This window comes from Streptomyces sp. NPDC007905, from assembly GCF_042959345.1.
Classification (GTDB): Bacteria; Actinomycetota; Actinomycetes; order Streptomycetales; family Streptomycetaceae; genus Streptomyces.
The window spans coordinates 1-56711 of sequence record NZ_JBIBKS010000016.1; the positions used below are offsets into that span (position 1 = coordinate 1).

At 71.1% G+C, this 56711-nt stretch carries 48 protein-coding genes and 4 pseudogenes (1 of these 52 running past the window's edge); 31 read left to right on the plus strand and 21 right to left on the minus strand.

The genetic code is table 11. From position 1 onward, the window contains the following. The first annotated feature begins 619 nt into the window (after positions 1 to 619). The 4 genes and pseudogenes from ACFZDC_RS26605 to ACFZDC_RS26620 all read left to right on the plus strand — a co-directional run bounded on the left by ACFZDC_RS26605 (position 620) and on the right by ACFZDC_RS26620 (position 4499). A pseudogene (locus ACFZDC_RS26605) lies at positions 620 to 2421 on the plus strand (FUSC family protein). Between the two features lie 68 nt (positions 2422 to 2489). Next, positions 2490 to 2837: pseudogene (locus ACFZDC_RS26610) on the plus strand (amidohydrolase); the annotation flags it as partial. 20 nt (positions 2838 to 2857) lie between these two features. After that, positions 2858 to 4081, plus strand: coding sequence for a cytochrome P450 (locus ACFZDC_RS26615; protein WP_391327751.1), 1224 nt, complete (start codon positions 2858 to 2860; stop codon positions 4079 to 4081). 244 nt (positions 4082 to 4325) lie between these two features. Then, positions 4326 to 4499 carry a hypothetical protein gene (locus tag ACFZDC_RS26620; RefSeq protein ID WP_391328126.1) on the plus strand — a complete coding sequence of 58 codons (174 nt, stop codon included), beginning with the start codon at positions 4326 to 4328 and terminating at the stop codon, positions 4497 to 4499. Between the two features lie 378 nt (positions 4500 to 4877). Here the strand turns inward: ACFZDC_RS26620 and ACFZDC_RS26625 are convergent, their stop codons facing one another. After that, entirely contained in the window at positions 4878 to 5306 is a 429-nt protein-coding gene (locus ACFZDC_RS26625) for a hypothetical protein (protein WP_391327753.1), read from the minus strand. After that, positions 5303 to 5980: an ATP-binding protein gene (locus tag ACFZDC_RS26630; RefSeq protein ID WP_391327755.1), complete on the minus strand. Its 678-nt coding sequence runs from the start codon at positions 5978 to 5980 to the stop codon at positions 5303 to 5305. Before ACFZDC_RS26630 ends, ACFZDC_RS26625 begins: the two co-directional genes overlap by 4 nt. Positions 5981 to 6201: 221 nt before the next feature. Between ACFZDC_RS26630 and ACFZDC_RS26635 the strand changes: the two genes are divergently transcribed. After that, entirely contained in the window at positions 6202 to 7062 is an 861-nt protein-coding gene (locus ACFZDC_RS26635) for a Scr1 family TA system antitoxin-like transcriptional regulator (protein ID WP_391327758.1), read from the plus strand. Continuing rightward, complete coding sequence (locus ACFZDC_RS26640) at positions 7063 to 7317, plus strand: DUF397 domain-containing protein (protein WP_391327760.1); 255 nt, start codon at positions 7063 to 7065, stop codon at positions 7315 to 7317. It begins immediately after the preceding gene. A gap of 294 nt (positions 7318 to 7611) precedes the next feature. On the opposite strand, the gene ACFZDC_RS26645 is transcribed toward ACFZDC_RS26640, so the two are convergent. Next, complete coding sequence (locus ACFZDC_RS26645) at positions 7612 to 9057, minus strand: aminotransferase class I/II-fold pyridoxal phosphate-dependent enzyme (RefSeq protein WP_391327762.1); 1446 nt, start codon at positions 9055 to 9057, stop codon at positions 7612 to 7614. 47 nt (positions 9058 to 9104) lie between these two features. Between ACFZDC_RS26645 and ACFZDC_RS26650 the strand changes: the two genes are divergently transcribed. Beyond that, positions 9105 to 9626: a carboxymuconolactone decarboxylase family protein gene (locus ACFZDC_RS26650; RefSeq protein WP_391327764.1), complete on the plus strand. Its 522-nt coding sequence runs from the start codon at positions 9105 to 9107 to the stop codon at positions 9624 to 9626. A 40-nt stretch (positions 9627 to 9666) separates the two neighbouring features. Here the strand turns inward: ACFZDC_RS26650 and ACFZDC_RS26655 are convergent, their stop codons facing one another. From ACFZDC_RS26655 to ACFZDC_RS26665, 3 genes and pseudogenes are all read right to left on the minus strand, one after another. After that, complete coding sequence (locus ACFZDC_RS26655; protein WP_391327766.1) at positions 9667 to 11154, minus strand: glutamate synthase small subunit; 1488 nt, start codon at positions 11152 to 11154, stop codon at positions 9667 to 9669. Positions 11155 to 11342: 188 nt separating this feature from the next. Continuing rightward, a pseudogene (locus ACFZDC_RS26660) lies at positions 11343 to 11759 on the minus strand (DUF1772 domain-containing protein); the annotation flags it as partial. A 282-nt stretch (positions 11760 to 12041) separates the two neighbouring features. After that, on the minus strand, positions 12042 to 12734 hold the full coding sequence (locus tag ACFZDC_RS26665) for a DUF2293 domain-containing protein (protein ID WP_391327768.1): 693 nt from the start codon (positions 12732 to 12734) through the stop codon (positions 12042 to 12044). 441 nt (positions 12735 to 13175) lie between these two features. Here ACFZDC_RS26665 and ACFZDC_RS26670 point away from each other — a divergent pair, with 441 nt between their 5' ends. After that, positions 13176 to 13808, plus strand: a complete 633-nt coding sequence (locus ACFZDC_RS26670; protein WP_391327770.1) for a uridine kinase — start codon at positions 13176 to 13178, stop codon at positions 13806 to 13808. Between the two features lie 54 nt (positions 13809 to 13862). Beyond that, positions 13863 to 14276: a TIGR03618 family F420-dependent PPOX class oxidoreductase gene (locus tag ACFZDC_RS26675; RefSeq protein ID WP_391327772.1), complete on the plus strand. Its 414-nt coding sequence runs from the start codon at positions 13863 to 13865 to the stop codon at positions 14274 to 14276. Between the two features lie 4 nt (positions 14277 to 14280). Here the strand turns inward: ACFZDC_RS26675 and ACFZDC_RS26680 are convergent, their stop codons facing one another. Further along, positions 14281 to 15408: a CorA family divalent cation transporter gene (locus ACFZDC_RS26680; protein ID WP_391327774.1), complete on the minus strand. Its 1128-nt coding sequence runs from the start codon at positions 15406 to 15408 to the stop codon at positions 14281 to 14283. A gap of 192 nt (positions 15409 to 15600) precedes the next feature. Here ACFZDC_RS26680 and ACFZDC_RS26685 point away from each other — a divergent pair, with 192 nt between their 5' ends. Continuing rightward, positions 15601 to 16395, plus strand: coding sequence for a methyltransferase domain-containing protein (locus ACFZDC_RS26685; protein WP_391327776.1), 795 nt, complete (start codon positions 15601 to 15603; stop codon positions 16393 to 16395). Here ACFZDC_RS26685 and ACFZDC_RS26690 read toward each other — a convergent pair. Together ACFZDC_RS26690 and ACFZDC_RS26695 are read right to left on the minus strand one after the other, a co-directional pair. Further along, positions 16392 to 17393 (minus strand): PfkB family carbohydrate kinase, encoded by a 1002-nt coding sequence (locus tag ACFZDC_RS26690; RefSeq protein WP_391327778.1) that lies wholly within the window; start codon positions 17391 to 17393, stop codon positions 16392 to 16394. The two genes, ACFZDC_RS26685 and ACFZDC_RS26690, sit on opposite strands and share 4 nt — an antisense overlap. Next, a complete protein-coding gene (locus tag ACFZDC_RS26695; RefSeq protein WP_391327780.1) occupies positions 17390 to 18298 on the minus strand; it encodes a pseudouridine-5'-phosphate glycosidase in 909 nt (302 codons plus the stop codon). Before ACFZDC_RS26695 ends, ACFZDC_RS26690 begins: the two co-directional genes overlap by 4 nt. Before the next feature lie 99 nt (positions 18299 to 18397). Here ACFZDC_RS26695 and ACFZDC_RS26700 point away from each other — a divergent pair, with 99 nt between their 5' ends. Beyond that, entirely contained in the window at positions 18398 to 18826 is a 429-nt protein-coding gene (locus ACFZDC_RS26700; RefSeq protein ID WP_391327782.1) for a VOC family protein, read from the plus strand. 16 nt (positions 18827 to 18842) lie between these two features. On the opposite strand, the gene ACFZDC_RS26705 is transcribed toward ACFZDC_RS26700, so the two are convergent. Together ACFZDC_RS26705 and ACFZDC_RS26710 are read right to left on the minus strand one after the other, a co-directional pair. After that, complete coding sequence (locus tag ACFZDC_RS26705) at positions 18843 to 19397, minus strand: methylated-DNA--[protein]-cysteine S-methyltransferase (RefSeq protein WP_391327784.1); 555 nt, start codon at positions 19395 to 19397, stop codon at positions 18843 to 18845. Between the two features lie 53 nt (positions 19398 to 19450). Continuing rightward, complete coding sequence (locus tag ACFZDC_RS26710; RefSeq protein ID WP_391327785.1) at positions 19451 to 20320, minus strand: glycerophosphodiester phosphodiesterase family protein; 870 nt, start codon at positions 20318 to 20320, stop codon at positions 19451 to 19453. A gap of 276 nt (positions 20321 to 20596) precedes the next feature. Between ACFZDC_RS26710 and ACFZDC_RS26715 the strand changes: the two genes are divergently transcribed. From ACFZDC_RS26715 to ACFZDC_RS26740, 6 genes and pseudogenes are all read left to right on the plus strand, one after another. Then, entirely contained in the window at positions 20597 to 21475 is an 879-nt protein-coding gene (locus tag ACFZDC_RS26715) for an MHYT domain-containing protein (RefSeq protein WP_391327786.1), read from the plus strand. Between the two features lie 40 nt (positions 21476 to 21515). Beyond that, complete coding sequence (gene uvrB / locus ACFZDC_RS26720) at positions 21516 to 23672, plus strand: excinuclease ABC subunit UvrB (protein ID WP_391327787.1); 2157 nt, start codon at positions 21516 to 21518, stop codon at positions 23670 to 23672. A 155-nt stretch (positions 23673 to 23827) separates the two neighbouring features. Then, positions 23828 to 24406, plus strand: a complete 579-nt coding sequence (locus ACFZDC_RS26725) for a TerD family protein (protein WP_391327790.1) — start codon at positions 23828 to 23830, stop codon at positions 24404 to 24406. A 57-nt stretch (positions 24407 to 24463) separates the two neighbouring features. Next, positions 24464 to 26350 carry a TerD family protein gene (locus tag ACFZDC_RS26730; protein ID WP_391327792.1) on the plus strand — a complete coding sequence of 629 codons (1887 nt, stop codon included), beginning with the start codon at positions 24464 to 24466 and terminating at the stop codon, positions 26348 to 26350. Positions 26351 to 26585: 235 nt separating this feature from the next. Continuing rightward, complete coding sequence (locus ACFZDC_RS26735) at positions 26586 to 27584, plus strand: TerC/Alx family metal homeostasis membrane protein (RefSeq protein ID WP_391327794.1); 999 nt, start codon at positions 26586 to 26588, stop codon at positions 27582 to 27584. Between the two features lie 8 nt (positions 27585 to 27592). Next, positions 27593 to 27911 (plus strand): annotated as a pseudogene (locus tag ACFZDC_RS26740) (ionic transporter y4hA); the annotation flags it as partial. Positions 27912 to 27925: 14 nt separating this feature from the next. Here ACFZDC_RS26740 and ACFZDC_RS26745 read toward each other — a convergent pair. Beyond that, positions 27926 to 29197 (minus strand): MFS transporter, encoded by a 1272-nt coding sequence (locus tag ACFZDC_RS26745; RefSeq protein WP_391327796.1) that lies wholly within the window; start codon positions 29195 to 29197, stop codon positions 27926 to 27928. A gap of 211 nt (positions 29198 to 29408) precedes the next feature. On the opposite strand from ACFZDC_RS26745, the gene aroQ reads away from it, so the two are divergent. Continuing rightward, the gene (gene aroQ, locus ACFZDC_RS26750) at positions 29409 to 29882 is read left to right on the plus strand and encodes a type II 3-dehydroquinate dehydratase (RefSeq protein WP_391327797.1); all 474 of its coding nucleotides are present in this window, start codon (positions 29409 to 29411) and stop codon (positions 29880 to 29882) included. A 10-nt stretch (positions 29883 to 29892) separates the two neighbouring features. Here the strand turns inward: aroQ and ACFZDC_RS26755 are convergent, their stop codons facing one another. The 5 genes from ACFZDC_RS26755 to ACFZDC_RS26775 all read right to left on the minus strand — a co-directional run bounded on the left by ACFZDC_RS26755 (position 29893) and on the right by ACFZDC_RS26775 (position 34185). Then, complete coding sequence (locus tag ACFZDC_RS26755; RefSeq protein WP_391327799.1) at positions 29893 to 30660, minus strand: ATP-binding cassette domain-containing protein; 768 nt, start codon at positions 30658 to 30660, stop codon at positions 29893 to 29895. Continuing rightward, complete coding sequence (locus ACFZDC_RS26760) at positions 30657 to 31598, minus strand: ABC transporter permease subunit (protein ID WP_391327801.1); 942 nt, start codon at positions 31596 to 31598, stop codon at positions 30657 to 30659. Before ACFZDC_RS26760 ends, ACFZDC_RS26755 begins: the two co-directional genes overlap by 4 nt. Then, entirely contained in the window at positions 31595 to 32479 is an 885-nt protein-coding gene (locus ACFZDC_RS26765) for a transporter substrate-binding domain-containing protein (RefSeq protein WP_391327802.1), read from the minus strand. The genes ACFZDC_RS26760 and ACFZDC_RS26765 overlap by 4 nt, the downstream gene beginning before the upstream one ends. 317 nt (positions 32480 to 32796) lie before the next feature. Next, entirely contained in the window at positions 32797 to 33453 is a 657-nt protein-coding gene (locus tag ACFZDC_RS26770; protein WP_391327804.1) for an MBL fold metallo-hydrolase, read from the minus strand. Between the two features lie 45 nt (positions 33454 to 33498). Beyond that, a complete protein-coding gene (locus tag ACFZDC_RS26775; protein WP_391327806.1) occupies positions 33499 to 34185 on the minus strand; it encodes a maleylpyruvate isomerase family mycothiol-dependent enzyme in 687 nt (228 codons plus the stop codon). Between the two features lie 224 nt (positions 34186 to 34409). On the opposite strand from ACFZDC_RS26775, the gene uvrA reads away from it, so the two are divergent. After that, complete coding sequence (uvrA, locus tag ACFZDC_RS26780; RefSeq protein ID WP_391327808.1) at positions 34410 to 37454, plus strand: excinuclease ABC subunit UvrA; 3045 nt, start codon at positions 34410 to 34412, stop codon at positions 37452 to 37454. A gap of 237 nt (positions 37455 to 37691) precedes the next feature. Here the strand turns inward: uvrA and ACFZDC_RS26785 are convergent, their stop codons facing one another. Beyond that, the gene (locus ACFZDC_RS26785) at positions 37692 to 38603 is read right to left on the minus strand and encodes a PfkB family carbohydrate kinase (protein ID WP_391327810.1); all 912 of its coding nucleotides are present in this window, start codon (positions 38601 to 38603) and stop codon (positions 37692 to 37694) included. Beyond that, complete coding sequence (locus ACFZDC_RS26790) at positions 38600 to 39871, minus strand: substrate-binding domain-containing protein (protein ID WP_391327812.1); 1272 nt, start codon at positions 39869 to 39871, stop codon at positions 38600 to 38602. Before ACFZDC_RS26790 ends, ACFZDC_RS26785 begins: the two co-directional genes overlap by 4 nt. 190 nt (positions 39872 to 40061) lie before the next feature. Between ACFZDC_RS26790 and ACFZDC_RS26795 the strand changes: the two genes are divergently transcribed. Beyond that, positions 40062 to 40487: a Rieske 2Fe-2S domain-containing protein gene (locus ACFZDC_RS26795; RefSeq protein ID WP_391327815.1), complete on the plus strand. Its 426-nt coding sequence runs from the start codon at positions 40062 to 40064 to the stop codon at positions 40485 to 40487. Between the two features lie 29 nt (positions 40488 to 40516). On the opposite strand, the gene ACFZDC_RS26800 is transcribed toward ACFZDC_RS26795, so the two are convergent. Then, entirely contained in the window at positions 40517 to 41464 is a 948-nt protein-coding gene (locus ACFZDC_RS26800) for a hypothetical protein (RefSeq protein ID WP_391327816.1), read from the minus strand. 417 nt (positions 41465 to 41881) lie between these two features. On the opposite strand from ACFZDC_RS26800, the gene uvrC reads away from it, so the two are divergent. The 11 genes from uvrC (at position 41882) to pgi (ending at position 56418) form a co-directional block, all read left to right on the plus strand. Continuing rightward, positions 41882 to 43957 (plus strand): excinuclease ABC subunit UvrC, encoded by a 2076-nt coding sequence (gene uvrC, locus ACFZDC_RS26805; protein WP_391327818.1) that lies wholly within the window; start codon positions 41882 to 41884, stop codon positions 43955 to 43957. Further along, positions 43954 to 44943, plus strand: a complete 990-nt coding sequence (gene rapZ, locus ACFZDC_RS26810; RefSeq protein WP_391327820.1) for an RNase adapter RapZ — start codon at positions 43954 to 43956, stop codon at positions 44941 to 44943. Before uvrC ends, rapZ begins: the two co-directional genes overlap by 4 nt. Continuing rightward, complete coding sequence (gene yvcK / locus ACFZDC_RS26815; protein ID WP_391327821.1) at positions 44940 to 46037, plus strand: uridine diphosphate-N-acetylglucosamine-binding protein YvcK; 1098 nt, start codon at positions 44940 to 44942, stop codon at positions 46035 to 46037. Before rapZ ends, yvcK begins: the two co-directional genes overlap by 4 nt. Next, positions 46028 to 47017 (plus strand): DNA-binding protein WhiA, encoded by a 990-nt coding sequence (whiA, locus tag ACFZDC_RS26820; RefSeq protein ID WP_391327823.1) that lies wholly within the window; start codon positions 46028 to 46030, stop codon positions 47015 to 47017. Before yvcK ends, whiA begins: the two co-directional genes overlap by 10 nt. 151 nt (positions 47018 to 47168) lie before the next feature. After that, on the plus strand, positions 47169 to 50132 hold the full coding sequence (locus ACFZDC_RS26825; protein WP_391327825.1) for a M14 family zinc carboxypeptidase: 2964 nt from the start codon (positions 47169 to 47171) through the stop codon (positions 50130 to 50132). A 319-nt stretch (positions 50133 to 50451) separates the two neighbouring features. Beyond that, entirely contained in the window at positions 50452 to 51459 is a 1008-nt protein-coding gene (gap, locus tag ACFZDC_RS26830; protein ID WP_391327827.1) for a type I glyceraldehyde-3-phosphate dehydrogenase, read from the plus strand. A 151-nt stretch (positions 51460 to 51610) separates the two neighbouring features. Next, complete coding sequence (locus ACFZDC_RS26835; RefSeq protein WP_391327829.1) at positions 51611 to 52822, plus strand: phosphoglycerate kinase; 1212 nt, start codon at positions 51611 to 51613, stop codon at positions 52820 to 52822. 6 nt (positions 52823 to 52828) lie between these two features. Continuing rightward, positions 52829 to 53605: a triose-phosphate isomerase gene (tpiA, locus tag ACFZDC_RS26840; protein WP_391327830.1), complete on the plus strand. Its 777-nt coding sequence runs from the start codon at positions 52829 to 52831 to the stop codon at positions 53603 to 53605. 108 nt (positions 53606 to 53713) lie between these two features. After that, positions 53714 to 53950 (plus strand): preprotein translocase subunit SecG, encoded by a 237-nt coding sequence (gene secG / locus ACFZDC_RS26845; protein ID WP_391327832.1) that lies wholly within the window; start codon positions 53714 to 53716, stop codon positions 53948 to 53950. Positions 53951 to 54161: 211 nt separating this feature from the next. Next, positions 54162 to 54497: an RNA polymerase-binding protein RbpA gene (locus tag ACFZDC_RS26850; RefSeq protein WP_003957010.1), complete on the plus strand. Its 336-nt coding sequence runs from the start codon at positions 54162 to 54164 to the stop codon at positions 54495 to 54497. A gap of 268 nt (positions 54498 to 54765) precedes the next feature. Further along, positions 54766 to 56418, plus strand: coding sequence for a glucose-6-phosphate isomerase (pgi, locus tag ACFZDC_RS26855; RefSeq protein ID WP_391327834.1), 1653 nt, complete (start codon positions 54766 to 54768; stop codon positions 56416 to 56418). A gap of 143 nt (positions 56419 to 56561) precedes the next feature. Here pgi and ACFZDC_RS26860 read toward each other — a convergent pair whose 3' ends face one another. Then, on the minus strand, positions 56562 to 56711 hold the 3' portion of the coding sequence (locus ACFZDC_RS26860) for an FtsX-like permease family protein (RefSeq protein ID WP_391327836.1). Its footprint extends 2133 nt past the window's final position; only the last 150 of its 2283 coding nucleotides appear in the window; its start codon lies off the right edge, out of view; its stop codon occupies positions 56562 to 56564.

Below are 56711 nucleotides of genomic sequence, written 5' to 3' on the forward strand. Positions count from 1 at the left end.
CCGAAAGACGTCGAGCTCGCCGCATAACCTCAGCAACCCCGAACCACCCCAAACCCGACAGGAGTGCCTTGACGGAAGACATAGAGGCACCCCCCGTGCCGTCGCGACCCTCGCCGACACCTCCCGCCCCCTGCGCCGTGCGGCGGTCTTCGCCGCTGGGGACCGTCGTACCGCGGCCGCCGCCACGGCCCTGAACTCGACGCTCTGCCCTGCTGCTTCGACCTGTTCAACGCGGTAGAGCCGGGTCGGCGGGGCCGATGCGGAGTACGGATTGGCGCGCAGCGGATCGGGCTCGCCCAGCAACCGGCGTACGAGCTCCGTGGTCCGTCCCCGAGCACGCAGCCCAGCCATGGACACACGGCCGCCGCGACCCTTCGTTCCGCCCTTCCTCGGACGGTGACCGGAGGAATTGCGTTCATGACGAAACCCCCACCCCCGCCACCTTTCACCTCCCTGAAACGTGACCGCCCCGTTTGCTCAGGGAACGCGATCTACCGTGGGATGCACACCCCGCAGCCCGGCCACCGTCGTCCGAAGGCCCGCCCCGCCCTCGTATGAGCAGGAGCCCCGTGTCGCGCCCCGTCGCACTGTCACTGCCCCCCCCTGGCTCGCCCATGCCCTGCGCGCCCAGCGCGGGCCCGTCCCGTGGAGCGCGGTGACGCGGGGCGCGCTCGCCGCCGGGCCGCTGCTGCTCGCCGGTGTGATCGGCGGCCGTGTCTCGGGGGGCGTCCTCGCCGCCATCGCCGCGATGCTCGCCGGCATCAACGACCGGCCCGGCAGCAGGCGGGCCTCCGTCCGGCGGCTCGGGGTGCCCGCGCTGGCCGGAGCCCTTGGGCTGTTCGTGGGGACGTGCGGCGGACAGCACCTGCCCGCCGTGCCGCTGACCCTGCTGCTGACCGTGCTGGGACTGGCGGCCGGAGGCATCAGCGCCGTCGGGCCCGTCGCCTCCGCCGCCGGTACCCAGCTGCTCGTCACGGTCGCCATCGGTGCCGGGATGCCGACGGCGGAGAGCGGCTGGCAGCGGGCCCTCGCCTTTCTCGCCGGCGCCGGCTGGCTGATCCTGCTGCGGCTGGCCCTGCCCACCCCCGGTTCGCTCGCGGGGGACTTCCGGTTCGACGGCGAGCGGGAGGCGGTCGCCGACGTGTACGAGGCCGTCGCCATGCTGCTCGACGCCGTGGGCGGCGAGGGCGCGACTGCCCGGCGGGCTGCGCTCACCGCCGCCCTCGACCATGCCCAGGACGCCCTCGCCGGGCCCCGCCTGCGCCGGCACGCCAGTTCCGCGGCCGAGCGCCGGCTGCACGCCCAGTACGCCGCGGCGCTGCCGCTCGCCGAGCCGCCACCGCCCTCGCCTGGGCGGGCGACCCCCTCCCCGCGCGCGCCGCGGAAGGGCCCCGGCGGCTCGCCGCCGCCGTTCGCGGCAACACCGGCACCGGCCCGCTGCCCGCACCCAGCCGGTCCGCGCCCGCCCTGCGCGCCCTCGACGACGCCCTGCTGCGCGCCGCGGAGACCTTCGACCGGGCCGAGGAGGGCGGTGAACGCCGGCTGCACGCCCGGCGGCGCGGCCCCAGGGACGCGGTGCGGGCCGCGCTCGGCACCGGCGGTCGGGAGTACGGGCTGCGCGTCGCCCTGTGCTTCGGGTCCGGCGCCGCCGTCGCCCAGGCCCTGCACCACTCCCGCTGGCACGGGCAGCACCAGCACTGGTACTGGCTGCCCGCCACCGCCGTCTTCCTCGTCAAGCCCGACCTCGGGCCGCTCGCCTCCCGCGTGTTGTGCCGGGCCGCCGGAACCGTCCTCGGTGCCCTGGCGTTCGCCGGTCTCGCCGCGCCGCTGCCGCGGCCGGAGAGGCTGATCGTGCTGGTGGCGGTGTGCGGGGCGCTCGTCCCGGTCTCCACCCGGAACTTCGCCGCCCTCACCGCCGTCGTCACCGTCCTCGTCCTCGCCCTGGTCATGGTCGGCGGCGAGCCGCCGGCCTCTGTCAGCCGGATCGGGGAGACGTTGCTGGCCTGCGTGATCGTGCTGATCGTCGGGCATCTGCCGATGCCGGGGGAGCGGGGCGGCGGGGTACGGGCCCGGCTCGCGGCCGCCGGGGAGGCCGCGCACGCCTATCTCGTGCACGTCCTGAGCGAGTCCGGCGACCGCGCGGAACGGTGGGCGCTGCGCCGCGAGGCCTACCGCGCCCTCGCCGAGGCCCGTACCGCGATCGCGCTCGCCGCCGCCGAACTGCCGGCCCTCGCCCGGCACACCGAGGGCACGGACGCCGTCGCCGCCGTCCTCGAACGCCTCGTCGACACCGCCACCGCCTGTGCCGTGCACCTCGACGACGCCGGTCGCCTCACCTCGCTGCACACCCGTCAACTGGAGGAGTTGCTCCACGAGGTGGAGCGGCGGCGGGAGGGGGTCGGACTGCCCGCCGCCGCATAGCCGCAGAGCCGGCCCCGAGGCGCGGTTCGGCTGACCCGGTGGGACGGCACTGTCGTAGGTTTCACCGGCTGACCTGGCGTCAGGCTCTGTACGGCGCAACGCTGCCGAGCGCCCGCGCGGTCGGACTCGGCGGCAGTATCGGCATTGCAGCCTCGCTCCCTTGCCGGCGCGCCGGCCTCGTCCTCGTCGACGTCGGTGGCCCGCATACCCAGCCGGTCCACGACCTCGCCGCCACCCTCGTGCACAGCGCCCGCCCCGCCGACGTCCGCACCACCGTCGCCGACAGCCGCGTGCCGATGCGGGACCGTGAACTGCTCACCCACGATATGCCCACCGTGGTAAGGGAGTTGGAGCAGCGGCTGCCCGCTCTCGCCGACCGGAGCCACGGGCGGCGCATCCGGGAGTACGACACCTGAGTCCGCGTAGGCTGCCTGCCATGGATCTCGCGGACGGCCTGCTCGACCAGCCCTACGACGTCTACCGGCGCCTGCGCGACACCGCGCCCGTGCACCGCGTCACCGGACCCGACGGCACCCCCGCCTGGCTGGTCACACGGTACGACGACGTCCGCGCCGCCCTGGCCGACGCACGGCTCTCGCTCGACAAGCGGCACGCCACGGCCGGCACCTACAAGGGCTTCTCCCTGCCGCCCGCGCTCGACGCCAACCTCCTCAACATGGACCCGCCCGACCACACCCGCATACGCCGCCTGGTCGGCCGCGCCTTCACCCCGCGCCGCGTACAGCGACTCCGCGAGCCGATCCGGCGGACCGCCGACCGGCTCCTCGACGCCCTCGGCCCGCACGGCACCACCGACCTCATCGCCTCCTACGCCGCCCCGCTGCCGATCACCGTCATCTGCGACCTGCTCGGCGTTCCCGAGGAGCACCGGATGGACTTCCGGGCGTGGACCGACTGCCTGGTCGCTCCCGATCCGGCACGGCCTGAGGCGGGCAAGGAGGCGGTGGTGGCCATGCTCGGCTTCTTCACCCGGCTGCTCGCCGACAAGCGGAGGACCCCCGCCGGCGACCTGCTCTCCGACCTGATCGCCGTCCGCGACGAGGGCGACCGGCTCAGCGAGGACGAGTTGATGTCCCTCGCCTTCCTCATCCTCTTCGCCGGGTACGAGAACACCGTGCAGCTCATCGGCAACTCCGTCCTCGCCCTGCTGCGCCACCCCGACCAGCTCGCCTCCCTGCGCCGGGATCCCGAGCAACTCCCCACCGCGGTGGAGGAGTTCGCCCGATACGAGGGCCCCGCCCTGCTCGCCATCCGGCGCTTTTCGGTCGAGGACGTGACGATCGCCGGGGTCACCGTCCCGGCCGGGGAGACGGTCTGGGTCTCGCTGTCCGCCGCCAACCGCGACCCCGCCCGCTTCCCGGACCCCGACCGCCTCGATCTGACCCGTGACGCCTCCGGCCACCTCGCCCTCGGTCACGGTATCCACTACTGCCTGGGCGCTCCGTTGGCCCGTACCGAGACGGAGATCGCCCTCGCGGCCCTGCTGGAGCGGTTCCCCGCTCTGGCCCTCGCGGAAGAGGACCTGCGGTGGCGTCCGTCGCTGCGCGCGCGGGGCCTGGTGGCGCTGCCGGTGCGGTACGCGCGCGAGGAGCCGGGGGCGATCCGGACGTGCCGGTCCGCTCCGGCCTGCTCGACCTGACCGCGCTCGGCCGCGACCCGCGGGGCAGCGACCGGCTCCGGTATCACGACGAGTACGACGCATAAGACGGGGACGGTGGCGGAATTGTCGCCGAACGTGTCGTTCGTGTCGCAAGGTGAGCGGATTCTCACCATCCGCCGTGAACGCGTGTCAACAATGTCTCAGTCGGGTCACTGAGCGAGGCGTTTCCCCTCTCCAGAGCGTTAACTCCTACAAGTACGACGCTTTCTGGAGGTGCGAGATGGTGAACGGGCGAACAGTGCTCGAGCGCTTTCCCGCAGGTGGACCACGCGGGTCGTGGCCCGCGGAGGAGTTCGCGCACGCGCGGCGCCTCGAAGGCCTGCGCGCCGAGGTCGTCATGGACCTCGCGACGGACACGTTCCTGGTCATCGTGCGCGGCGGCAACGGCACCGAGTGAGGCGTCCCAGGCCGGCTGCTCCGCCGTGAACTGCTCCGCAGGCAGCGTGCCTGCAGCGTTGGGAAGCTCCGCGTAGACGCGGTGGCATGGGGGACCGGGGCGGCCCGGTGAGTGGGTGCCGCGCCGGCGGTGTCTCGTGCCGGTCCGCATCACCCGGATGGCTGAAGGTGACGTTCTCGGAACCTGGGCGTGCGGGGCCGCTGATTCGTACGTCGCCCGTACCCGTCGGATTCGTACGGGCACCTGTACCCGTCAGGCGCCCGTAACCGTCAGATCGGACGGCACCCGTACCCGTCAGGCGGGTCCAGTTCGAGTGCCTTCTGGCGCCCCCGGCTCACAGCTTCCGCCCGCAAACCCCCGGCCGAGACGAGCGCGGCGTCACGCCGAGATGGGGCGGGACCAGTCCGGAGTCGTCCCCGTCACCCGGCACAGGGCCAGGTACAGGGGGATCGGCGGGGTGTAGGGGACCGTCCCCTCGGGGCGATGGATCAGGCGGGCGGTGGCGGGGACCGGGGCGCCCGTTGCGTAGTGGGCGGGGGCGGGCCAGGGGAGGGCGTAGTCGGAGTGCGACGGCACGAGCCACCACCAGTGCGCGCCGTCGGCGTACACGCATCCCACACGCGGCAGCCGCGGGACGACCAGTGCCGCGAGGCGGTCGGGCACGGCCACGGCGTCGCAGCCGAGCGGGGACGTCATGCCCTCCGGGACCGGCAGGCGGCGGACCGCGGTCGGCGCATGCTGTCGGCGGCCGAGGCGTACCAGGGTGTCCAGGCCGAGTGGCCGACCGGAATCGGCGGCACCGTTCACGGCCGCCCCCACACGGGGTGCCGCGCCGGCGGTGCCCCGTGCCGGGCCTGCGCTTCCTCCTCGTCACCCGGACCGGGCGGCGGGCGGTCCGGCTTGGGGCGGGCACCCCAGCCCAGGTCGTTCCAGGGCTCGGTGGTGTCGCAGGCCGCGTCGGTCCGGCGGCCCAGCTCCGCCCAGACCAGCAGCCCCGGCCCGTGCTCCTGGACACCCCAGGAGCTGCACAGCGCGTCGACGAGAAGCAACCCCCTCCCGTGCTCCTCATCGGGTTGCTGCGGGGACGGGTGGGGCTCACCGGGCGCACAACCCTCGTCGTGCACGGCTATGCGCACCGTGTCGTCATGGTCGTGCAGCTCGCACACCACCCGAGTGCTCGCGGTGTGCACGATCGCGTTGGTGACCAGTTCGGAGATGACGAGGGCCGCGGTGTCACAGGTGTCCGCGCATACCGACCAGCCGGTCAGTCGGGAACGCGTCAGGCGTCTCGCCTGCGCGGGGGAACCCGGATGGGCGGCCAGCTCGAAGCGGAACCGGCGCTCGGCAGCGCCCCCACCAGGGGCTGCTCCCTCTCCCATGCTCGAACATGTTCGAGAGTGGGGACCCCCAGCGGCACCGAGACCGAGACGGTCTGCGGCGGCGTCTGTTCCTAAAGGCGCGGACGGAATCACGCTTGCCACTATCTCCCCGGCGTGAACACTTGGCAAGTGTCACTCTGAAAAATGCAGAGTGCTGTGTGACTCTGTCAGTGGCCGTGGCACACTGCTCGCAACAGCACCTCGAGCGGCGCCAATTGGGACCGTCGACGATCCGGCCGGATCTTCGAATGAGTCTTCGAACGGCGCCGCAGGGCTGTCGGGATTCTTTTGCCGGAGCGGACTCTTGTGTCGGAGGTGGGAGCGTGAGCGAACCGCGGTCCGCGCCGACCGTGGGCCAGGTGGTCCTCGGCCGGCGCCTGCTGGACCTGCGGGAACGCGCCGGGCTGAAGCGTGAGGAGGCCGCCCGTGTCCTCCGTGTCGCCCCCGCCACCATCCGCCGCATGGAGATGGCCGAGGTCGGCCTCAAGATCCCGTACCTGCAACTGCTGCTGAAGGCCTACGGAGTTCCCGACGACGAGGCCGAGATCTTCATCCAACTGGCCGAGGAGGCCAACAGGCCGGGCTGGTGGCAGCGGTTCCACGACATCCTGCCGGGCTGGTTCTCGATGTACGTCAGCCTGGAGGGTGCGGCCGCCCTCATCCGCTCCTACGAGCCGCACTTCGTCCCCGGCCTGCTGCAGACCGAGGACTACGCGCGCGGCGTGCTGAAGTCCGGTGCCATCGGCCAGACCAGCCCCGACGAGATCGAACGCCATGTCGCGCTGCGCATGCAGCGTCAGAACCTGCTCACGCGTCTCGACGCCCCCCGTTTCTGGGCGGTGGTGGACGAGACGGCCCTGCGCCGGCCGGTCGGCGGCCCGGAGGTGATGCGTGCGCAGATCGACAAGTTGCTCGAGGCCACGACACTGCCGAATGTGACGCTCCAGGTGGCCCCGTTCGCCAACGGGCCGCACCCGGGGACGTACGGGCCCTTCGTACTGTTCCGATTCGCCGTGTCGGAGCTGCCGGACATGGTCTACAGCGAGTACCTCACCGGCGCGGTCTACCTGGACGCGCGCTCCGAGGTGGCGACCCACCTGGAGGTCATGGACCGCATGGCGGCGCAGGCCGCCACGGCGCAACGCACGAAGGAGATCCTCCGGGATCTCCGCAAGGAGCTGTGAATGGATCGCATCGAGCCGCGCAGTCGCGTCTACAACGGCATGCCCGCGCGGGAGTTGGGCAGCGAGGGGTGGCACAAGCCCTGGAGCGGCGGCAACGGCGGAAACTGCCTGGAAGCGATGAAGCTCGCCGACGGCCGGATCGCCGTACGCCAGTCGACCGACCCGGACGGACCGGCGCTGATCTACACCACGGACGAGATAACCGCCTTCATAGAGGGCGCCAAGGCGGGGGAGGCCGACTTCCTGCTCTCCTGAACCGCCGATGGTTATTGTTCTCAGCCACCTTTCTTATTGTGTGCCGACTTGACCTCGCACGGCGTCAGACGCTCACGGAGTGCCCCATGACAGGGCAGGACTCGAGGGCCGTCGGGATCGACACCAGCAGGCCGCATCCCGCGCGCATGGACGACTGGTATCGCGGTGACGTGCACACTCGCGTCACCGGCGGTCGCCACGAGGCGACACCGGCAGGGGGACCGGGCACCGGGGTTGCATCTGCGGCCGCAACGGAAGCGAGTTGCGACGGAGCAGACCTCGATCTCTGAGCCCTCACCCCGGCGGCAGCACCCCGCACAACGCCTCAAGGGCCGCCCCGTAGGCGTGCTCCGGCGGTGTGGCGTATCCGACCACCAGGCCGTCGGACGCGGGCATCGCCGTCTCCGGGTGCCGGAACGAGGCCAGTCCGTCCAGGGCGACCCCCTGCCATGCGGCCGCCTTCACCGCGGACCGCTCGGTGCCGGGCGGCAGCCTGAGCACGGCGTGCAGTCCGGCCGCGATGCCGGTCACCTCGACGTGCGGCGCGTGGGCGGCGAGCGCCGCGACCAGCCGGTCGCGCCGGCGCCGGTAGCGCTGCCGCATGCGCCGCACATGACGGTCGTACGACCCCGAGACCACGAAGTCCGCGAGGGCCAGCTGATCCGGCACGCTCGCCCACGCCTCCCGCTCGCCCTTGGCCGCGAGCACGGGCCCGACATACCGCTCGGGCAGCACCATCCAGCCCAGCCGCAGCGCCGGCGACAGGCTCTTGCTGACCGAGCCGATGTGGATCACCCGTTCCGGGTCGAGCCCCTGGAGCGCGCCGACGGGCCTGCGGTCGTACCGGAACTCGCCGTCGTAGTCGTCCTCCAGAACCACCGCCCCACGCGCGCGTGCCCAGTCGATCACCGCCGCCCGGCGCTCCGGATGCAGAGGGCCCCCGGTCGGGAACTGGTGCGCCGGCGTGAGCAGCACGGCCCGTTCCCGGCGCAGTCCGCTCACCTGGGCCCCGTGCTCGTCCAGTGGGAGCGGTACGGTCCGCACGCCGGCCGCGGCGAGCAGGCCCCGGTGGAAGTCGAGGCCGTACGCCTCCACGGCCAGCGGACCGCGCAACACGCCCTCCCGGCCCTGGCCGAACAGCAGCCGCAGCGCGTGCGCGAAGCCGGAGCAGATCACGATACGGCCCGGCTCGGTGCGCACCCCACGCGCGCGTGCCAGGTACTCCGTCAGTGCCTCCCGCAGCTCCCGGCGCCCGGCGGGATCCCCCGGCCCCAACGCCTCGGCGGGCGCCGCCTGCAACGCCCGCCGGTACGCGGCCGACCAGGCCGCACGCGGGAACGCCGACGCGTCCGGTGTGCCCTGCCTCAGGTCGTGCCGTGGCCCACGCGCTGCCGCCCGGGGCAGTCGCTCGACGTGGCGCAGCGGCTCCGGCCTCCCCCACTGCCCGAAGGGCGTGGAAGGTACCCCCATCGCCACCCGGGTGCCCGACCCCTGGCGGGCGGTCAGCCAGCCCTCCGCCACCAGTTCCGCGTACGCGTCGGCGACGGTGTTGCGGGCCACGCCCAGGTCGGCGGCGAGCGACCGGTACGGCGGCAGCCGGGTGCCGGGCGCCAGCCGCCCGCTGCGCACGGCCTCGCGCAGCGCCCGGATCAGCGCGGCCCGACGCCCGCCTGGCCCCGACAGCTCCAGATGCAGATCCACACCGATCCGCTCCGCAGAATTGACCCACGATTCCGCCATGGAAATGCACCCTACAGTCGGTCTTTTCCGCGCATAGGTTGGAGCACATGACGACGAACACGGTCACCTCAGTGAGCACCACCACGGCCGCCGCGATCGCCGCGGCCGGAACGGCCCGCACCCGTATGGACTTCGGTAAGGCAGCCCCCAAGGCCTTCCGCGCCCTCATCGGCTTCGACGCCGCCGCCCGCGAGGGCCTCGACCCCGCCCTCGTCGAGCTGATCCAGATCCGCGCCTCGCACCTCAACCACTGCGCCTACTGCCTCCACATGCACACCAGCGACGCCCGCCGGGCCGGCGAGAGCGAGGACCGCCTGCACATGGTCGCCGTCTGGCGCGAGGCCCGGCACTTCTTCACCCCGACGGAACAGGCGGCCCTCGCCCTGACCGAGGCGGTCACCCGGGTCGCCGACGCAGGAGTCCCCGACGAGGTCTACGCGCAGGCCGCCGCCCACTTCGAGGAGACGGAACTGGCTCAGGTACTGGCCCTGATCCTCGCGATCAACACCTGGAACCGGGTGGCACTCGCGACGGGGAAGGTGGCGGGCACGGACGAACGGCGCCGCTGACGAGGCACCTGCGGCGCCGATACCGCCGTGGTCCGTTCGGCTACACGGCCATCGGGCGGTCGTACGGCGAGATCGGCGCCGGCAGCTGCGAACTGCCCGTCAGGTAACGGTCCACCGCTGCCGCCACCGCCCGCCCCTCCGCGATCGCCCACACGATGAGCGACTGCCCACGCGCCGCGTCCCCCGCCGCGAACACGCCGGGAACGTTGGTCGCGAAGCCGTCGTCGCGGGCGATCGTGCCTCGCGGCTGCATCGTCAGCCCCAGCTGATCGACGAGCCCGTCCTCCCGGTCGGGCCCGGAAAAGCCGAGCGCGAGCAGCACCAGATCGGCCGGCAGCGTCCGCCCGGTGCCCTCCACCGGCTGCCTCCGCTCGTCCACCTCGACCAGGTGCAGCGACCGCACGTGCCCGCTGTCGTCGCCGGTGAATCGGAGCGTGGACGCCGCGAACAGCCGCGCGTCCGCGTCCGCCGCCGGAGCCGTCCGCAGGTCCCGCGCCTCCTCGTGCGCGGCGGACAGCCGGTAGATCTTCGGGTACGTCGGCCACGGCTCGCTGTCCTCGTCGCGCTCGACACCCGGCTGTGCGTAGATGTCCAGCTGGGTCACGGACGCGGCCCCCTCGCGCACCGCGGTCCCCAGGCAGTCGGCCCCGGTGTCCCCGCCGCCCACGATCACCACGTGCCTGCCGGCCGCGGACAGCGGCGAGATCTCCAGATCTCCCTGGCAGACCCGGTTGGCCAGTGGCAGGTACGCCATTGCCTGGTGTATTCCCTGCAACTCGCGGCCCGGCACCGGAAGTTCCCGCCACGCCGTCGCGCCCGTTGCCAGTACCACCGCGTCGTAGCGCGCCCGCAGATCGGCCGCAGGGACGTCCCGCCCGACCGCCGTCGACGTACGGAACCTCGTCCCCTCGGCCCGCATCTGCTCGAGCCGCCGCTCCAGGTGCCGCTTCTCCATCTTGAACTCGGGGATGCCGTACCGCATCAGTCCGCCGATCCGGTCGTCCCGCTCGTACACGGCGACGGTGTGCCCGGCCCGGGTCAGCTGCTGGGCCGCAGCCAGCCCGGTCGGCCCGGAGCCGATCACCGCGACGGTCTTCCCCGACAGCCGCTCCGGAGGCCGCGGCGGGGTGAAACCCTCCTCCCACGCCCGGTCGGCGATCGCGCACTCGACGTTCTTGATGGTGACGGCCGGCTGGTTGATCGCCAGCACGCACCCCGCCTCGCAGGGCGCCGGACACAACCTCCCGGTGAACTCGGGGAAGTTGTTCGTCGCGTGCAGCCGGTCGCTCGCCGCCCGCCAGTCCTCGCGGGAGACCAGGTCGTTCCACTCGGGGATCAGGTTGCCCAGCGGGCAGGCGTCGTGGCAGAAGGGGATGCCGCAGTCCATGCAGCGGTCCGCCTGCTTGCTGATGATCGGCAGCAGCGCCCCGGGGACGTAGACCTCGTCCCAGTCCCGGGCCCGTTCCTCGACGGGCCGCCGCGGCCACTCCTGGCGCGGCGTGTTCATGAACCCCTTGGGATCGGCCATGGTCGTCTTCCTCGCGTACGTGCACCGGGGGGTACTGGGTGTACGACGGGCCGTGCGGCATCGGGCCGCACTCTTTCGGCCACCATACGTCCGCACCGTCAGCCGCGCAGAGCGGCGGACAGCGCTTTCTGGAAGGCGGCCCTCAGCACGGAGCCGGGTTCGCTCCCCGGGTCCCCCGCAGGGGACGTTCAGGCGAGGGCCAGTACGTAGAGGAGCGCGGACGCGGCGGAGGCGACCGTGCGGACGTGGTTCCAGAACGTCCACTCGCGCACGTCCACCGGCCGGGACACCGCGGCCTCGGGGCTGCCCGGCGCCATGCCGGCCGGCCTGTCGTTGCGGGGCACGTTCGCGACCACGGTCGGCCCGAAGGAGCCGAACAGGAACAGCGCGCTGCCCAGCAGCAGCTCCACCTTCCCCTCGCCCGGCCACACCACGAACGTCACCACCGCGGTGATCCCGCACAGCACCGTCGAACCGATGAACACCGGCATGAAGGCGGGTGCCACAGCGGCCACGTTGATCGCGTTCATCGCGGCGGCACCCTGCGCGGAAGGCAGCGCGGCCAGCCCCCGCATCACGAAGGTGGAGAAACCGCAGAACACCCCGAGCGTCGGAGAGCAGAGCCGCGTCGGCGAAGAGAGCCCGGGTCGGAGAGAGGGTGGGGTCGGAGAGCAGAGCCGCGTCAGCGAACAGGGCCGGGTCGGAGAGCAGGGCCGCTTCCGAGGGCGTGGGCGCGGCTGCGCCGGAAAGCAGGCCTGGCCCGCCCCGCTGGACGGCGCCGCGACGGTGCGCCGTTCCGACGGCGCGGTCCGGCGGTGGGCCGCCTCCTCGTCCGATCCCGTGCCGTGTCCCGCTGCCGTACGCCATCCCCGCTTCCGGACGCGTTCTCAGCCGGCCTCGGCCGCCTCCCCCCACCCCCGCAGCACGCTCTCCACGGCCACCGCGATCCGCCGCCGCGCCTCAAACCTCGGCACACCGCTCATCAGCAGCTGGTCGTACGGCGTGTCCACGTGCCGCACGGCCGCCACGACCGCCGATATCACCGCCCCTTCCGACAGCGCCCGCCCGGCCGCGCTGCGTCCGACCCGCCCGCTGCCCCGCACCGAAGCGTGCGCCGCGATCGCCCGGGCCCGCTCGGCCGGACACCCGGGGAACAGCCGAAGGATCTCCGCCGCGAACGCCACCACGAACCGTTCGTCCTCCACCGCCCTGCGCCGCGCGTCCCGCGCCCGCCGCCTGCGCCGCGCCTCCGCGTCCGCCAGGCACCGCGCCTCGGCCCGACCCAGCGCTGCCTCCTGCACGAGCAGCCCCTGCCGTTCGTACCGGCTCCTGCGCCGGTTGAACCGCACCACCACCGCCCACAACGTGCTCTCCTCCCGCGCCCTGCGGGACAGCGCCGTGTCCCCGCGCGGTAGGAACACCAGGTGCCCGAGGTCCGCGCAGTGGAGGCAGCGCGGCACCCCGTCCTCCAGCACGAGCAGAGACAGCGGCCCACGCCGGCACCCGGCACAGCGCTGGTGCCGCAGGGGCTGGACGACAACAAGTCCGCCGGGAAGGAGGGGAGTTGCAGAACGCGCCATACGCGCTTCTTTCCCCGTCTCCGCCCACCCCTCCCATGCCGACCTGTTCACAGGCTCCTCCGCGGCAAGGTCGACCCCCGACGCCGGTGTACGGAGCCGTACCGGGGTGATCGTCACGGCCACCGCCAGCCCCACCGCCACGGCTGCCGCGCCCTCGACCGCGAGGTCCGGCGTACGACAGCCCGGCTCGCCTGCGGGCATGCGCTCTCGGGCCACGGGGCACCGGCCGGTCCGCGTCCCGCCGCGCTCCAGGTGCCGGCGAGCGTGTGCGCCACCTGGTCGAGGGTCCTCGGTCGATTTCGCACACCTGCCTGCTCGTGCTCCGCCGGCGCGTAAACGCCATGCTTGGCCGGTACGCGGCAGGTGCGTCCCGGGTGCCGTACGACAAGCGCCGCCCATCCTGCTTCCACCGCCCCGAAGCCCACCCGGCATCATGGGCCTGTGCGACTCGAAGCGATCACCTGGGACCGGCTCGCCGAGCTGCTCGCCGACCGGCTGCTCGAGCTGGAGCCGGCCGACGCAGGCGCCTGGCTGCGCGTCGGCTTCGACGGCGCACCGGCCGCCCGCCCCACAGACCTCGCCGAGCGTGTCGCCCAGGCGCTGCGCGTGCGCGGCCGGCCCTCGCTGGTCGTCGGCGCCGAGGGCTTCCTCCGCCCCGCCTCCCTCCGCCTGGAGCACGGGCGACGGGACGTGGAGTCGTATTACAGCGGCTGGTTCGACACCAGCGCGCTGTGGCGCGAGGTCTTCACGCCGCTGGACCCCGGCGGCAGCGGGCGCGTCCTGCCCGACCTGTGGGACCCCGGCACCGACCGCGCCACCCGCAGCCCTTACGTCCAGCTCCCGCCCGGCGCAGTGCTGTTGCTCCACGGCCCCCTCCTTCTGCGGCACTGGTTCCCCTTCGACCTGACCGTCCACGTCCTCCTCTCCCCGGGCGCCCTGCGTCGCCGCACCCCGGAGGCCGATCACTGGATGCTCCCGGCCTTCGAGCGCTACGAGGCCGAGGCCGATCCGGCCGGGACGGCGGACGTCCTCGTGCGCGCCGACGATCCCCGGCACCCCGCCTGGAACGGTTGATCCGATCAGCTCGCACCAACCCCTTTTGCATGCATATGCAACTAGAGTGGTGTCATGTGGCTCTCCTCTCGCGCTCCCGTCGTCTTCGACGACGCCGTCCGCGCCCTTCTCGACGGCAAGAACTTCGCCGGCGTCGCCACGCTCGGCCCCGACGGCGCGCCGCACAACTCGGTGGTCTGGATCAAGCGCGAGGGTGACACCGTGCTCTGCTCGTCCACCGACGGCCGTCAGAAGGTGCGCAACCTCCGCCGCGACCCGCGCATCAGCCTGACCGTCTTCGACCTCGCCGACCCCTACACCTCCGCCGAGATCCGGGGCGTCGCCGAAATCCTCCCGGACGAGGGCAAACGGCTCCCGTACGAGCTGTCGCACAAGTACCTGGGCATCGATCCGCCGGCGGAGCAGGGCGACGAGGTTCGCGTGATCATCAGGGTCGTGCCCCGCAAGGTCGTGAGTTTCTCGGCGTGACCGGTCAGAGCCAGCCGTTGCGCCGGAAGCCCCGGTACAGCGTGAAGCAGGCCGTCGCCATCACCCCCATGACGAGCGGATACCCCAAACGCCAGTGCAGCTCCGGCATGTGGTCGAAGTTCATGCCGTAGACCCCGCACACCATCGTCGGTACGGCAATCACCGCCGCCCAGGCCGTGATCTTCCGCATGTCCTCGTTCTGTGCGACCGTCACCTGCGCGAGGTGCGCCTGCAGAATCGAGTTGAGCAGTTCGTCGAACGCGGCTATCTGCTCCTTGGCCCGCATCAGATGATCCAGCACGTCCCTGAAGTAGGCCTGTATCTCCGGGTCGACCACCCGGATCGGCCGGGTCGCCAGGTCCTCCACCGGACGGCCGAGTGGCACCACCGCGCGCTTCAGTTCCAGGAGTTCACGCTTCAACTGGTAGATGCGCCCCGGATCCGCCCGTGCGCCGTTCTCCGAGAACACGTCCGTCTCGACCTGGTCGATGTCGGCCTGCACCGCGTCCGTGACGGTCAGGTAGTCGTCCACCACGTGGTCGGCGATCGCGTGCAGTACCGCCGCCGGCCCCTTGGCGAGCTGCCGCGGATCAGCCTCCAACTCCTCGCGCAGCGGGCCCAGTGAGCCGTGCCGCCCGTGCCGTACCGTGACAACGAAGTCCTCACCGACGAACACCATGATCTCGCCGGTGTCGACGACCTCGCTCGTCGCCGTCAACTGCTCGTGCTCCACGTAGCAGACCGTCTTGAACACCGCGAAGAGCGTCTCCCCGTACCGCTCCAGTTTCGGGCGCTGATGGGCCTCCACCGCGTCCTCCACCGCCAGCGGGTGCAGGTCGAACAGCTCGGCGATGCCTGCGAACTCGCTGTCCGTCGGCTCGTGCAGCCCGAGCCAGACGAACCCCTCTCCGCTCTTGCGGACCATCTCCACGGCATCCGCCAGGTCGGTGCATTCCGGCATCCGGACACCGTCCTGGTACGTCACGCAGTTCACCACCGAGGAGCCCAGCGGTGATCGCGCGGGATGACTCAGGTCCACCCGCGGTCGGCGCCGGGTCAGCCGTGCCACCTTGCCCAGGCCGCCGACCCTGCCCAGCCCCGTGACCTTCCGCAGATTACCTGCCATGGACATCTGGATCTCCTTGCGTGGATCTCCTCGCACACCGCCTTAGCGCCTTGCCCGGCCAGTGTGCCAGTCCGGCGAACAGCGCGAGCAAGCCTGTGGGAATCACCCGTTCCGTTTCGTTCCCGCCTGTGGACGAAGCTCGGCCCCTCGGCCGCTTCGGCCGCGGCGGGCGCGTCGGACGACTGCGATGATCGGAGCATGGAACCATCCGACGGGTACCTCCTGGACAACCGGCAGAACGAGGCGGAAGAGCGCTTCGACGCCTTCGCCTCCCTCTTCGATCCCACGACGTTCCGGCACCTCGAGGGACTTGGACTCGCCCCCGGTTGGCGTTGCTGGGAGGTGGGGGCCGGCGGCACCTCCGTGGTGTCCTGGCTTGCCGAGAAGGTCGGGCCCAGCGGCAGCGTCGTGGCCACCGACATCGACACCTCGCGGCTCGTCTCGGCGGCGCGCCCTCCGGTCGAGGTGCGCGTGCACGACGTCGGGGCACAGGAGCCGCCGGGGGACGGCTTCGACCTGGTGCACGCCCGGCTGGTCCTCGTCCATGTCCCCGACCGCGACAGGGCGTTGCATTCCATGATCAGCGCCCTGCGACCGGGCGGAATGCTGTTGATCGAGGACGCCGACCCGGCCCTCCAGCCCCTGATCTGCCCCGACGAGTACGGCCCCGAGCAGCAGCTCGCCAACCGACTGCGCCAGGGCTTCCGCCGGCTGCTCGCCGAACGAGGCGCCGACCTGGCGTACGGCCGCAGGCTGCCGCGCCTGCTCCGCGAGGCCGGACTCAAAGACGTACAGGCCGACGCCTACTTCCCCATGACCTCGCCCGCCTGCGCTGCCCTGGAGTCCGCCACGGTCCGTCAGATCCGCGACCGCCTCGTCAGCGCGGGCCTCGCCACCGACGAGGACGTCGAGCGGCACCTGGCCAACGTGGAGGCGGGCGGCATGGACCTGGCCACCGCACCGATGATCTCGGCGTGGGGACGCAAGGGCTAGCGTCGAGGGCGGTGCGCCGGCCCGTCGAGACGGGGAACGTGGGTGCACGACGGCCCGTCGACGGTGCGGTGCCCCAGCCCCCCGGTGCCCCGGTGCGGGGGTCGGCCGCCCACCCGTTCCACCGCCCGCGCTCCCGCCCGGCACCCCTGTGCCGCCGCCTGCTGCGGATCCGCGCCCGCGAGCAGGGCGGCGAGGAACGCACCGGTGAAGGCGTCACCGGCGCCCGTGGTGTCCAGCGGGGTCGCGGACGCGGCCGGAACCCGGGCGACCACCGCGCCGGCGCGGGCCACCATCGCCCCGGCCATACCCGACTTGGCCACGACCAGCGGGATGAGCCGGCTCAACTTGGCCGCGGCGTCCGCCGGTTCGGGAAGCCCCGTCAGCAGGCACGCCTCGTCCCGGCTGGGCAGCAGCACGTCCAGCCCCTGAGCGAAGGCCAGGAAACGGTCCACCCCGAACTCCACGAGGAAACCCGCGGACGCCGGATCCAGGCTGACCGGCACCCCACGTGTGTGTGCCGCGGCGACGGCCACCTCGGCGAGGGCCCGGCTCGGCTCCGAGAACAGCAGATAGCCCGAGAGGTGCAGCCGGGCGACGCCGTCGAGCAACGCGTCGGACCAGTCGGCGGGTTCGAGCCGCAGGGACGCCCCGCTGTCCGTGAGGAACGTGCGCTCGGCCGACGCACCCGTGTCGACCAGGCAGATCACCGTCCCCGTCGTGGCCTCCCGGTCGACCACCAGCCGAGGCCGCACGCCGGCCGCCACCAGCTCCCGCTCGTGCCACTGGGCCGCATCCGCGCCCACCCGCCCCAGCAGTCGCACGTCCGCAGAGCCCGCCTCGGCCGCCCAGCAGGCCACGTTGGCGCCCGCGCCGCCCGGCAGGGTCCGGATCACGGAGGCGGTGTCGGTGCCGGCGGCAAGCGGTCCCCGGTGCCGCGCGACGACGTCGGTGATGACGTCCCCGACGACCAGCAGCGCCCCGTTCCGGCCCGTGGTCATCCCCTGGTCCACGCCGTGGCGATCCGCGCCGCCAGCCGTACGTTGCCGCGCACCGCCGCCAGGTTGGCCTTCAGCGAGGTCCCGTCCGTGTGCCGGACCAGGTAGTCGAGCAGGAACGGCGTGACCGCCTGTCCGGAGACCCCCTCCTCCTCGCAGGCGCGCAGCGCGTCGGCGAGCACGCGCGCGTGCAGTCCGGGATCGAGCTGCTGCTCCTGCGGGACGGGATGGGCGACGATCAGCGCCGACTCCGGGGCATCCAGCGCGTCCTGCGCCCGCATCACCCCGGCGACCTGGTCCGGGCTCTGCAGCGTCCAGTCGACCGGATACCCGGAGTCGGAGAGGTAGAAGCCGGGGAACCGGTCGGTGCGGTACCCGGCGACGGCCACGCCCAGCGTCTCCAGCCGCTGCAGGGTCGCCGGCACGTCCAGGATCGACTTCACGCCCGCGCACACCACCGTGATCCGAGTCCGCGCCAGCAGCCCCAGGTCGGCCGACTCGTCCTGGGTCACCGTCCACTGCCGGTGCACACCGCCCAGCCCGCCCGTGGCGAACACCCGGACGCTCGCCAGCGCCGCCAGCTGCGCCGTCGCCGACACCGTGGTCGCCCCGCTCGCCCCCGCCGCCAGGGCCAGCGGCAGGTCACGGTGGCCCAGCTTGCGGATGCCGTCCTCGTTCGCGACCCGCTCCAGCTGCCCCTTGTCCAGGCCGACGTGCGGGCGCCCGTCCAGTACGGCGATCGTCGCGGGGACGGCGCCCTCCTGCCGCACCACGTCCTCCAGCTCCAGGGCCACCAGAAGATTGCGCGGACGCGGCAGCCCGTGCGCGATGATCGTGGACTCCAGCGCCACCACCGGCCGCCGCGCGTCGATCGCCGCCCGGACTTCTTCCGACACCACCAGCACCACGCGCCCGCCTCCTGTCCGTCGGTCCTTCCTCATCTCTGGCGGGCGCCACACCCGGCTAAACGCTTGCCGTCTGTGGGGGATGCCACCAGCCTGGACCGCATGAGTGACCACACCCCCTGTCTCGACCACGTCGTCCTGTGGGTGGCCGACCCGGTCGCAGCGGCCCGCTTCTACCAGGACTCCGTCGGCCTCGAGCCCGTCAGGGTCGCCGAGTTCGCCGAGGGAAAGGTGTCGTTTCCCTCGGTACGCGTCAACGCGGAGACCATCCTGGACCTCGCGCCGCGCAGCCTCGTGGAGCACATGAACATGCTCCCCGGCGCCGCCGACAGCGCGGGCCACCCCGTCAACCACGTATGCCTGTCGCTGCCGCCGGCCGGCTTCGACGCCCTGCGCGCCCGTCTGGCCGCCCACGGCGTCCCCATGACCGAGGTCGGGTACGACTCCTTCGGCGCCCGCGGCAAGGCCACGCGCAACTTCTACTTCCGGGACCCCGACGGCAACGTCTTCGAGGCCCGGCACTACGCGTAGCCGCGCCTCGGGACGGTCAGAACAGCGGCTCGGGCAGCACGCCCTCCAGAGCGAGCAGCTTCCGCTTGGTCTCCAGGCCACCCCCGAAGCCGCCGATGCCACCGTCGCTCTCCACCACCCGATGGCACGGCACGACGACCGGCAGCGGATTGGCACCCATCGCCGCGCCCACCGCCTGCGCGCCACCCGGCTGGCCGACCCGCCCGGCCAGATCGCCGTACCCCACCACCGTGCCGTACGGGACGCCGGAGGCCAGTTCGCGCAGCACCTGCCGGTTGAAGCCCGAGATCAGCGACCAGTCCAGGAGCAGGTCGAAATCGTGGCGCTCACCCGCGAGGTAGGCCTCCACCTGCCGTATCGCCTCGGCCAGAAGTGGCGATTCCGGGTCCTCGGCGGGCTCGGTGCCCAACCGGGCCGCAAGCCGCTCCAAGGCCCGCTCGCGCACCCTGTCCGAGGCGTGGAAGACGACGTTGACCAGTCCCTCGCGGGTCGCCGCCAGCATCAGCGGGCCGATGCCGGTGCCCACGACGGCCCACACCACCCGCTGCTCGTCCTGCCCATGGCTGTCCATGCGCCCACGGTACGGCCCGCCACTGACACTGATACTCGTAGCCGGCTTCCGGCTCAGTCCCCGTCCAGCGCCGCCCTGACCACGTCGGGCTTGTTGGTGATGAGCCCGTCGACGCCGTAGCCCGCGACCTTCCATGCGGTGGCCGCGTCGTCGACCGTCCAGGCGAACACACCCAGCGGCCTGCCGTGCGGTCCGGTGAAAGCGTGCACCGCGGAGACATAGCCGCTCGAGATCGACCCGTACGAGGGGTTGATCAGATCGATGAAGCAGGCGTACTGGGGCAACTGCGCGACGGACGGCCTGCCGAGGTAGGCGGTGGTGAGAGCCGGCCTCAGCTCGTGCACGGTGCGCACGCTGTCCGCGCTGAAACTCTGCACGATCAGCCGCCCGAGGTGCTGCCGGTCCAGCCACCCCTCATTCCCGAGCAGCTTCAGGGTCTGCTGCTCGATGCCGGGGTACAGCTCCGGGTTCTTGACCTCGAGGAGCAGCTTCTCGTGGTTGTGCTCGACCCGGCGCATGTACTGCTCCAGGGTCGGCACGCGCGTGCCCGCGTACGCGGGGGAGAACCAGCCGCCGGCGTCCAGCCGGGCGATCTCGGCGGCGGTGAAGTCCTTCACCTTCCAGGGAGCCCGGCCCGGGAAGACGTCCTCGACGTTGGTCGTGCGCTGCAGGCTGTCGTCGTGGATGACGACCAGTTCGCCGTCCTTGGTGCGCTGCACGTCGTTCTCCACCCAGGAGAAGCCCATCTTCGCGGCCTCGTCGATGGAGGCCAGCGTGTTCTCGGGAGCGTAGGCGGAGGCACCGCGGTGGGCGACCACCGTGGGCGGGCCGACCTCGCCCGCCCGGGCCTCGGAGGTGGGGGTCAGCAAGCCTGCCGTCCCCATGATCGCGGTGGCCGTGGCGGCGACTGCGCGCGCGTACATGCGGGCTCCTCGCGTCGAGCGAATACCGACAGCATCAGCTTGACAGCAGAGAGTCAACAGCACTCGTGCGCAGGGCCACACGATGGACGGCGCCGTCCGAGTCCGCTCACCCGTGCCGCACATGTGGGGTGAGGACGTGTTTCTTTGCCGGAAAATCGTTCGACCATTCCGGTGGGGGTCATACTCTCTGCGTCAACCCTGACCGCCGCCGCGGTCCTGGGACGGGGGCATATTTCGGGTATTCCGGGACGCAACAGGGCGGAAGGGGAGCCGCGCATGCAGGGCACGGTCGACGGATTCAGTTACGGGGCCGTCACCCCGTTGGTGGCCTATCTGATGGCCTGCCTCGGCGGCGCCCTCGGCCTGCGCTGCACCACGCGATCCCTGCTGGTCACACACTCCAGGCGGCCCGCCTGGCTGGCCCTCGGCTCGGCCGCGATCGGCTCCGGTATCTGGACCATGCACTTCGTCGCCATGATGGGATTCAGCATCAAGGCGACGCCGATCCACTACGACCAGCCGATCACCTACGCGAGTCTCGGCCTCGCCATCGTCATGGTGGGCGTCGGGATCTTCATCGTCGGCTACCGGGGCGCCACCGGAACCGCCCTGTTCACTGGCGGCACGATCACCGGTCTGGGCGTCGCCTCGATGCACTACCTCGGTATGGCGGGCATGCACTTCGACGGCCGGTTCACGTACAACACGTACACCGTCGCCGCCTCCGTCGTCATAGCGGTCGTGGCCGCCACAGCCGCCCTGTGGGCGGCCGGACGCGTCCGGGGTTTCCTGTGGAGCGTCGGGGCGAGCCTGGTGATGGGCCTCGCCGTCAGCGGTATGCACTACACCGGCATGGCCGCCCTCGACGTCCATCTCCAGGACACCCCCGGCGCCTCCACGAGCGGCCCGCCGGCCACGGTGCTCGCGCCGATGCTGATCGGCCCGCTCGCCTTCCTGCTCCTGGCCGGCGCCGTCGTGATGTTCGACCCGCTGATGATCACGGGCAGGCCCACCCGGACCCCCGTCGAGGACAAACCGGGTGTCCCGGCCGCCACCCTCGCCTCCCACCCGGACCGGCACTCGCCGGTCCACCCCGGCCGCCGACCGGTCGGCCACCCCGGGCACCACGGCTCCCGCACCCCGCAGAACCGCTGATCGGGACCCGTTGTCAGTGCGGGGTCGTACGGTTGATTGCATGCGGCCCGTTTCCCACATCGAACGCACGGTGGCGCCCTTCGAGGTCGTCAGTCCCTATCAGCCCAGCGGCGACCAGCCCACGGCCATCGCCGAGCTGGCCAAGCGCATCGAGGCCGGTGAGAAGGACGTCGTCCTGCTGGGCGCGACCGGCACCGGCAAGTCCGCCACCACCGCGTGGATGATCGAGAAGCTCCAGCGCCCCACCCTCGTGATGGCGCCGAACAAGACGCTGGCCGCCCAGCTGGCCAACGAGTTCCGCGAGCTCCTCCCGAACAACGCGGTCGAGTACTTCGTCTCGTACTACGACTACTACCAGCCCGAGGCCTACGTCCCGCAGTCGGACACCTACATCGAGAAGGACTCCTCGATCAACGAGGAGGTCGAGCGCCTGCGCCACTCGGCGACGAACTCGCTGCTCACCCGCCGTGACGTCATCGTGGTCGCCTCGGTCTCCTGCATCTACGGCCTCGGTACTCCCCAGGAGTACGTGGACCGGATGGTCCCCCTCAGGGTCGGCGACGAGATCGACCGCGACGAGCTGCTGCGCCGCTTCGTCGACATCCAGTACACGCGCAACGACATGGCCTTCTCCCGCGGCACCTTCCGGGTCCGCGGTGACACCATCGAGATCTTCCCGGTCTACGAGGAGCTGGCCGTCCGCATCGAGATGTTCGGCGACGAGATCGAGGCGCTGTCCACGCTGCACCCGATCACCGGCGAGATCATCAGCGACGACCGGCAGCTGTACGTCTTCCCCGCCTCCCACTACGTCGCGGGGCCCGAACGCATGGAGCGGGCCGTCAACGACATCGAGAAGGAGCTGGGGGAGCGGCTGGCCGAGCTGGAGAAGCAGGGCAAGCTGCTGGAGGCCCAGCGCCTGAGGATGCGCACCACGTACGACCTCGAGATGCTCCGGCAGATCGGCACCTGCTCGGGTGTGGAGAACTACTCGATGCACTTCGACGGCCGCTCGCCCGGCTCCCCGCCCAACACCCTGCTCGACTACTTCCCGGACGACTTCCTGCTCGTCATCGACGAGTCACATGTCACGGTCCCGCAGATCGGCGCCATGTACGAGGGCGACGCCTCCCGCAAGCGCACGCTCGTCGAGCACGGCTTCCGGCTGCCCTCCGCGCTGGACAACCGCCCCCTGAAGTGGGAGGAATTCCAGAAGCGCATCGGGCAGACCGTCTACCTGTCGGCGACCCCGGGCACCTACGAGCTGTCCCGCGGGGACGGCGTCGTGGAGCAGATCATCCGCCCGACGGGCCTGGTCGACCCGGAGGTCGTGGTCAAGCCCACCGAGGGCCAGATCGACGACCTGGTGCACGAGATCCGCAAGCGCACCGAGAAGGACGAGCGCGTCCTGGTCACCACGCTCACCAAGAAGATGGCCGAGGACCTCACCGACTACTTCCTGGAGCTCGGCATCCAGGTGCGCTATCTGCACAGCGACGTCGACACCCTGCGCCGCATCGAGCTGCTGCGCGAGCTGCGCTCCGGCGAGTTCGACGTCCTCGTCGGCATCAACCTCCTGCGCGAGGGTCTCGACCTGCCCGAGGTGTCCCTCGTGGCCATCCTCGATGCCGACAAGGAGGGCTTCCTGCGCTCCGGGACCTCGCTGATCCAGACCATCGGCCGCGCGGCGCGCAACGTCTCCGGCCAGGTCCACATGTACGCCGACAAGATCACCCCGGCGATGGAGAAGGCCATCGACGAAACCAACCGCCGCCGGGAGAAGCAGGTCGCGTACAACAAGGCCAACGGCATCGACCCGCAGCCGCTGCGCAAGAAGATCAACGACATCGTCGCGCAGATCGCCCGCGAGGAAGTCGACACCGAACAGCTGCTCGGCTCCGGCTATCGGAACCTGAAGGACGGCAAGGACGCCAAGGCGCCCGTACCGTCGCTCGGCGGCAAGGCGGCCAAGGGAGCGAAAGCGGGCAAGACCGCCAAGTCCGCCAAGGACAAGGCGGCGGCCGCGGTGCCCACGAACCGCCCGGCGGCCGAACTCGCCGAGCAGATCGAGGAGATGACGGAGCGCATGCGCGCCGCCGCTGCCGAGCTGCAGTTCGAGATCGCCGCCCGGCTGCGCGACGAGGTCTCCGAGATGAAGAAGGAGCTGCGCCAGATGCGCGAGGCGGGCCTCGCCTGACCCTCGCAACCCTGCCGGACCTCGGCATATGTGCCCTGTGTTGCAACACCGCCACAAAGCGCGGGCCGGGGTTCGGCACTGTCGGTGCCCCTGCGTAGGGTTCTGACAACCGCGCGCTGCGCGGCAACAGGGGAACACCGAGAGGGGAATCAGCCGTGACCGTCAATCTTTCCAAGGGACAGGCCATCAGCCTGGAGAAGAAGGACGGCGCCACCCTGACCGCGGTCCGCATGGGTCTCGGCTGGCAGGCGGCGAAGCGGCGAGGCCTGTTCGGCTCGCGCACGCGCGAGATCGACCTGGACGCCTCGGCGGTGCTCTTCGCCGAGAAGCAGCCGGTCGACGTCGTCTTCTTCCGCCACCTGGTCAGCGACGACGGCTCCGTGCGGCACACCGGCGACAACCTCGTCGGCGGCGCCGGCCAGGGCGGGGACGACGAGGCCATCCTGGTCGACCTGCAGCGCGTCCCGGTCCACGTCGACCAGATCGTCTTCACCGTGAACTCCTTCACGGGTCAGACCTTCCAGGAGGTGCAGAACGCGTTCTGCCGCCTCGTGGACGAGACCAACGGCCAGGAGCTCGCCCGTTACACGCTGGCGGGCGGCGGCGAGTACACCGCCCAGATCATGGCCAAGGTGCATCGCGTGGGCTCGGGCTGGACGATGACCGCCCTGGGCGAGCCGGCCAGGGGCCGCACTTTCCAGGACCTGATGCCGTCGATCCTGCCGCATCTGTAGGACGCCCGCTCGCCCGGCGCAGCGCGCACGACAACACGACACAGGGGGGCGACGGCGATGACGGCCGAACTGGTGCGGGGGCAGAACCACCCGCTGTCCCAGGTCCGGCTCGAGATCCGTGTCTCTGCCGGGGTGCCGGTCCTTGCGGGAGCCACGCTCGGGGACGAACACGGCACCGTGCCCGGCGCCCAGTGGGTGGCCCATCCCGGCGCCCCCGCGCTGCCCGGAGTCGAGGTCTCCGGGCAGGCCGCAGCCGACCACCGTCTGGCCGTCGACCTGGCCGCGCTGCCGGAGGCGGTCCACCGCGTCACAGTGCTGCTGGCGCTGCCCGCGCAGCCGGGAGGCGCCCTCCGGTTCGGCGCGGTCGCCGCCCCGCGGACGGCGGTCGCCGGCCCCGACGGCGCCGAGATCGTGCGCTTCACGCTCACCGGCCTGGACGCCGAGTCGGCCGTCGTCGCGCTGGAGCTGTACCGCAGGCAGGACGTCTGGAAGGTACGCGCGGTGGGCCAGGGGTACGCCCGCGGCCTTCCCGCACTCCTCGCCGACCAGGGCCTGCCCCGGGCCGAGGAACTCGCGGCGGGCATTCAGGAGGCGGTGTCCCGAAGCCTTGCCCGCGCGATACCGGTGCCGCAGCACCAGGACTCCTCCGGCCCCTCGGCGCCCCAGCGGTCCTCGTCGTACGACCTTCAGGACCCGCAGGACCCGCAGGACGTGCCGGCACCGGGCGGCCCGGTGGACTACAGCCACCCCGCCCGCCGCACCCGCACCGCCCCGCCCCCACCCACGGGGTCCCCGGTCCCGGACGGGGAGCCCGCACCGCCGGTGGCGGGTGACGCGGTCGGCTGGTCGATGGAGGAGAGGCTGTACAACCAGGTCTACGGCATGTTCGAGGACTTGGCCCGCAGCACGGCCGCGTACCGCAGCGCCGTCGACTTCGCGGACTCCCGGCTGGAGAAGGAACTCGACCAGGTCCTCGCCGACCCGCGCAGCCGGCTCGGCACGGCGGGCGACGCCGCACGCGAGGCGGCCCAGGCCCGGTACACCCAGCTGGTCGACCAGGCACGGGCCGCCTTCGACCGCGACCTCGCCCAGCTCACGGCCGAGGCCGAGGTCGTCGAGCCCGCGCTCCCGCCGGCCTACGCCCGCTGGGACAACCCCGTCTGGCACGGCTACCGCGTGCCGACCGAGCCACCGATGGCCCTGCGGCTCGGCGATCTCCGCCTCCCCGAGAGTGCCCCGCTGCGTATTCCGATGCTGGTCAGGCTGCCGCTGGAGCGGGGGCTGTGGATCGACAGCGGGCCGGTCGAAGGAGCTGACGGCAGCTTCCTGGACTCCACCGAGGCCCGCCGGCTCGCCCTGGACGCCGCGGTGGCGCTCGCGGCCCGGCTGCTCGCCGTGCACCCGGCGGGGGAGTTCGCCGTGCAGGTCGTCGACCCGGCCGGGGCCGGGACCCAGGCGCTGCTGCCGCTGACACGGACAGGGGCTGTCGCGGTTCCGCCCGCGAGCGGCGCGGCGGGTGTGGCGGACGTCCTGGGCCGGCTCACCCGGCGGGTCGATCTCACCCAGATGGCGGTCCGCGGCGGCGTGGCCGCATCACTGCCGGCCGACGTCGACACCGCCCAGCACCTGCTGATCGTCAACGACTTCCCGCACGGCTTCGACGACCGGGCCGTGACCCAGCTGCGCTATCTCGCCGACGAGGGGCCGGCCCTCGGAGTCCACCTGCTGATGGTCGCGGACCGCGAGGACGCCGATGCCTACGGCCCGTTGCTCGACCCGCTGTGGCGTTCGCTCATGCGACTCACCCCTGTCCCCGACGACCACCTCGCCGACCCCTGGGTCGGCCACGCCTGGACGTACGAGCCCTCGCTCGTGCCGCCCGGCAGTGGGATCCTCCAGCAGGTGCTCACCGAGGTGACGGAGGGGCACACCAAGAGTGAGTAAAGAGCCTCCGAACAGGTGATTTGGTGGTTCTTTTACTCCAGTCTTTACTATTCCTTGGTGATTGGGGTATCGTTTTCCGTACGGAGGGGAGTACTCCCTGACTGCGGCGCACCCGTCAGTACGGATCGATGTGGATCCCGGGGTGTCGGCCCGACCCGGGCGGAGGAGACCTCCGGCAGCGACAACGCTGATGTGTTTGCCGTGACGTAATGCCGGAGGTGCAGTGGAAGTCTCCATGACCCTGTGGGTCCTGACCATCGTGGGCCTCGCCGCCCTGATCGCGGTCGACTTCTTCATCGGGCGCACGCCCCATGACGTGTCGATCAAGGAAGCGGGCATCTGGACGGTCGTCTGGATCGCCCTGGCCGGACTCTTCGGTCTCGGTCTGCTCGTCTTCGGCGGCGGTCAGCCGGCCGGAGAGTTCTTCGCGGGCTTCATCACCGAGAAGTCCCTGAGCGTCGACAACCTCTTCGTCTTCGTCCTGATCATGGCGAAGTTCGCCGTGCCCAGCCAGTACCAGCAGCGGGTCCTGCTCGTCGGTGTCCTCATAGCCCTGGTCCTGCGGGCCGCTTTCATCGCGGCCGGAGCCGCGATCATCGCCGGCTTCTCCTGGGTGTTCTTCCTCTTCGGCGCCTTCCTGATCTGGACCGCCTGGAAACTCGTCCAGGAGGCCCGCGCCGACGAGGAGGACGAGGAGTACGAGGAGAACAAGCTGCTGAAGGCTGCGGAGCGCAGGTTCGGCGTGGCCGACCGGTACCACGGCACCAAGCTCTGGATACAGCAGAACGGCAAGCGGGTCATGACTCCGATGCTGGTCGTGATGCTCGCCATCGGCACCACGGACGTGCTGTTCGCGCTCGACTCCATCCCCGCGATCTTCGGCCTGACCCAGGACCCGTACATCGTCTTCACCGCCAATGCCTTCGCCCTGATGGGGCTGCGCCAGCTGTACTTCCTCATCGGCGGCCTGCTGAAGAAGCTGGTCCACCTGTCGTACGGCCTGTCGATCATCCTCGGCTTCATCGGAGTCAAGCTGATCCTGCACGCGCTGCACGAGGCCGGGGTCCACGTCCCCGAGATCAGCATCCCCGTCTCCCTCGGCGTGATCTGCGCGGTCCTCGCGGTCACGACGATCACCAGTCTGATGGCCTCCAGGAAGCAGGCGGCCGTCGAGGCGGCACACACCGGGAACGGCGGCGCGGCGAAGAGCAGCAAGGACAGCGTCGACGCCTGACCGTGCGGGTCGGTGTGATCATCGTCCTGCTCGCCGAGGCGATCGCCGCGCTGCGCTCAGCGCGCCGCGACCGGGTCCAGACCAGCCCCGACCTCGCACCCGGCTCGGCGATGGCCAGCATCGGCCTGACCATCCCCGCCGTCGCGCTCGCCTCCGTCTGGCTGTCCGGACCGCTCGTGCTCGGGCTCGGTTCGACGGACATGCTCCTGCTCGCGCCGACCGTGGTGGTCAGTTCCCCGACGGTGGTGCCGGGCCGGCCCACACCCCTGCAGGCGGCGTCCACCTGGTGCTGTTCGCGACCTCCCTGGACTGGCGATCAACCCGTAGCACGGCCCGGCCGCTCAGCCCGCGGCCGGCTCCACCGCCGGCACGGGCACGGGCCGCGTCTCCGGCAGCAGCGCGAAGCAGCAGAGGCTGAACAGCGCGATCCCCGTCAGATAGGCGCCCACGCCCCACGGAACGCGGCCGCCGTGCTCCGCCAGTGCCGTCGCCACGATCGGGGTGAGCGCGCCTCCGACGACCCCACCGAGGTTGTAGCCGACCGCGGCCCCCGTGCAGCGCACCCGCGCCTCGTACAGCTCGGGCAGATACGCGGCGATCACCGCGAACATGGTGATGAAGGCGATCAGCGCGCCCAGGATCCCGAGGAACATCAGCAGGGGCTCGCCGGTCGCCAGCAGCGCGACCATCGGCAGCATCCACACGGCGCAGGCCGCACACCCGGTCAGGCACAGGGGACGGCGCCCGTACAGGTCGCCGAGCAGGGCCACGAGCGGCGTGAGCGCCCCCATCACCATCACCGCGCACATGACGCAGATCAGCATGACGGTACGGCTCACCCCGAGCCGTGCCGTCGCATACGCCAGCGACCACGTCGTCACCGCGTAGAACACCGCGTACCCGGCCGCCAGCGCCCCGGCCGTCAGCAGCACCAGCCGCCCGTGGTGCCGTACGACCTCGACGAGTGGCACGCGCGCGTGATCGTCGATCTCCAGGAACCGGGGGCTCTCGGCGAGCGACGAACGCAGCCACAGCCCGGCCAGAGCCGGTACACCCGCGGCCCAGAACGGCACCCGCCACCCCCACTGCGCGAACTGCGCCCCGGACAGCGCCGCCGACAGCGCGAGCATCACCCCGTTGGCGAGCACGAAGCCGAGCGCGGGCCCCACCTGAGGGAAGCTCGACCACAGGGCGCGCCGCCCGGCGGGGGCGTGCTCCGCGGTCAGCAGCACCGCCCCGCCCCACTCCCCGCCGAGCCCCAGCCCCTGCAGGAAGCGCAGGACGAGCAGCAGTACGGGGGCGGCCATGCCGATGGATCCGTATGTCGGTACGCAGCCCACCGCGACCGTCGAGGCACCGGTCAGCAGCAGGGAGACGACGAGCACCGGCCGCCGCCCGCGCCGGTCCCCGAGGTGCCCGAACAGCACCGAGCCCAGCGGCCGGGCCACGAACCCCACCCCGAACGTCACGAACGCCGCCAGCGTCCCCGCCACCGGCGAGAACGTAGGGAAGAACAGCGGCCCGAGGACCAGGGCCGCCGCGGTCCCGTAGACGAAGAAGTCGTAGAACTCGATCGCGGTGCCGACGAGCGAGGCGGCCACGAGCCGCGGCATGGAAGGGGCCCTCACAGCCCGTACATCGTGCATGCTGCGTCAACTACCCACCGTGATCGCGGGTTACGGGGGGCGTGCGGAGGTGATCACCGAGCGCGGCGCGCGCGCCGAAGGGACCGGCGGACGCCGCGCCTCGCAGGTCGCGCGCCGTGATAGACCGGGTCCGAGAACGCGGTCGTCGCCGCACCGCCCCGAACGGACCGGAGGAACCGTGCACCGCACCCTGGCCAGCGCCCCGATCATGATCCTCAACGGGCCCAACCTGAACCTCCTCGGCCAGCGCCAGCCCGAGATCTACGGCAAGGACACGCTCGCCGACATCGAGGCGATGTGCGCCAAGGCGGCGGCCGCGCACGGCGGCACGGTGGACTTCCGGCAGTCCAACCACGAGGGCGAGCTGGTCGACTGGATCCACGAGGCCCGGCTGAACCACTGCGGGATCGTCATCAACCCCGCCGCCTACTCCCACACCTCGGTGGCGATTCTGGACGCACTGAACACCTGCGACGGCATGCCCGTCCTCGAAGTGCACATCTCCAACATCCACCGGCGCGAGTCGTTCCGGCACCACAGTTACGTCTCGCTGCGCGCCGACGGTGTGATCGCGGGCTGCGGGGCGCAGGGCTATGTGTTCGGCGTGGAGCGGGTCGCCGCCCTGGTGGGGGCGGCGCAGGCCGACGCGTGACCCCGCGCGGCTACAGGCGGCCGGCCTCCACGATCCGCCGCAGGAAGCGCTGTGTGCGCTCGTGCCGCGGGTCGCCGAAGACCTGCTCGGCGGTGCCGTGTTCCAGCACCACCCCGCCGTCCAGAAAGCAAACCTGGTCGGCGACGTCCCGGGCGAAGCCCATCTCGTGCGTCGCCAGCACCATGGTCATCCCCTCCTCCTTGAGGTCACGGACCACGGTCAGCACCTCGCCCACGAGTTCGGGGTCGAGCGCCGCGGTGATCTCGTCGAGCAGCAGCAGCCGAGGCCGTACGGCGAGGGCCCGCACGATGGCCACACGCTGCTGCTGGCCGCCGCTCAGCCGGTCCGGGTAGGCGTCCGCCTTCTCCGCCAGGCCGAGGCGCTCCAGCAGCTTTCTGGCCCGCTCCTCGGCCTCCGCGCGGGAGGCGCCGTGCACCCGGCGCGGGGCCAGCGTGACGTTGTCCAGCACCGTCATGTGCGGGAAGAGGTTGTACGCCTGAAAGACCACGCCGATACGGCGCCGCACCGCGTCCCGGTCGACGCGCGGGTCGGTGATCTCCTCGCCGTCCAGCCAGATCGCGCCGTCGTCGATCTCCTCCAGGAGGTTGGCGCAGCGCAGCAACGTGGACTTGCCCGAACCGGAGGCACCGATCAGCGCGGTCACGGTGTGCGGGGCGACCTCCAGGTCCACGTCCCGCAACACGACCGAGCCCCCGAAGGTCTTGCGGACGGACTCCATCCGCAGCACGGGCGAGCCGTCCCGTGGTGCCGTACTCATATCGATCCTCCCTGGGCCCGCTGCCGGTCCATCCTGGCCGTCACCCAGTCCGTGAAGCGGGTCATCGGGATGGTCAGCGCCACGAACACCAGGCCCGCCACGATGTACGGCGTGTAGTTGAGGCTGCGGCCCACGATGATGTCGGCCGCCCGTACGGCGTCCACCGCGCCGCCGATCGACACCAGACCGGTGTCCTTCTGCAGCGACACCAGGTCGTTGAGCAGCGGCGGTACCTGACGGCGCACCGCCTGGGGCAGCACGACGTAGCGCAGGGCCTGCCGGTTGCTCAGACCCAGCGAGCGGGCCGCGGCGCGCTGCGAGGGGTGAACGGACTCGATGCCGGCCCGGAACACCTCGGCCACATACGCCGAGTACGTCAGTGTCAGCGCCGTACCGCCCAGCAGCACCGGGTCGACCGTCACGCCCTGCAGCCGCAGCGCGGGCACGCCGAGGACCACGATCATCAGGTTGATGATCAGCGGGAGCCCCCGGAAGAAGTCGGTGTACGCCGCCGCCAGCACGCGCAGCGGGAAGAACACCGGGCCGCGCAGGGTGCGGGCGACCGCGATCAGCATCCCGAGGACCAGCACGGCGGCACCGCAGACGACCAGGAGGCGGACGTTCAGCCACAGCCCGTCGAGGACCTTCGGGAACGCCTCGCGCGCGTACTGCGCACTGAAGAACGTCTCCTTGGTGCGCGGCCAGCCCGGGGCGTCGACGACGACCAGGTAGAGCACGACGGCCGTCGCCAGGGTCGAGAGCGCCGCGATGGCCGTGGCGCGGCGGGCGCGTGCCCTCTTGTGGCGCTCGCGCTCCAGCCGCCGCTCGGAGGGCACGTAGCCGTCACCGGCGCCGGGCACCGCGTCCCCGGCGCCGCCGGTCATGTCACCCTTGTCGTCCGCTCCCTCCGGGGCGGACTCGCCCTTGGTGACGGTCACTTGAGCACCGGTGCGTCGACGGCGTCGGAGAGCCACTGCTTCTCAATCTCCGCCAGCGTGCCGTCCTTGCGAAGGGTGTCGACGGCACCGGTCACGCACGAGGTCAGTGCGCTGCCCTTGTCGAGTACGAGCCCGAACTGCTCGGGCGCGGCGCCCTGGTTCTCGAACTGGCCGACGATCTTCGCGTTGGTCACCTCGGCCGCCGTGATGTAGAACGCGGTCGGCAGGTCGGTGACGACGGCGTCGACCTGACCGTTCTTCAGCGCGGATTTGGCCTGGTCGTTCTTGGCGTACACGGCGGCCTCCTGCTTCGGCTTCACCACGTCGGTGATGTAAGCGAGGCTGGTGGTGCCCACCTGGGCGCCCAGCTTGAGGTTCCTCAGGTCCGCGAGGGTCGTCGCCTCGGCGGCCTTGCTGCCCTTGAGGGCGATGACGGCCTGGCGCACGTCGTAGTAACCGGAGGAGAAGTCCACGGCCTTCTTGCGCTCGCTGCTGATCGACACCTGGTTGATGTCGAAGTCGAAGGTCTTCACGCCGGGCGCGAACGCCTTGTTGAAGGGCACGCTCTGCCAGACCACCGCGCTCTTGTCGTACCCCAGTTGCTTCGCCACGGCGTAGGCGACCGCGGACTCGAAGCCCTTGCCGTTCGCGGGCTTGTCGTCCTTGAACCAGGGCTCGTACGCGGGCTCGTCCGTCGCGATCGTCAGCTTTCCGGACGCTTTGGTGGCCAACTCGCCCTGGGCGCAGCTCTTCGTGGCGGACCCGGACGGGTCGGCCGACGCCTTCTCCTCGGGCTGCGGAGCACAGCCGACAGCGGTGGCGAGCAGGACCATGGTGGCGGCGGCTACCGCGCGGCGCAGTGCGCGAGGGGCAGGGTGCATGGCGGGAGATTTTCAGCGAACCCCCTGTTTGTCCAGGTCACGGCGGTAACTGTCCGCATGGTGGGAACGGTGTTGCGGCCGTGTGAACGCTGTCCGCAGAGGTCGGTGCCGGCCTGGGCCGCCGGCCGAGGGCGGGGTGGGAAGACCGGCGGCCCATACCGCGCAGGAGCCGTCATCCTGTGCGGGGCTGCTACCAGTTGACTGCGTGACAGCGGGCGCGGGGAGCGCGCACGCGCGTCCGGCGCGTGCGAAGCGTTCACACGGGGCGCGCGCGGTGGTGCATGCGCCGGGCCCCGAGCTCTGGCGACGCGGCCCGCTCACCAACCCCGCGCGTGCCACTCCGGCAGATGCGGCCGCTCCGCGCCCAGCGTGGTGTCGTTCCCGTGCCCGGGATACACCCACGTCTCGTCCGGCAGCACCTCGAAGATCTTCGTCTCGACGTCGTGGATCAGACTGGCGAACGCCTTGGGGTCCTTGCGCGTGTTGCCCACGCCGCCCGGGAAGAGGCAGTCGCCGGTGAAGACGTGGGGGTGGCCGTGCGGGTCGTCGTACACCAGCGCGATGGAGCCCGGAGTGTGCCCGACGAGGTGGCGCGCGGTGAGTTCCACGCGCCCCACCCTGATGACGTCTCCGTCGTCGACCAGGACATCGGTGGGCACCGGGATGCCGGGGGCGTCGTCGCGGCCCGCGTACGTACGGGCACCGGTGGCGGAGACGACCTCGGCGAGCGCCTGCCAGTGGTCACCGTGCTGATGCGTGGTGACGACGGACGCGATGCCGTCGTCACCGATCATGCCGAGCAGGGTCCGTGCCTCGTTGGCGGCGTCGATCAGGAGTTGCTCGTCGGTGGCCCGGCAGCGCAGCAGATAGGCGTTGTTGTTCATCGGGCCGACCGCGATCTTGGTGATCATCAGGTCTTTCAGCTCGTGCACGTCCGCCGGTCCGCCGACCGTGACCTCTCCGCTGTACGTCATGACGATCAGCCTATAGCGGGGAGGGGCCGGCGGACCGTCGTCGCGCTACAGCGGGGGAAGCTTCGGCAGTGCGCCGCCCGTCGCCTCCAGCGCGGGGCCCTCGCGGCGTCCGGCGAGCCAGCCCAGCAGGTCCGCCGGAGGACCGCTGACCGTGACCTCGGGCTCGGCCGCGTCGCGTCCCGTGCTCCACGCGCGCGTGCCGTCCGTGACGCGGCTCGCAGGGACGTCGGGGTGCCCGGAGAACCGCTTGGCCAGGAAATCGATCTCCCGCTCCGTGAACTCCGCCGGAAGATCCTCCAGCTCGTAACCGACTCCGAGGTCCACATGGTGCAGCTCGACCTCGGCCCACCGCCGGAACGGCACCCGGGCCGCGGAGTCGGTGACGCCGTTGCGCAGCTCCACCGTGCGCGCCCAGTCCGCCGGAGCGGCCCCCGTCCGCTGGAAGCGGTCCGCGCTCTCGCGCACGTCGGCGAGCTGGACGTCCAGGGGACGCGGAGCGTCCCGCTCGATGTCGGCGTCCCGGGTCTCGGCGCTGGTGTACATGGGACGGCCCTCGAGGACGTTCACGAGCGCGTCCGCGTTGCGGGCGAGGTGGGCGAGGACGTGCCCGCGCGTCCAGCCGGGCAGGCGTGACGGCTGGGCGAGCGCCGCGTTGTCCAGTTTGGCGACAGCGGTGAGGAGCCGCTCGGTCGCGTCACGTACACATGCCAGGTCATGAGCGTGATCAATCATGGGCCTGACACTAGCCCCACCACACGTTCGGGTGAAGGTGACGGACCTCGCCCGCGAATCGAATGCGCGTGCTATATCGTCGAGGGCGGCGTCGGGCATGCTGGAGGGCCGGGGATTGTTATGCAACCCGGAATCCGACCGGCGTTGTCAGTGGCTCCCCCTAGTCTCGAAGAAGCACAGGGGCCCCGCCCCTGTCACTTCTCCCAAGAAAGGTGCGGACCGGCGTGGCCGACCGTCTTATTGTCCGTGGCGCGCGCGAGCACAACCTGAAGAATGTCTCGCTCGAGCTGCCTCGTGACGCGCTCATCGTCTTCACGGGCCTGTCCGGGTCGGGCAAGTCCTCCCTGGCCTTCGACACGATCTTCGCCGAGGGCCAGCGCCGGTACGTCGAGTCGCTCTCCTCGTACGCCCGGCAGTTCCTCGGCCAGATGGACAAGCCGGACGTCGACTTCATCGAGGGTCTGTCCCCGGCGGTCTCCATCGACCAGAAGTCGACCTCGCGCAACCCGCGCTCGACGGTCGGCACCATCACCGAGGTCTACGACTACCTGCGTCTGCTCTTCGCGCGCATCGGCAAGCCGCACTGTCCCGAGTGCGGCCGCCCGATCTCGCGCCAGTCGCCGCAGGCCATCGTCGACAAGGTCCTGGAGCTGCCGGAGGGGAGCCGCTTCCAGGTCCTGTCGCCGCTGGTGCGCGAGCGCAAGGGCGAGTTCGTCGACCTCTTCGCCGACCTGCAGACCAAGGGCTACTCACGCGCGCGTGTGGACGGGCAGACCATCCAGCTGTCCGAACCGCCGACCCTGAAGAAGCAGGAGAAGCACACCATCGAGGTGGTCGTCGACCGCCTGACGGTGAAGGAGTCCGCCAAGCGCCGCCTCACCGACTCCGTGGAGACCGCGCTCGGCCTGTCCGGCGGCATGGTCGTGCTCGACTTCGTGGACCTCCCCGAGGACGACCCCGAGCGCGAGCGCATGTACTCGGAGCACCTGTACTGCCCGTACGACGACCTGTCCTTCGAGGAGCTGGAGCCCCGCTCCTTCTCCTTCAACTCGCCCTTCGGCGCCTGCCCCGAGTGCACCGGCATCGGCACGCGCATGGAGGTCGACCCCGAGCTGATCGTCCCGGACCCGGACAAGTCCCTGGACGAGGGCGCCATCCATCCCTGGTCCCACGGACACACCAAGGACTACTTCGGCCGCCTGATCGGCGCTCTCGCCGACGCCCTCGGCTTCCGCACCGACATCCCCTTCGCGGGCCTGCCGCAGCGGGCGAAGAAGGCCCTGCTCTACGGCCACAGGACCCAGATCGAGGTCCGTTACCGCAACCGGTACGGGCGTGAGCGCGTGTACACCACGCCCTTCGAGGGCGCGGTGCCCTTCGTGAAGCGCCGGCACAGCGAGGCCGAGAGCGACGCCAGCCGTGAGCGCTTCGAGGGCTACATGCGCGAGGTGCCCTGCCCCTCCTGTGAGGGCACGCGCCTGAAGCCGATCGTCCTGGCCGTCACGATCATGGGGAAGTCGATCGCCGAGGTCGCCGCGATGTCGATCAGCGACTGCGCGGACTTCCTGGGTGAGCTGAAGCTGAACGCCCGCGACAAGAAGATCGCCGAGCGCGTCCTGAAGGAGGTCAACGAGCGGCTGCGGTTCCTGGTCGACGTCGGCCTCGACTACCTCTCCCTCAACCGCGCGGCCGGCACCCTGTCCGGCGGCGAGGCCCAGCGCATCCGCCTGGCCACGCAGATCGGCTCGGGCCTCGTCGGCGTCCTGTACGTCCTGGACGAGCCGTCCATCGGCCTGCACCAGCGCGACAACCACCGGCTGATCGAGACCCTGGTCCGGCTGCGCGACATGGGCAACACGCTCATCGTCGTGGAGCACGACGAGGACACGATCAAGGTCGCCGACTGGATCGTGGACATCGGTCCCGGCGCCGGTGAGCACGGCGGCAAGGTCGTGCACAGCGGCTCCCTGAAGGAACTGCTGGCCAATGCCGAGTCGCAGACCGGCCAGTACCTCTCGGGCCGCAAGGCCATCCCGATCCCGGACGTACGGCGCCCCCAGGACCCGTCCCGCCGGCTGACCGTGCACGGCGCACGTGAGAACAACCTGCAGGACATCGACGTGTCCTTCCCGCTGGGCGTGTTCACGGCCGTCACGGGGGTGTCCGGCTCCGGCAAGTCGACGCTGGTCAACGACATCCTCTACACGCACCTGGCCCGTGAGCTGAACGGCGCGCGCAACGTCCCCGGACGGCACACGCGCGTGGACGGCGACGACCTGGTGGACAAGGTCGTGCACGTCGACCAGTCGCCGATCGGCCGCACCCCGCGCTCCAACCCGGCGACCTACACCGGCGTCTTCGACCACATCCGCAAGCTGTTCGCCGAGACCACCGAGGCGAAGGTCCGCGGCTACCAGCCCGGGCGCTTCTCCTTCAACGTCAAGGGCGGCCGCTGCGAGAACTGCGCGGGCGACGGCACCATCAAGATCGAGATGAACTTCCTCCCGGACGTCTACGTCCCGTGTGAGGTCTGCCACGGCGCCCGGTACAACCGGGAGACGCTGGACGTCCACTACAAGGGCAAGTCCATCGCCGAGGTGCTGAACATGCCGATCGAGGAGGCCACCGACTTCTTCGAGGCCGTCCCGGCCATCTCCCGGCACCTGCGGACCCTGAAGGACGTCGGCCTCGGCTACGTCCGGCTCGGCCAGTCCGCGACCACCCTGTCCGGCGGTGAGGCGCAGCGCGTCAAGCTGGCCAGCGAGCTGCAGAAGCGCTCCACCGGACGCACGGTCTACGTCCTGGACGAGCCGACCACCGGTCTGCACTTCGAGGACATCAGCAAGTTGCTGAAGGTCCTCTCCGGCCTGGTCGACAAGGGCAACACGGTCATCGTCATCGAGCACAACCTCGACGTGATCAAGACCGCCGACTGGGTCGTCGACATGGGTCCGGAAGGCGGCGCGGGCGGTGGTCTCGTGGTCGCCGAGGGCACGCCCGAGGAGGTCGCCGGCGTTCCGGCCAGCCACACCGGCAAGTTCCTGCGCGAGATCCTCGGCGCCGACCGCATCAGCGACGCGGAGCCGGTGAAGGCGCCGCGCGGCACGGCGGCCAGGAAGACGGCCGCCGCCAGGTCGACGGCGAAGAAGACGGTGACGGCCAAGGCCAACAACACGGCGACCAAGAAGGCCGCCGCGGTCACCAAGAAGGCGGCGGTCACCAAGAAGGCGGCACCGGCGAAGAAGACGACCCGGGCCCGCAAGGCCTGAGGCCGGGTCAAGGGCCACGCCCTGACACGCCATCGAAAAGCGGCGCCCCGCGGGAACTCCCGGCGGGGCGCCGCTCGTTCCCCCATCAGTCACCCTGGCCCTGCGGTCCGACCGGCTCCATCGGTTTCACGAACCGCGGGTCCAGCAGCACCTTGACAACAGCACCGAGGAAACCTGCCCCGAGATCCAGCCCCGAAGTCGCTGCCGCGGATCTCGGCTCCCCATCCGTCGCTCGGCTCAGAGCTCGCCCAGCTCGTCCGCGTACGGCGGCTCCGCCCCCGCACGGGAGCAGGTGATGGCCGCCGCGCGTGCCGCGAACCGCAGCAGCCGCCGCCAGCCCTCCGGTCCCAGGTCGGCGAGCGCCTGCGCGGACAGCGCGTTCTGGGTGGACAGCCCGTGCAGCAGGGCCGCGTTCACCGTGTCGCCGGCGCCGATGGTGTCCACGACCTCGACCTTCTCGCCCGGTACGGAGTACTCCGCGCCACCCCGGATGTGGACGGTGAGGCCGTCGCCGCCATGGGTGATCACGACGGCCGACGGTCCCGCGGCCAGCCACTCGCGCGGGGTGCCGCCCAGCCACTCGGCGTCCTCCGCGGACAGCTTCAGCAGTGTCACCGAGGGCAGCCAGCTCTTGAAACGCGCCCGGTAGGCGTCCGGGTCCGGGATGAGACCCGCCCGGATGTTGGGATCGAGGGCCGTGAACAGGCCCTGCCCGGCTGCGGTCCGCATCAGCTCCTCGTAGGCACTCGCCCCCGGTTCCAGGACGAGCGAGCAGGTGCCGAAGGACACCGCGCGCGTGCCGGCGGGAAGAGCGACGGGGGCGGTGAAGAGGCGGTCGGCGGTGCCGTCGACGTAGAAGGAGTAGGCGGCCGAGCCGCCGGTGTCGATGGTGGCGACCGCGAGGGTGGTCGGCTCGGGGCCGCGCTGCACACCCGAGACGTCCACCCCGGCCCGCCGCAGCCCGTCGAGCAGGGCCTCGCCGAAGGCGTCGTACGACGTGCGGGAGCAGAAGGCGGTCGGGGAGCCGAGGCGACCGAGGGCCACAGCCGTGTTGTACGGGCCGCCGCCGAGCGCCGGCTTCAGGTCCGCGAGGGCACCCGGGCCGTGCGGTACCAGGTCGATCAGTGCCTCACCGGCGACGACGATCACGAGGTGGTTCCCTTCTCGGAGAGCGCGGATGGTTCGGTCCTGCCGCCGGGCACGGCCGGCCGGGCGCCTCCGGCCCGGTCCAGGTCCTCCGGGCAGCCGCAGGAGGTGCGGTGGACGAAGGCGGAGGGCAGCCGTACGGTCCGGGCGGGCCGGCCGGGTGTGGCCAGCCGGTCCAGGAGCACCTGGACGGCCCGGGCACCGATCTCCCTGCTGGGCTGGGCGATGGCGGTGAGCCGGGGTGAGAACAGGTCGGCCCAGGCGAAGTCGTCGAAGCAGCACAGGGCGATGTCGTCCGGCACGGCCAGTCCCTGCCGGCGCAGGGCGCGCAGGGCGCCGATCGTCATGGCGTTGTTGGCGGTGACGAGCGCCGTGGGCGGGGCGGCGAGGGAGAGCAGGGCAGCCGTGGCCCGCTCGGCGCCGGCCGACTCGGAGTTGCCGGACACCACGAGGTCCTCGTCGTGGGCAAGGCCTGCCGCGGTGAGGGCCTGCCGGTAGCCGGCGAGCCGCTCACTGGTGGTGCTGAGCCCGGGCAGGCCCGCGACCATGCCGATCCGGCGGTGACCGAGCCCGGCGAGGTGGGTGACGAGACGGGCCATCGGACCGGTGTTCTCGGCGCAGACCTGATCGAAACCGGCCTGATCGAAACTGGCCTGATCGAAACCGGCCTGATCGAAACCGGCCTGATCGAAACCCTGATCCAAGTGGGCCTGGTCGGTCGAGGCCTGACCGGACGTGGCCGGACCGGACCTGGACTGATCGGACGTGGACTGATCGGACGTGACCTGATCGAGGTGCGGGGCGCCCGCGGCACGGTCACCGGTCGCGAGCACCCGGTCCAGGAACACCGTCGGCACGGCGTGGCGGCCGAGATAGCCCAGGAGGTCGTGCGGGTCGGCGGAGGGGGCGACGATCATGCCGTCCACCCGGCGCTCGTGGAGGAGCTGGACGACCTTGCGTTCGTGCGCGGGGTCGTCGTGCGGGTCGGCGATGAGCAGGCTGTAGCCGGCGTTCAGGGCGGCGGCCTCGACGCCCTGGAGGATCTCCGTGAAGTAAGGATTGCTGATCGCCGACACCGCGAGGCCGATGGAGCGGGTGCGGGAGGTCACCAGGGAGCGGGCGAGGGTGTTGGGCGTGTAGCCGAGGGCGTCGACGGCGTCCAGCACGGCCTGGCGGGTGTGGGGCAGCACCGGGCGCGTGCCGTTGAGCACGTGCGAGACGGTCGCCACGGAGACACCGGCGCTCCGGGCGACGTCGGCCATGGTCGGCATCGGCGTTCCTCCCTCAGTCGCCGTGGGCCTGTCGGCCGGGAAAGTTACCTCATCCACGACCCCGCGTAAACGCTCGCGCAAGCGTTTACGCGCACCTTTGCCGTCCGCGCCCCTCCCCTCCCGCTGCGAACCCTGCCGACTTGCCCCGGTATCGTGCGGCTCGCACGCCCCCTGACCAGTGGAGACCCTGATGCCCGCCCGACCGTCCGCGAGCCGTCGTACCGTCCTTCGAGGAGCCGCCGTGGCCCCGGTCGCCGGGCTCGGGCCGGCCGCCTGCGCGGCTCCGGGTGGCGCCGCGGCCGACGCCACCCCGACCGCGCCGGTCGATCTCGGCGGCGAGAGCGGGGTCGCGAAGGGCGGTGCCAAGCTCTACCGGGACCGGAACGTGGTGGTCAGCCGGGACGCGAGCGGCGCCCTCAAGGCGTTCAGCACCATCTGCACGCACGGGGGGTGCCCCATCAACAAGCTCCAGGGGACCACGCTGATCTGTCCCTGCCACGGCAGCCGGTTCGACGCCGCGACCGGCGAGGTGGTCCAGACGCCGGCCACCGAGCCGTTGAACGAGCTGCCGGCCAGGGCCGCGAAAGGCAGGATCATCGTCGGCCCGGGTGCCTGAGCGGGCTGCGAACCCTGCGGGTCAGGCGCTCAGTCCCAGTCCCAGGCGATGCCGACCAGCCCCGGCCGTATCCGGGGCTCGACCACGTGGACGCTGTGGTGCGGCCCGCTGACCGCCAGATCGTGCCGACCGCTGCGCGGGGCCGCCGGTGAGTGCTGGGTGAAGCGGTGACAGCGGGCCGGCAGCGCGGCCCCGTCGAAGCGCACCTGGAGCGCGTACTGACCGCCCGGGAAACCGAACCGGTGGCCGTACTCCCGGGAGACTCCCGCCGTGCCGTCCTCGATGCCGTACCGGAAGAGGAAGGTGTCGCCGGAGCGCAGCCGGGTGCCGAAGAGGAGTTCGGCCACCAGTACACCGGTGTCCTGGTCCCGGCGGATGCGTCCCGTGCGGCAGTTCTCCAGGGCGTGCACCGTCATGTCGCGCGGGCTGCAGCCGGGGTCGCCGTGGTGGACGGCGACGAAGCGGTCGACGCCGTCGCGGTGCGCGCGCACGATGTGGTGGGACTCGAGACCCGCCAGCTCGCGGCGGGCGCCGATCCGGACGCGCTCCTGGTGGCCGAGGGTGTGCAGCCCGCCGTCGAGGGACCAGCCCAGCTCGGCCTGGAGCCGGTTCAGGATGTCGGAGGCATCGACCAGGGAGCGGTAGGAGCGGGCCGCGGGGCGACCGGTGGAGGCGGGCTCGTCGGCCTCGGCGAGCAACCGGATCAGGGACTCGTCCGGCAGCTGGAGGATCTCCTCCAGAGCCCGGACGGCGCGCAAGGACTCGGGGCGCTGCGGGCGGCGGGCGCCCTGCTGCCAGTAACTCAGGCTGGTCACCCCGACCTTGACCCCGTGGCGCGACAGATGGTGCTGCACGCGCTGGAGCGGCAGTCCGCGGGCGGCGATCGCGGCGCGCAGCGCCACGTGGAAGGGGCCGCCCCGCAGGGCCAGGTCGAGTTCCGCGGCGGGGACGTCCGCGTGCTCTGTGGCGTGCCGCATGCACAGGGGCCTTTCTGTGAGGTTCACGGCGGCTGGTCGGACCGCCCGTGCGGGTGTGCGGGGCCGCCCCCGTGGGCGTGGGACGCCCTTGTCTGCGCACGCCGCGTTCGTACGCCGGCGTGCACGGCCCCGAGTTCCCCCGCATTGAAGCGCGTTGACCAGACCCCGACAACACCTCGGGTCCGGTCGCGGCCTGCTCCTGGCCGAGCCGCGACCCCCGGGCACGCGGCCCCCGGGCCGCTGCAGTCCGTGGCAACGCCCGCCCGGGTGCGGCGGCGGGGGCACATGGCCGGAGAGCCCCCCGCCGGGTGCCTGGTGGCGGGACCGTGCCCGGCAGGCGGCGGACGGGGAGCGGTGCCGGTGGGCGTTGTCCACAGGCCCGACGCGGTGTCGGTCCTCGCCAGTAGGGTGTGAGACATGGCCGACCCCTCCAGCTACCGCCCCAGGCCGGGTGAGATCCCGGACTCTCCCGGGGTGTACAGGTTCCGTGACGAGCACCGCCGGGTGATCTACGTCGGAAAGGCGAAAAGCCTGCGCCAGCGCCTGGCGAACTACTTCCAGGACCTGGCGAACCTGCACCCGCGCACCCGGACGATGGTGACGACCGCCGCGTCCGTGGAGTGGACCGTGGTGTCCACGGAGGTCGAGGCGCTGCAGCTGGAGTACTCCTGGATCAAGGAGTTCGACCCCCGGTTCAACGTCAAGTACCGCGACGACAAGAGCTACCCGTACCTCGCGGTGACGATGAGCGAGGAGTTCCCGCGGGTCCAGGTGATGCGTGGTCACAAGAAGAAGGGCGTCAGGTATTTCGGTCCGTACGGGCACGCGTGGGCGATCCGGGACACCGTCGACCTGCTGCTGCGCGTCTTCCCGGTGCGCACCTGCTCCGCCGGCGTCTTCAAGAACGCCACCCGCACCGGCCGCCCCTGCCTGCTCGGCTACATCGGCAAGTGCTCCGCCCCCTGCGTCGGCCGGATCACCCCCGAGGAGCACCGGGACCTGGCCGAGGAGTTCTGCGACTTCATGGCCGGCCGCACCGGGACGTACCTCCGCCGTCTGGAGAAGCAGATGATGGAGGCGGCCGAGGAGATGGAGTACGAGCGGGCCGCCCGCCTGCGCGACGACATCGAGGCCCTGAAGAAGGCCATGGAGAAGAACGCGGTCGTGCTCGCCGACGCGACCGACGCCGACCTCATCGCCGTCGCGGAGGACGAGCTGGAGGCGGCTGTGCAGATCTTCCATGTGCGCGGTGGCCGGGTGCGCGGCCAGCGAGGCTGGGTGACCGACAAGGTCGAGGAGGTCACCACGGGTGCCCTCGTCGAGCACGCCCTGCAGCAGTTGTACGGCGAGGAAAAAGGGGACGCCGTCCCCAAGGAGGTCCTGGTCCCGGCCCTGCCCGAGCCGGTCGAGCCGGTCCAGGAGTGGCTGACCGGCCGCCGTGGGTCCCATGTCTCGCTGCGCATCCCGCAGCGCGGCGACAAGAAGGCACTCATGGAGACCGTGCAGCGCAACGCCCTGCAGTCCCTCGTCCTGCACAAGACCAAGCGCGCCTCCGACCTGACCACGCGCTCGCGGGCGCTGGAGGAGATCGCCGAGGCCCTCGACCTGGACAGCGCCCCGCTGCGGATCGAGTGCTACGACATCTCGCACCTGCAGGGTGACGACGTGGTCGCCTCCATGGTCGTCTTCGAGGACGGCCTGCAGCGCAAGAGCGAGTACCGCCGCTTCCAGATCAAGGGCTTCGCCGGGCAGGACGACGTCCGTTCCATGCACGAGGTGATCAGCCGCCGGTTCCGGCGTTACCTCGCCGAGAAGGAGAGGACGGGGGAGTGGGCCGACGGAGCCGGTCCGGAGGACCCGCTCATCGACGGCGATCCGGTCACCGTAGCCCTCAAGGACGACGACGGCCGCCCCAGGAAGTTCGCCTACCCGCCTCAGCTGGTCGTGGTCGACGGAGGCCAGCCGCAGGTCGCGGCCGCCCGGCGGGCGCTGGACGAGCTGGGCATCGACGACATCGCCGTCTGCGGCCTCGCCAAACGCCTGGAGGAGGTCTGGGTGCCCGGTGAGGACGACCCGGTGGTCCTGCCCCGCACCAGCGAGGGCCTCTATCTGCTCCAGCGCGTCCGCGACGAGGCGCACCGCTTCGCGATCACCTACCAGCGCACCAAGCGCGCCAAGCGCTTCCGCGCCGGCCCCCTGGACGACGTGCCCGGCCTCGGCGAGACCCGCAAACAGGCGCTCATCAAGCATTTCGGCTCGGTGAAGAAGCTGCGGTCCGCCACGATCGAGCAGATCCAGGAGGTGCCCGGCATAGGCCGGAAGACGGCCGAGACCATCGCCGTGGTCCTCGCCCGGGCGGCCCCGGCCGCACCCGCCGTGAACACGGCCACAGGAGAGATCATTGATGACGAGGAACCCGATACGACGGGGGGTTCCTCGGGGGAGCCCGTGACCGCGGGTCTCCCGGACGAACGACGGGGGCAGGAGACATGACCGAGCACGACGCACAGCCCACAGCGGACCGAGAACAGGTGGCCGCGGGGGAGCCGCAGCAGGCGGTTCAGGAAAACGGAGCACAGGTGAGTACGGACGTCACGGCGGCCGGGGCCCCCGAAGCGGCCATCCCCGAGCTGGTGATCATCTCCGGCATGTCCGGCGCGGGCCGGTCGACGGCCGCGAAGTGTCTGGAGGACCTCGGCTGGTTCGTCGTGGACAACCTCCCGCCCGCCCTGATCCCCACCATGGTGGAGCTGGGCGCGCGTTCCCAGGGCAACGTGGCGCGGATCGCGGTCGTCGTGGACGTACGCGGCCGGCGCTTCTTCGACAACCTGCGCGAGTCCCTGGCCGACCTGGAGGCGAAACACGTCACCCGGCGGATCGTCTTCCTGGAGTCCTCCGACGAGGCGCTGGTGCGCCGCTTCGAGTCGGTGCGCCGCCCTCACCCCCTCCAGGGCGACGGCCGCATCGTGGACGGCATCGCCGCCGAGCGCGAGCTGCTGCGCGAGCTGCGCGGCGACGCCGACCTGGTGATCGACACCTCCAGCCTCAACGTTCACGAGCTGCGCGCCAAGATGGACGCACAGTTCGCCGGCGAGGAGGAGCCCGAGCTGCGGGCCACCGTGATGTCCTTCGGCTTCAAGTACGGCCTGCCGGTCGACGCCGACCTGGTCGCGGACATGCGGTTCCTGCCCAACCCGCACTGGGTCCCGGAGCTGCGCCCGTACACCGGCCTCAACGAGGAGGTCGCCGCCTACGTCTTCAACCAGCCCGGCGCCAAGGAGTTCCTCGACCGGTACGCCGAACTGCTGCGGCTCATCGCGGCCGGCTACCGGCGCGAGGGCAAGCGGTATGTGACCATCGCCATCGGCTGTACCGGCGGCAAGCACCGCTCGGTCGCCGTGTCGGAGAAGCTCGCCGCGCGCCTCGCGGCCGAGGGCGTGGAGACGGTGGTCGTACACCGGGACATGGGACGGGAATGACGGAACGCACACCGCGGCTGGGCAGGCTGCGCCGGGTCGTCCCGGAGGGCCGCTCCAGCCGCGCCGCGGCCGACGCGCGGGCGGCCCGCCCGGCCGAGCGCCGCGCCGGCGGCCGGGCCCGCCGGCGCGGCGCCCAGCCCAAGGTCGTCGCGCTCGGCGGCGGCATGGGCCTGTCCGCCTCGCTCGCCGCGCTGCGCCGGATCACCGGCGACCTCACCGCCGTCGTCACGGTGGCCGACGACGGCGGCTCCAGCGGGCGCCTGCGCGACGAACTGGGCGTGCTGCCGCCCGGCGACCTGCGCAAGGCGCTGGCCGCGTTGTGCGGCGACGACGACTGGGGCCAGACCTGGGCCCGGGTCATCCAGCACCGCTTCCAGTCCAAGGGCGACCTGCACGACCACGCGGTCGGCAACCTGCTGATCGTCGCCCTCTGGGAGCAGCTCGGCGATCATGTCCAGGCCCTGGATCTGGTGGGCAAGCTGCTCGGCGCGCACGGCCGCGTGCTGCCCATGTCCGCGGTGCCGCTTGAGCTGCAGGCCCTGGTCAAAGGGCACGACCCGGAGCGCCCCGACGACGTCGACACGGTGCGCGGGCAGGCGACCGTCGCCCTCACCCCCGGCGACGTGCAGTCCGTGCACCTCGTGCCGCACTACCCGCCCGCCGTCCCGGAGGCCGTCGCGGCGGTCCGGGACGCGGACTGGGTGGTGCTGGGCCCCGGCTCCTGGTTCTCCTCGGTCATTCCCCACCTGCTCGTCCCCGGTCTGCTGGACGCCCTGACCGAGACCAAGGCGCGCAAGGTCCTCTCCCTGAACCTCGCCCCGCAGCCGGGAGAAACCGAGGGCTTCTCCCCGCAGCGTCATGTGGAGGTTTTGGGGCGACACGCCCCTAAACTCGCCCTGGACGTGGTGCTGGCCGACGAGGCCGCCGTGCCCGACCGCGACTCGCTCACCGAGGCCGCCAAGCGGCTCGGAGCCGCGGTCGAGCTGGCGCCGGTGGCCCGGACCGACGGAAGCCCCCGGCACGACCCGGAGCTGTTGGCCGCCGCGTACGACCGTATTTTTCGGATGCATGGAAGGATCGGCCCATGGCGATGACGGCAGCGGTGAAGGACGAGATCTCCCGGCTCCCCGTCACCCGGACCTGCTGCAGGAAGGCGGAGGTCTCCGCCATTCTGCGGTTCGCCGGCGGCCTCCACCTGGTGAGCGGGCGCATCGTGATCGAGGCGGAGCTGGACACCGCGATGGCGGCCCGCCGGCTCAAGCGGGACATCCTGGAGATCTTCGGTCACACTTCCGAGCTGATCGTGATGGCACCAGGCGGGCTGCGCCGCGGCTCCCGGTACGTCGTGCGCGTGGTCGCCGGCGGCGACCAGCTGGCCCGTCAGACCGGACTCGTGGACGGCCGGGGCCGCCCGATCCGCGGCCTGCCCCCGCAGGTGGTCTCGGGGGCCACCTGCGACGCCGAGGCGGCCTGGCGCGGGGCCTTCCTGGCGCACGGCTCGCTGACCGAGCCCGGCCGTTCCTCCTCCCTGGAGGTGACCTGCCCGGGTCCCGAGGCCGCGCTCGCGCTGGTCGGCGCCGCCCGTCGCCTGTCGATCGCCGCCAAGGCCCGCGAGGTGCGCGGGGTGGACCGGGTGGTCGTTCGCGACGGTGACGCGATCGGCGCGCTGCTCACCCGGCTCGGCGCGCACGAGTCCGTGCTGGCCTGGGAGGAGCGCCGGATGCGGCGCGAGGTGCGGGCCACCGCCAACCGTCTCGCCAACTTCGACGACGCCAACCTGCGCCGCTCGGCCCGCGCCGCCGTGGCCGCCGGTGCCCGGGTGCAGCGGGCCCTGGAGATCCTCGGCGACGAGGTGCCCGAGCACCTCGCGGCCGCGGGCCGGCTGCGCATGGAGCACAAGCAGGCCTCCCTGGAGGAGCTGGGTGCGCTCGCCGACCCGCCGCTGACGAAGGACGCGGTCGCGGGCCGGATCCGCCGTCTGCTGGCGATGGCCGACAAGCGCGCCTCCGACCTGGGCATCCCCGGCACGGAGGCCAACCTCTCCGAGGAGCTGGCGGACAACCTGGCAGGGTGACCCGAACCCGTCCAACTCGCCGGTGCCGACGTCCATTCGGGTGGTCGGCACCGGCGTTTTCGTGTCCATGAGGCGCTCTTGACTCGATCATGAGGTGACATGAGCCTGGCAACCTGTTCGTCGCTGTGGCGAACCACCGCTAGGGGGGTTCATGAGACACAGAGCGAGATCGATCCTCGCTGTCGGCGCGCTCCTGATCGGGGGAGCGAGCCTCGCACCCATCGCCCAGGCCCAGAGCGGAAGTTCCCCGAGGCCGGCCGTTGACACCGGCGCCGAGGTCAAGGTCTTCCGGGCCGACGTCACCCAGAAGCAGGTACCCCTGCTTCTCAAGGCGGGGCAGGACGGCCACGAACTCGGCGAGCAGGTGGCCGGGAACGGGAAGAGCACCGTCGAGGTCTACCTCACCGCTCAGCAGGCGAGGAAGCTCGAGCAGCAGGGCGTCCACCTCACCGAGCGCGCCCTCTCGGCCAGGGCCGAGACCCGCGTCGAGGGCGCCTCCCAGGGCGTCTTCCGGCCCTACGGCGCAAGGGGCGGCCTCAAGGAGGAGATCCTCCGGACCGCACAGGCCAACCCCGGCCTCACCAAGGTCGAGTCCATCGGCAGGACCGTCAACGGCCAGGACATCCTCGCGCTCAAACTGACCAGGAACGCGAAGAAGTCGAAGGACGGCTCCAAGCCGTCGGTGCTGTACATGTCCAACCAGCACGCGCGTGAGTGGATCACGCCGGAGATGACCCGGCGTCTGATGCACTACTACCTGGACCACTACAAGACGGACCGTCGCATCAAGAAGATCGTCGATTCCACCGAACTGTGGTTCGTCCTGTCGGCCAACCCCGACGGCTACGACTACACGTTCAAGGACTCCACCACCCGCCTGTGGCGCAAGAACCTGCGGGACGTCAACGGCGACGGAGTCATCAGCACGGGCGACGGCGTCGACCTGAACCGCAACTTCCCGTACAAGTGGGGCTATGACGACGAGGGTTCGTCGCCCAACCCCACCAGTGAGACCTACCGGGGCGCGAGCCCCGAGTCCGAGCCGGAGACCAAGGCCCTCGACGGCTTCGAGAAACGCGTCGGCTTCATCTACGCCATCAACTACCACTCCGCCGCGGAACTCCTCCTCTACGGCGTCGGATGGCAGGTCGCCACTCCCACCCCGGACGACGTCCTCTACAAGGCGCTCGCCGGCACTCCCGACAACCCGGCCATCCCGGGCTACCGTTCGCAGGTCTCCTCGGAGCTGTACACCACCAACGGCGAGGCGGACGGCCATGCCTCGAACGTCAACGGCATGGCGATGTTCACCCCCGAGATGTCGACCTGCGAGACCGCGTCGAACATCGATCCGAACGACCCCTGGAACCCCGACGACTGCCAGTCGGTCTTCAACTTCCCCGACGACGAGAAGCTGATCCAGCAGGAGTTCGAGAAGAACATCCCGTTCGCGCTCTCCGTCGCCCGGACGGCCGCCCACCCGGACCGGCCGGTCTCCTCGGTCGGCCTGAGCGCCGCCGGCTTCACCCCGGCCGCGTTCTCCACGTCGTACTCCCGGGGTGCCGACCAGGAGGTCTCCGTCGTCGTCCGCAAGGCGATCCGGGACAAGCAACTCGAGTACCGCGTCAACGGCGGCCGTACGCACGACCGGGCGCTCAGGCCCTGGAAGGGCGGCGAGACGTACGGCGGTGACGACAACCTCTACTTCGACGAGTACCGGGCCAGGGTGCGGGACGGCGAGCCGGGCGACAAGGTCGAGGTGTGGTTCACCGGTAGGACGAGGAGCGGCAAGAAGGTCTCCAGCTCCCGCTTCACCTACACCGTCGCCGAGCGGCCCAGGGCCGACACCCTCGTCGTCGCGGAGGAGGGCGCGGCCGCCGCACAGGCGCGCACCTACGTCGACGCGCTGAAGGCGAACGGCCACAAGGCGATCGTCTGGGACGTCGCCACGCAGGGCGCACCGGACGCGCTCGGCGTGCTCAAGCACTTCAGGACGGTCGTGCACTACTCGGGCGCGAGCGGACCGGGCAACGCCACCCAGCTCCGGCTGCGCGCCTACCTCAACGAGGGCGGCAGGCTGATCGAGGCCGGCGAGCTGGCCGGCGGCAGCGTCGACCTCGGCGACGGCACCCTCTCGGACGACTTCAGCCAGTACTACCTGGGCGCCTACAGCCGCACGTCGACCAAGGGAGCCACGGGCTTCACCGGCTCCGGCAGCCTCGCCGGCTACACCGGCGCCCTCGGCGACGCACCCGGCAACCCGCTCGACAGGGCAGGCACCTACGGTGTCACGTCCGACGAACTGCCGGTCGCGACGTACCCGCAGTTCGCGAGCGCGGGGGCCGGACAGTTCGCCGGCACCGTCAACCCCTACGGCCCGTACAGCGGCTCCTCCATGGCCGCCGCGGTCCACACCGACGACGCCTACAAGCGTCTCACCCGCACCATCGACCTCACCGGTGTCGGCGCCGCCGACAAGCCGGCGCTGAGCACCCGGCTGCTGTGGGACACCGAGCCCGGCTACGACCACGCGGTCGTCGAGGTCCACACCGTGGGCGCCGACGACTGGACCACCCTGCCGGAGGCCGGCGGCGCCACGAAGACGGCCGTACCGTCCGAGTGCGGGGCCGGATTCCTGATCGGTGAGCACCCCTGGCTCAAGCACTATCTGACGCACGCCGGCAACTCCTGCACCGCGACCGGCACCTCCGGGACGTGGAACAGCCTCACCGGCAGCTCCGCCGGCTGGCAGCAGGTGAACTTCGACCTGAGCGCGTACGCCGGGAAGTCCGTCGAGGTCTCCCTCAGCTACGTCACCGACCCGGGCAGTGGCGGTCACGGCGTGCTCGCCGACGACGCCTCGCTCGTCGTCGGTGGCACGGCCAAGGAGACCGAGGGCTTCGAGACGTCCCTGGGCGCCTGGCGCGTGGCCGGACCGCCCCCGGGCAGCCCGGCGGTCCTGAAGGACTGGACGCGCACCGGACGGCTCTTCGAGACATACGGAGCGGTCACTACCCAGGACACCGTGCTGCTCGGCTTCGGCCTCGAACAGGTGCCGTCGGCGGCCGACCGTGCGGCCCTGCTGAAGAAGGCGTTCGCCGCGCTCGCCAGTTGAGACAGATTTACTCGACATGTGAGCGGGGCCCTCTCTCAACGGTGCACGGAAGCGCCCCTCATCAGGTGAGCCGACCCGCTCACGAACGAGTGAAAAGAGCGTCAGCGGGCAGCGGCATTACGGAGCAAAGAGCCGCGAAACAACCGCCGATCCGAGGCGGTCCGTACCCTACTGGCCGGTACGGACCGCCTGCCCGTGTATGCGGCATCTCGATGTCACCCCGGGGGTCTCGGAGAGGTAGGGTCGGGGGTGGTCGGGGACATCCCAAATACAGCTCGCCGGCACCTCATGGCCGGCGTACCAACGAGGAGATCGGTTCGTGACGATCCGCGTAGGCATCAACGGCTTCGGCCGCATCGGGCGTAACTACTTCCGCGCGCTGCTGGAACAGGGTGCAGACATCGAGGTCGTGGCTGTCAACGACCTGGGTGACACCGCGACCACCGCTCACCTGCTGAAGTACGACACGATCCTGGGCCGCCTGAAGCAGGAGGTCTCCCACACCGCCGACACGATCACCGTCGACGGTCACACCATCAAGGTGCTCTCCGAGCGCAACCCGGCCGACATCGCCTGGGGCGAGCTGGGCGTCGACATCGTCATCGAGTCGACCGGCATCTTCACGAAGAAGGAAGACGCCGCGAAGCACATCGCGGGCGGCGCGAAGAAGGTCCTCATCTCGGCCCCGGCCAAGGACGAGGACATCACCATCGTGATGGGCGTCAACCAGGACAAGTACGACCCGGCGAACCACCACGTCATCTCCAACGCCTCCTGCACCACCAACTGTGTGGCCCCGATGGCGAAGGTCCTGGACGAGAACTTCGGCATCGTCAAGGGTCTGATGACGACGGTGCACGCGTACACGAACGACCAGCGCATCCTGGACTTCCCGCACAAGGACCTGCGCCGCGCCCGTGCCGCCGCCGAGAACATCATTCCGACCACCACCGGTGCCGCCAAGGCCACCGCCCTGGTCCTGCCGCAGCTCAAGGGCAAGCTGGACGGCATCGCGATGCGCGTCCCGGTTCCGACCGGCTCGGTCACCGACCTGGTCGTCGAACTCGGCCGCGAGGTCACCAAGGAAGAGGTCAACGCCGCCTTCCAGAAGGCCGCCGAGGGCGAGCTGAAGGGCCTCCTCGACTACACCGAGGACCCGATCGTCTCCTCCGACATCGTCAACGCCCCGGCGTCCTGCACCTTCGACTCCTCCCTGACGATGGTCCAGGAAGGCAAGAGCGTGAAGGTCATCGGCTGGTACGACAACGAGTGGGGCTACTCCAACCGCCTCGTGGACCTCACGGTCTTCGTCGGCAACCAGCTCTGATCGGCCGCAGCGGGCAGCCGATGCGTCAACGCAGGGCTCGGGCAGCGCACCGTCGCGCTGCCCGGGCCCTGACGTGCGTGCAGATCGCCCCGGCCGGCCTGCGAAGATCGAGCCTCGTAGGAACAAGAGCCCTCCTCAGGAGTCCCCTCTCATGAAGACCATCGACGAACTTCTCACCGCGGGCGTGGACGGCAAGCGGGTCTTCGTCCGTGCCGACCTCAACGTCCCGCTCGCCGACGGCGTCATCACCGACGACGGCCGCATCCGCGCCGTCCTGCCCACCGTCAAGGCCCTCGCCGACGCGGGCGCCAAGGTGATCGTCGCCTCGCACCTGGGCCGCCCCAAGGGCGCCCCGGACCCCGCCTTCTCCCTGTTGCCCGCCGCCGAGCGGCTCGGTGAACTCCTCGGCGCGCCGGTCGCGTTCGCCCAGGACACCGTCGGTCCCGCCGCCCACGACGCCGTGGACGGCCTCCAGCCGGGCCAGGTCGCGGTCATCGAGAACCTGCGCTTCAACCCCGGCGAGACGTCCAAGGACGACACCGAGCGCGGCGAGTTCGCCGACCGGCTGGCCGCCCTCGCCGACGTGTACGTCGGTGACGGCTTCGGCGCGGTGCACCGCAAGCACGCCTCCGTCTACGACCTCCCGGCCCGCCTGCCGCACTACGCCGGCTACCTCATCGCCACCGAGGTCGGCGTCCTGAAGAAGCTCACCGAGGACGTCAAGCGCCCCTACGTCGTCGCGCTCGGCGGCGCCAAGGTCTCCGACAAGCTCGCCGTCATCGACCAGCTGCTCGGCAAGGCCGACCGGCTGCTCATCGGCGGCGGCATGGCCTACACCTTCCTCAAGGCCAAGGGCTACGAGGTCGGCATCTCCCTGCTCCAGGAGGACCAGGTCCCGGTCGTCATCGAGTACATGGAGCGCGCCGAGAAGCAGGGCGTCGAGCTGGTGCTCCCCGTCGACGTCGTGGTGTCCCGGGAGTTCCCGGACCTGAAGGCGAAGGCCCCGACCGAGCACAGCGTGGTCGACGCGGACAAGATCCCCGCCGACCAGGAGGGCCTGGACATCGGCCCCAAGACCCGCGAGCTGTACGCCGCGAAGCTCGCCGACGCCGCGACCGTCTTCTGGAACGGTCCCATGGGCGTCTTCGAGCACCCCGACTACGCCGAGGGCACCAAGGCGGTCGCCCAGGCCCTCGTCGAATCGAAGGGTTTCACCGTCGTCGGCGGCGGAGACTCCGCCGCGGCCGTGCGTACGCTCGGCTTCGACGAGAAGGCATTCGGCCACATCTCGACCGGCGGCGGCGCCTCCCTCGAATACCTCGAGGGCAAGACGCTCCCCGGCCTCGCCGCACTGGAGGACTGACCCCGCATGACCACTCGTAAGCCGCTGATGGCGGGCAACTGGAAGATGAACCTCAACCACCTCGAGGCCATCGCCCATGTCCAGAAGCTCGCCTTCGCCCTCGCGGACAAGGACTACGAGGCCTGTGATGTCGCGGTCCTGCCGCCCTTCACCGACCTGCGCTCCGTACAGACCCTGGTCGACGGCGACAAGCTGAAGATCAACTACGGCGCCCAGGACCTCTCGGCGCACGACTCCGGCGCCTACACGGGTGAGATCTCCGGCTCCATGCTGGCCAAGCTGAAGTGCACGTACGTGGTCGTCGGCCACTCCGAGCGCCGCCAGTACCACCACGAGACCGACGAGCTCGTGAACGCCAAGGCCAAGGCCGCCTACCGGCACGGCCTGACCCCCATCCTGTGCGTCGGTGAGGAACTGGACGTCCGCGAGGCGGGCAACCACGTCACCCACACCCTCACCCAGGTCGAGGGCGGCCTCAAGGACCTCCCGGCCGACCAGGTCGAGACGATCGTGATCGCCTACGAGCCCGTCTGGGCCATCGGCACCGGCAAGGTCTGCGGCGCCGACGACGCCCAGGAGGTCTGCGCCGCCATCCGTGGCAAGATCGCCGAGCTGTACTCGCAGGAGGTGGCCGACAAGGTCCGCATCCAGTACGGCGGCTCCGTGAAGTCCGGAAACGTCGCCGAGATCATGGCCAAGGCCGACATCGACGGTGCCCTGGTCGGCGGCGCCTCGCTGGACGCCGACGAGTTCGTCAAGATCGTGCGCTTCCGTGATCAGTGATGAGGGCCGTGAGTAGGCGGTAGCGGCGATACGTCGTACTCTTGCGGGGGCACAGCCGTGGTGCTGTGCCCCCGTCGTCCATCCGAATCCGAGGAAGTTGGTCCAGCCGTGGTTTTGGGGTTCTCGATCGCCCTGATCGTCTTCAGCCTGCTGATGATGCTGCTGGTGCTGATGCACAAGGGGAAGGGCGGCGGCCTCTCCGACATGTTCGGTGGCGGTATGCAGTCCTCCGTCGGCGGCTCCTCGGTCGCCGAGCGCAACCTCGACCGCATCACCATCGTGATCGGTCTGCTGTGGTTCGCCTGCATCGTCGTCCTCGGCATCGTCATGAAGACGAACAGCTGATCGGCGATTCACACATACGCTCAATCCGCACGTAAGGCCCCATGTTCGGTACGCGCTCCTGAGCGCGGCCTATCATGGGGCTTGCGTCTAGGTGTGGGGGTTGTAACTCCAATCACTGGACGCGCGTTGGGCCTTACGTAGACTGAGGCGCTCGCGGCGCAGCGGAAACGCCGACTCGCTTCGCGGCACCATCACGCAGGGAGTTACGACCGTGGCAAGTGGCAACGCGATCCGGGGAAGCCGGGTCGGGGCGGGGCCGATGGGCGAGGCCGAGCGTGGCGAGTCCGCGCCGCGTCTGCGCATCTCCTTCTGGTGCTCCAACGGGCACGAGACGCAGCCGAGCTTCGCCAGCGACGCGCAGGTACCCGACACCTGGGACTGCCCGCGCTGCGGCTTCCCGGCCGGCCAGGACCGGGACAACCCGCCGGACCCGCCGCGCACCGAGCCGTACAAGACGCACCTCGCGTACGTACGGGAGCGGCGCAGCGACGCGGACGGCGAGGCGATCCTCGCCGAGGCGCTCGCCAAACTGCGCGGCGAGATCTAGGACTTCACCGGCCGGGTGCCCACGGGTGCCTGGCCGGCGCCGTCTGCCGCGCCCGCGTCCGGCCGACGTCGGCCTCCGGACGGGCCGCCGCCTTCTCCGGCCTGCCCGTCACCGCGCTGATACCGGTGCGTCAGCCGGACGTACCTCCTGTTGCCCGCATGGACGACGCCACGACCGCTCGTCACAGGCGCTGATCAATTAGGTTGGAACCGGCAGCGGGGCAAGGTACGCAGCAGGACAGGCGCAGGAAAGAAGGCTGAAGTCGGATATGAACGCAGACGGCCGTACCAGGCTCAACCGGACGCCCGAGTGGACCGCTCTCGCCAAACACCGCGAGGAGCTGGCCGACACCCATCTGCGGGACCTGTTCGCCGCCGATCCGGAGCGCGGCGCGGGATACACCCTGCAGGTCGGTGACCTGTACATCGACTACTCGAAGCACCTGGTCACCGACGAGACGCTGCGGCTGCTGCGCGAGCTCGCCGCCGCGACGGACGTCTTCGGCCTCAGGGACGCCATGTTCCGGGGCGAGAAGATCAACATCACCGAGAACCGGGCGGTGCTGCACATCGCGCTGCGCGCCGAGCGGGACGCGGTGATCGAGGTCGACGGGGAGAACGTCGTACCGGCCGTGCACGCCGTGCTGGACAGGATGAGCGACTTCGCGGAGCGCGTCCGTTCGGGTGAGTGGACGGGTCACACCGGCAGGCGCATCAAGAACGTGATCAACGTCGGCATCGGCGGCTCCGACCTCGGACCCGCGATGGCCTACGAGGCGCTGCGCAGCTTCACCGACCGCGACCTCACCGTCCGCTTCGTCTCCAACGTGGACGGCGCCGACCTGCACGAGGCCACCCGCGACCTCGACCCGGCCGAGACGCTGTTCATCATCGCCTCCAAGACCTTCACCACCATCGAGACCATCACCAACGCGACCTCGGCCCGGACCTGGCTGCTGGACGCGCTCGGTGACGACTCCGCGGTGGCCAAGCACTTCGTGGCGCTGTCGACCAACGCCGAGAAGGTCGCCGAGTTCGGCATCGACCCGGCCAACATGTTCGAGTTCTGGGACTGGGTCGGCGGCCGGTACTCCTTCGACTCCGCGATCGGCCTGTCCCTGATGATCGCCATCGGGCCCGACCGCTTCCGGGAGATGCTGGGCGGCTTCCGCCTGGTCGACGACCACTTCCGTACCGCGCCCGCCGAGTCCAACGTGCCCCTGCTGCTCGGGCTGTTGGGCATCTGGTACAACAACTTCCACGACGCCCAGTCGCACGCGGTGCTGCCGTACAGCCACTACCTCTCGAAGTTCACCGCCTATCTCCAGCAGCTGGACATGGAGTCCAACGGTAAGTACGTGGCGCGGGACGGCAAGCCGGTCGAGTGGCAGACCGGTCCGGTCGTGTGGGGCACGCCCGGCACCAACGGGCAGCACGCCTACTACCAGCTCATCCACCAGGGCACCAAGCTCATCCCCGCGGACTTCATCGGCTTCGCCGACCCGGTCGCCGAGCTGAGCGGTGAACTCCGCGGCCAGCACGACCTGTTGATGGCCAACTTCTTCGCCCAGACCCAGGCCCTCGCCTTCGGCAAGACCGCCGAGGAGGTCCGTGCGGAGGGCGTGCCCGACGAGCTGGTCCCGCACAAGACCTTCCCGGGCAACCGGCCGACGACCACGATCCTCGCGCGCGAGCTGACCCCGTCCGTGCTCGGCCAGCTGGTCGCCCTCTACGAGCACAAGGTGTTCGTGCAGGGTGCGGTGTGGAACATCGACTCCTTCGACCAGTGGGGCGTGGAACTGGGCAAGGTCCTCGCCAAGCGCGTCGAACCGGCCCTGACCGAGGGCGCGGAGGTCCCCGGCCTGGACGCGTCCACGAAGGCGCTGGTGGCGAAGTACCGGGAGCTGCGCGGCCGTAACTGACCCGGCTCCCGGGCCGCCGCGGCGACTGTTCCTGTGCGCATCCCCTGGGGTTCCGCCGACTTCAGGGGAGGAAGCGCGCATGATGTGGCCAAGAGCAGGACGCGGCCCGAGGAACGGCAGGACACGTCCTTGTGAGCCGTGGCTCAGGCCACCGCGCTCAGCGTGTCCGCCAGCCGTCGGCGCGCCGCCCGGGCCGCCGGCAGGGCGGCGAGGCCGGCGGCCCCCAGCACGGCGCCCGCGCCCAGCAGGAGCAGCAGGCCGGGCGAGGGCGACTGGGCGATGCCCGCGCCGAT

What these genes read in the sequence shown, in the direction of transcription:
- whiA (WP_391327823.1), top strand. Translation starts at nt 46,028, where the DNA reads ATGGCGATGACGGCAGCGGTGAAGGACGAGATCTCCCGGCTCCCCGTC.
- rapZ (WP_391327820.1), top strand. Translation starts at nt 43,954, where the DNA reads ATGACCGAGCACGACGCACAGCCCACAGCGGACCGAGAACAGGTGGCC.
- ACFZDC_RS26790 (WP_391327812.1), bottom strand. Translation starts at nt 39,871, where the DNA reads ATGCCGACCATGGCCGACGTCGCCCGGAGCGCCGGTGTCTCCGTGGCG.
- uvrB (WP_391327787.1), top strand. Translation starts at nt 21,516, where the DNA reads ATGCGGCCCGTTTCCCACATCGAACGCACGGTGGCGCCCTTCGAGGTC.
- pgi (WP_391327834.1), top strand. Translation starts at nt 54,766, where the DNA reads ATGAACGCAGACGGCCGTACCAGGCTCAACCGGACGCCCGAGTGGACC.
- ACFZDC_RS26770 (WP_391327804.1), bottom strand. Translation starts at nt 33,453, where the DNA reads ATGACGTACAGCGGAGAGGTCACGGTCGGCGGACCGGCGGACGTGCAC.
- ACFZDC_RS26655 (WP_391327766.1), bottom strand. Translation starts at nt 11,154, where the DNA reads ATGGCCGATCCCAAGGGGTTCATGAACACGCCGCGCCAGGAGTGGCCG.
- ACFZDC_RS26755 (WP_391327799.1), bottom strand. Translation starts at nt 30,660, where the DNA reads ATGAGTACGGCACCACGGGACGGCTCGCCCGTGCTGCGGATGGAGTCC.
- ACFZDC_RS26650 (WP_391327764.1), top strand. Translation starts at nt 9,105, where the DNA reads ATGACGACGAACACGGTCACCTCAGTGAGCACCACCACGGCCGCCGCG.
- ACFZDC_RS26735 (WP_391327794.1), top strand. Translation starts at nt 26,586, where the DNA reads ATGACCCTGTGGGTCCTGACCATCGTGGGCCTCGCCGCCCTGATCGCG.
- ACFZDC_RS26675 (WP_391327772.1), top strand. Translation starts at nt 13,863, where the DNA reads ATGTGGCTCTCCTCTCGCGCTCCCGTCGTCTTCGACGACGCCGTCCGC.
- uvrC (WP_391327818.1), top strand. Translation starts at nt 41,882, where the DNA reads ATGGCCGACCCCTCCAGCTACCGCCCCAGGCCGGGTGAGATCCCGGAC.
- ACFZDC_RS26645 (WP_391327762.1), bottom strand. Translation starts at nt 9,057, where the DNA reads ATGGCGGAATCGTGGGTCAATTCTGCGGAGCGGATCGGTGTGGATCTG.
- ACFZDC_RS26825 (WP_391327825.1), top strand. Translation starts at nt 47,169, where the DNA reads ATGAGACACAGAGCGAGATCGATCCTCGCTGTCGGCGCGCTCCTGATC.
- ACFZDC_RS26685 (WP_391327776.1), top strand. Translation starts at nt 15,601, where the DNA reads ATGGAACCATCCGACGGGTACCTCCTGGACAACCGGCAGAACGAGGCG.
- ACFZDC_RS26680 (WP_391327774.1), bottom strand. Translation starts at nt 15,408, where the DNA reads ATGTCCATGGCAGGTAATCTGCGGAAGGTCACGGGGCTGGGCAGGGTC.
- ACFZDC_RS26835 (WP_391327829.1), top strand. Translation starts at nt 51,611, where the DNA reads ATGAAGACCATCGACGAACTTCTCACCGCGGGCGTGGACGGCAAGCGG.
- ACFZDC_RS26715 (WP_391327786.1), top strand. Translation starts at nt 20,597, where the DNA reads ATGCAGGGCACGGTCGACGGATTCAGTTACGGGGCCGTCACCCCGTTG.
- ACFZDC_RS26700 (WP_391327782.1), top strand. Translation starts at nt 18,398, where the DNA reads ATGAGTGACCACACCCCCTGTCTCGACCACGTCGTCCTGTGGGTGGCC.
- yvcK (WP_391327821.1), top strand. Translation starts at nt 44,940, where the DNA reads ATGACGGAACGCACACCGCGGCTGGGCAGGCTGCGCCGGGTCGTCCCG.
- ACFZDC_RS26745 (WP_391327796.1), bottom strand. Translation starts at nt 29,197, where the DNA reads ATGCCGCGGCTCGTGGCCGCCTCGCTCGTCGGCACCGCGATCGAGTTC.
- ACFZDC_RS26615 (WP_391327751.1), top strand. Translation starts at nt 2,858, where the DNA reads ATGGATCTCGCGGACGGCCTGCTCGACCAGCCCTACGACGTCTACCGG.
- ACFZDC_RS26665 (WP_391327768.1), bottom strand. Translation starts at nt 12,734, where the DNA reads ATGGCGCGTTCTGCAACTCCCCTCCTTCCCGGCGGACTTGTTGTCGTC.
- ACFZDC_RS26730 (WP_391327792.1), top strand. Translation starts at nt 24,464, where the DNA reads ATGACGGCCGAACTGGTGCGGGGGCAGAACCACCCGCTGTCCCAGGTC.
- ACFZDC_RS26775 (WP_391327806.1), bottom strand. Translation starts at nt 34,185, where the DNA reads ATGATTGATCACGCTCATGACCTGGCATGTGTACGTGACGCGACCGAG.
- tpiA (WP_391327830.1), top strand. Translation starts at nt 52,829, where the DNA reads ATGACCACTCGTAAGCCGCTGATGGCGGGCAACTGGAAGATGAACCTC.
- ACFZDC_RS26765 (WP_391327802.1), bottom strand. Translation starts at nt 32,479, where the DNA reads ATGCACCCTGCCCCTCGCGCACTGCGCCGCGCGGTAGCCGCCGCCACC.
- ACFZDC_RS26640 (WP_391327760.1), top strand. Translation starts at nt 7,063, where the DNA reads ATGGATCGCATCGAGCCGCGCAGTCGCGTCTACAACGGCATGCCCGCG.
- ACFZDC_RS26710 (WP_391327785.1), bottom strand. Translation starts at nt 20,320, where the DNA reads ATGTACGCGCGCGCAGTCGCCGCCACGGCCACCGCGATCATGGGGACG.
- ACFZDC_RS26705 (WP_391327784.1), bottom strand. Translation starts at nt 19,397, where the DNA reads ATGGACAGCCATGGGCAGGACGAGCAGCGGGTGGTGTGGGCCGTCGTG.
- ACFZDC_RS26800 (WP_391327816.1), bottom strand. Translation starts at nt 41,464, where the DNA reads ATGCGGCACGCCACAGAGCACGCGGACGTCCCCGCCGCGGAACTCGAC.
- ACFZDC_RS26690 (WP_391327778.1), bottom strand. Translation starts at nt 17,393, where the DNA reads ATGACCACGGGCCGGAACGGGGCGCTGCTGGTCGTCGGGGACGTCATC.
- ACFZDC_RS26795 (WP_391327815.1), top strand. Translation starts at nt 40,062, where the DNA reads ATGCCCGCCCGACCGTCCGCGAGCCGTCGTACCGTCCTTCGAGGAGCC.